The organism is Candidatus Margulisiibacteriota bacterium, assembly GCA_018822365.1.
GTDB lineage: Bacteria > Margulisbacteria > WOR-1 > O2-12-FULL-45-9 > XYB2-FULL-48-7 > XYB2-FULL-45-9.
This window is the reverse complement of record JAHJKL010000042.1, coordinates 1-56,398: the sequence shown is the minus strand read 5'-3', so window position 1 is coordinate 56,398 and position 56,398 is coordinate 1. Positions and strand designations below refer to the sequence as shown.

The following is a 56,398-nucleotide window of genomic DNA, read 5'->3' as shown; positions in this document are numbered from 1 at the left end:
GACCGATGTTATCTCCAACCCGCCCGTGCTGGACCAATCCCGGGATTTTCTGAAGAAAAACCTTCCACACGCTAAACTGCATCTCGCCTATAGTTCAGCTGACGCGGTCCGTCAGGTGGCGATCTCTTTAGGCGAAAAGATCATTGCCCACGGCAAGGTCAAAGGGCACGTTTTTGCCGCGATCGGGACCAAGGCCTCGGCCAAACTTTACAATTTGAATATTATCGCCTCACAGATCAACGCGAAAGACAACCAGACCCGTTTTGTGGTCCTGGCTGGATCAGATCACCCCCGGACCGGCAAAGACAAGACCTCGATCGTGTTTTCAATCGCCAAGGACCGGCCGGGCGGTTTGCATGATGTCCTGGCGGAGATCGCGGATAAAGACATCAATCTTACCAAAATCGAATCCCGTCCTTCAAAGAAATCGTTGGGAGATTATTACTTTTTTGCCGATATGCAGGGACACCGGACAGATCTTGATGTTCAGGTCGTTTTGAAAAATTTAAGAAGAAAAACTTCGTTCTTTAAGTTGCTTGGTTCGTACCCCGCCTATCGGCAGGCAGGCCTTAAAGGGAGATAAAATGCCCGAACAAGAAGATAATACGCTGCTGGTCGGTTTGTTGGCCGGCGGTTTGATCGGCGGGGTGCTGGGGTTGATGATCTCTCCCTCGATCAGCGAAAAAACCAGGGGGACGATCAAAAAAAAGATCCATGAGTTTAATCTGGGAGAAGTTCTTGACCGGTTCGCCGAAGCTTTTTGCGTTGGTTTGGAAGAGGCGGAAAAGATCGAAGAAGAGCTTGAAGGAGGATAAAAAATGCATGACATTTTAATAAACGTTCTGATCTTTTCCGGGGTTCTGCTCCTTCTGGCCCTGACGGTCGCGGTCATTCAGGGGATCTTGATCTTGACCGACGTCCGCAAAATGAGCGCCGAGATCAGGGAAAAGGTTCTGGCGATCGCCTCGTTGCTGGACGCGGTGACCATGATCTTCAACTCCTTTGGCGGTTCAAAAAAGAAGTGGAGCAAGAACACGACGATCGCCGCTTTTGTCGGCGGATTGCGCAAAGGGTTGAACGTTTTTCTAAAAGAAAAGAAGGAGGATTGAAATGGGAATTAAAAGGTTGTTCAAGGTGTTTGCTGTTGGCGGCTTATTGGGTGCGATCGGTGGCCTGATCTTTGCTCCTGGTAAAGGTGAGGAAACCAGGGCCAAGCTGAAAGAGTCGCTGGAAAAAGGGAAAGAAAAGTTTGACGAGATAAAGAAGAATTTAAACGAAAATAAATCATAATTATTGGAAACGCGCGAATAGACGACCGAGACGTTTAGTCTTGGTTTCCGAGAAAGAGGTAGCATGCTTCGTTCGGTAATAGAATCACAGATCAGGGGGGCCTTTGGCCTCCTTGGTGTTAATGAGCCGGTCTTGTACAAGGTCGAGGTCCCGCCTCGACGGGAGCTTGGTGATTATGCCACGAATGCGGCGATCGTCAACGCCAAGGCATTAAAAAAGCCACCGTTGCAAATTGCCAAAGAACTTGTGGCTGAGATGGAAAAACTTGACCAGGGCGGTCATTTTGTCAAAATTGAGATCGCCCCGCCCGGGTTTATTAATTTTTTTCTATCCGACCGGACAATAGAGCAGCGACTAAAAGAGGTCATTCCGCTTGATCAGGCCTGGGGAAGATCCGCGCTTTATGCTGATCGTTCCGTCCTTCTGGAATATGTTTCCGCCAACCCAACCGGACCGCTCCATGTTGGTCATGGCCGCTGGGCGGTCTTTGGCGACTGTTTGGCGCGGCTTTTTGAAGCAGTCGGCTATCGGGTGGAAAAAGAATTTTACGTCAATAATGTCGGCAATCAGGTGGAAAAACTCTACGCTTCGGTTCTCGCCGCCAGGAGCGGCCAACCGACACCGGAAAACGGCTACGGCGGAGCTTATGTTAAAGAGATCAAAGGGGAAACAATCGGTGAAATGCTTGCCTGCAACCTGGAAGAACAGAAACAGGTTTTGTCTTCCGTTGGCGTAGTTTTTGACCGTTTTTTCTTCGAGAACGAACTGCACGATCAGAATCTGGTTATGGGAGCGGTTGACCAGTTAAAGAATAAACACCAGACCTTTGAAGAAGGGGGGGCGATCTGGTTCAAGTCCCAGGAACACGGCGACGATAAAAACCGGGTCCTGGTCAGGGAAGACGGGAAGCCGACCTATTTTGCCGCCGATATCGCGTATCATCTGAATAAATTTAACCGCGGGTATGACTTGATGATCGATATTTGGGGAACCGACCATCACGGTTATGTCCAGCGCTTGAAAGCGGCCCTCAAGGCGATCGGGCTCCCCGCCGAAAAATTGGAAATTATAATCGGCCAGCTGGTCGCCCTCTACCGCGGCGACGAACAGGTCAGAATGAGCAAGCGGACCGGCGAGATGGTGGCGCTGAAAGAGGTGGTCGAAGAGATCGGGGCGGACGCGACCCGCTTTTTCTTTGCCGCGACCGACGTGAATTCGCATCTTGATTTTGACCTGGAGCTGGCAAAAAAACGCTCAAGCGATAACCCGGTTTTCTATTTGCAATACGGGCATGCCAGGATTTGCGGAATATTAAGAAAGGGAGAGGGATCAAGTGATCAAGGGATCAAAGAGTTAAAGATCAGTGAGTTAAGTACGCCGGCGGAACGGAATCTGATCATGAAGCTGATCCGGTTTCCTGAAGTTGTTTATGACGCCGCCCAGCTTCGCCATCCTCATCGGATCTGTGAATACGGCAAAGAGTTGGCGGCCCTTTTTCATTCTTTTTACGAACAATGCAAAGTTTTGGGAAATCCCTCGCGTGAGTACCTGGTGGGGGCAACTCGAATTACTCTACGCAATGTGTTAAACTTATTGGGAATAACGGCTCCGGAATCTATGTAGAAGAGAGGGTTTACATGAAATACGCGTTTTTTAAGGGAAAGATCGTACCGTTTGAACAGGCTAATATCTCCATTATGACCCACGCTTTTAATTACGGAACAGGTGTATTTGAAGGTATCAGAGGGTACTGGAACGCTGATAAAAGCCAAATGTTCGTGGTTAAACTGAAGGAGCATTATGAACGGCTGCAGCGCTCGACTAACCTTGGCTTGAAGGCTGAAATGAAGTATTCGATCGATGAGTTGTGTAAGATCACCCTGGAATTGGCCAGGAAGAACGGCTATAAAGAAGACGTTTATTTCCGGCCGATCTATTACAAATCGCAGGCAAAAATCGGGTTAGGCTTGATCGGTATTGAAGATGACTTTTGCATGTTTATGGCTCCGTTCGGCAATTATTTGGATATTAATAAAGGGATCAGGGTTTGCGTTTCTTCCTGGTGGCGGATCTCGGCCAGGTCGGCTCCTCAAGGGGCTAAAATGACCGGGTCATATTTCAACTCTTCATTGGCCAAGGCGGAAGCGCTGGAAAAGGGATACGATGAAGCGATCCTGCTGTCTCACGAAAAAACTGTCGCTGAAGGATCGGGGGAGAACCTGTTCATGGTCAAGAACGGCCAGCTGATCACTCCTCCGGTATCAGAGACGATCCTGCCGGGGATCACCCGTCTTTGTATCATGGAACTGGCCGAACAGGAGCTTGGCCTCAAGACAATTGAGCGGCAGATCCAGCAGTCCGAGCTTTATACCGCTGATGAACTGTTTTTTTGCGGGACTGGCGCCCAGGTTTCGCCGATCGCGGAAGTTGATGGTACGGTGATCAAGGACGGGAAAGTCGGCCCGACCACCAAAAAGATCCAGGATATATATTTTAAGGCGGCTCGCGGCGATAATCCCAAATATGCTTCCTGGAGTACGCCGGTTTATTAAAACTATGAAGGGGATAGGCATAGATATTATTGAGATCGGACGGATCAGGGCCGCCGTCGATAACTATGGGGAAAAATTCCTGCGTCGGGTCTTTTCAACGTCCGAAATAAAATACTGCACCCGGCAAAAAGTTTATCGGGTCCCGGAACTGGCGGTTAGATTTGCCGCTAAAGAAGCTTACTCCAAGGCGATTGGGACCGGGATCAAAGGTTTTGGCCGCCCCAACCGGGGTGTTGGCTGGCTTGATATCGAGGTCGGTAATAATCAAGACGGCAAGCCGCATATCTTGTTTAAAGGAAAGCTCCTCGCCAATGTTCAGGTTAGCCTTTCGCACAGCCGCGATTACGCGGTGGCGTCGGTCTATGTTGAAAGCTGAACTTCATAAACGACCTCTTACTTCTCACAAAGGTGACTTTGGGCGCTTGTTTATTCTGGCCGGTTCCACCGGGATGCTTGGCGCCGCCCTGCTCTGCAGCCGGGCCGCGATGCGAACAGGCACCGGCTTGGTTTACTTAGGCGTTCCTTCCCGCTCTATGGATCAGGTGAATTGCGCGACCCCAGAAGTTATTACTGCCGGGATCGATCGGGTTAGTGACTATGAACGTCTCCCTTATGAGTTTTCCTCTATTGCCATTGGCCCCGGCCTTGGTGGTAGACGGCATATTGCCGAAGGGATCTTGTCCTATTTATCAAAGAAGCGATTCGCTTCTCCGGTGATCATTGACGCCGATGCGCTGGCTATTTTCAACGGCCGGCCGGAAAAACCACCTTTGCTGGATTTGAACCTGATCCTTACTCCTCATCCCGGTGAAATGTCCCGGCTATGCGGATTAAGCGTGGAAGAGATCCAGCGGCATCGCCTGGAAGTTGCCAGCGGGTTTGCCCATAAGTATAATTGCGTGTTGGTCCTGAAAGGACATCGCACCATTGTCGCTGATCCCAACGGCAAAACTTATGAAAATAAGACCGGCAATCCTGGAATGGCGACCGCCGGGACGGGGGATGTTTTGACCGGAGTGATCGGCGCCCTGGCAGCGCGGGGATTGTCGGCCTGGTCGGCGGCAACCTTGGGGGTCAGAGTGCACGGTGCGGCAGGCGACCTTGCCTTAAAGGATAAAGGAGAAAATGGTTTGATCGCGACCGATGTGATCGAACAATTGCCATATGCCATATAATAAAATTACGGAAAATGTCGGAGACAGGATGATCGGTTTTTTAGAGATAATCGGTGAACTTTCTGGTTTGACCGGAAAGGTCATGCGCGACATTGTTAAGGGAAAGATAGACGTTAAACTGACACTCGATCAAATGGTCAAAGTTGGGTTCGATTCTTTGCCTCTTGCCCTGACCACTTCGGCGTTTGTGGGGATGGTCTTTGCTATCCAGATAGCGGCCGAATTCACAAAGTTTGGAGCCGGTAAGTTCGTGGGGGGGTTGATGAGCGTTGCCATTTCCCGGGAACTTGGGCCGGCTGTGACCGGGATCGTAGTTGCGGCCCGGGTCGCCGCGTCGATCACTGCCGAGATAGGGACAATGAAGGTTACGGAGCAGATCGATGCTATGCAGGCCCTGGGAGTAAGTCCGGTCCGCTATCTGATCATCCCCCGGTTTATAGCGACGACTGTAATGCTCCCCTTGCTGACCATTTTGACGATCATCACCGGTTTTTTTGGCGGTTATGTAGTTTCGATTTACGTTGGCAAGATAAATCCGGTTGAATATATGGAGACAGCGCAGACCCTGTCGAAATTGTGGGATCTTTACGGGGGATTAATGAAGACCGCAGTTTTTGGGATGATCATCTCTATTGTTGCTTGTTACCGGGGGCTTAACACGAAAGGAGGGGCCAAGGGGGTAGGGGAGGCGACCACCTCAGCGGTCGTTATCACCCTGATCAGCCTTTTTATCGTGAACTATTTTCTCTCGATGCTATTTTTTAAATGATAAAATTCAACAAACTAACCAAATATTTTGGCAAACTAAAGATCATCGAATCATCAGACCTAATGATTGAGGACGGATCTTCGGTTGCGATCATCGGCCCTTCCGGTTGCGGGAAAAGCACCCTTTTGAGGTTGATCATCCGCCTGATCGAGCCGACCTCCGGTTCGATTGTTGTTGACGGGCAAGACGTTGGCCGGCTTTCGGAAGAAGCCTTGATCGAACTTCGCAAGAAGATCGGGATGATCTTCCAGACCTCTGCGCTGTTTGATTCCATGAACGTTTATGAAAACGTCGCTTTTGCCCTGCACCAGCATACTAAAAAGAGCGAGGCTCAGATCCGAAAGATCGTAGCGGAGAAGCTTAAAATGGTTGAGCTGGATGGGGTTGGCGAACTTATGCCGTCCGAGTTGTCCGGCGGTATGCAGCGCCGGGTATGCATCGCCCGGGCGCTGGCTTTTGATCCCAAGATCATCCTGTATGATGAGCCGACCACCGGACTTGATCCGATAACTTCTGTTACGATCGAAAATTTAATGGTAAAATTAGCCCGCGAATTGAAGGCGACGTCGATCCTGGTCACCCATGTGCTGCAAACCGTTTATCGGGTTGCAAACAGGGTTTATATGTTAAATGATGGGAAATTGATCGATATAGGGACAACGGAAGAGACAAAAAACTCAAAAAATCCGATAGTAGCTAAATTTATTTCAGGAGGTTTGTAATATGGGCCTATCAACTTCGGCCAAAGTCGGGATCGTGACGATAACCGCACTGACTTTGCTGGCGATGGTCATTGTCTGGAAAACCGAGATATTTAAAATGCGGGAAGGATATATAATGACCGGCTCGTTCAATAGCATTGAGGGTCTGACCGTAGGCTCCGAAGTTCGCTTCCGGGGATTGAAGATAGGCAAAGTGATGAAGATCGATCCGGGCCCTTATGATATCAAGATATTTTCGGTGATCGAGCCGCGGATCAAGATCCCGGTCGATTCCAGCCTGCGCGTCGCTTATGACGGGATCGTCGGCTTAAAATATCTGGAGATCAAGCCGGGGACCGCGGAAACCATGTATGAGCCGTCCATGGTGATAAATGGGGTGCGGACCGCCGCTATTGTTGATTTTATTGATATTGGATCGCAGAACCTGCAGGAGAGCAAGTTGATCCTGGCTGATTTGCGCAGGATGATCGAAAACCCGCAATTGCAGAATTCGGTCCTCAATATGGTCGTCATGGCCGATGAGATCACGCAGAACCTCAATCGATTGACCGAAGAGCTGCGCGAGACCAACAGGGGGATCAAAGATATTGTTGGCGATCCTAAATTTCAGGAGAATGTCAAAGGGACGATCCGTGAAACAGAAAAGACCCTTTCTTCGGCTAATCAATTCTTTGATAATTTTGGCAAGATCAACATGAGAAGTTCGGGCGGGGTTGATATTGGGAGCCGGGCGAACGCTGTTCGGGGTGATGTCGATATTCTTCAGGGGGATAAGATCTATTACCGGCTGGGGATCGGCGAAGGGCCAACAAGGCAGATGTCCCTGCTTGACGTCCTCTTTACCAGCGCCATGTCCGATGATGTCAGTTTCCGCCTTGGGATGATCAATAGCCAGTTAGGCGGCGGCTTTGTTTTCAAGCCAGGAGAAAAGAACAACGTAATTGCCGATCTTTACGACATTAATAACCCGCGGCCGAATATGCCGAAGTTCAGGTTGGGCTATGAGAGAGAATTAGTGGATTATCTTGACCTCCTTTTTCAGGCCGATGACCTGCTCAATGGCAACAACAGTAATTTTATGTTAGGGATAAGGGTCAAACCTCAGGGCGGTAAATTATTCTAAGGTTGATTAACCGCGCGCTTAAGCGCGCGGTTATAATTACACTGCTCCACTTGCTGCTTGTAATACCCGCTTGGTCCGCTGTGTTTTCACACCAACTGCCGGATGGATTGCTCTCGATCAAGGGGCCTGAACTTGCTAAAGATAAAGGGCGGAAGGTTATTATTGATCGAAGCAATAAATTTGGGGTCAGCCTGACCTACGACCAGTTGAAGATCAAAGCCAACCGGGCGAGCTACGACCAGGACGAGATCGAACTGACCGTTTTCAAAGGTAATTACGAACAATATGCGCTGGAGGGAGATTACTTTCGGATCAATCCGAAGACAGGAGAATACGCCGGCGACAACCTGAAGTTTGGCTATCTTTCGGCTTACTTAAAGGGGGGTAGGGTCCATTTCTTTGGTGATAAAATAGTTGCCGACCAGGTTACGACCTCCCCACTTAATTATCCGGTTTTTAGTTTTTCTTCCAGCCGGATCGAGATCTATCCTGGGTACGCCCTGGCTCGCGGCAATATTTTAAAGTTTTTTCCGGTCCCGATATATTATATCCCTTTATATATCAATGATCAGCGGAGAAAATATTTTGAGCTGCCGTTCCCGGCCCTGGAAGCAGCCAAAGACCTTTTTCACGGTTCGCATGGGGCGGTCCACAGTCATTACTTTTTTAATCCGCAATGGTTTGGCGATCTGGCGCTTCGATATTCTGAAATTGATGGGGGAGGGGTAGAGGTTCAGCAGATCGTTCGTCTTTCAGATCATCAACAATTCCAAGTTGATCTGACCGGTTGGCAGAGAGCCTCGGCCCAGGGAAAAATTTCTTATGTTTACAATTATTATCCTGATCCTGCGATTGGCCGCCAATTAAGCTTTTTTGAGAAAAACGAGCTGGCCGGCAAAGTCGCCGGGATCGAGGCGCCGCTGGCCCTGCGGGCCGATCACAGTTTTAACGAAGAGATTAACCGGAGCGTTATTGACCGGGATTACGATATAAGCGTTAAAGGCAAAGTAAAAGGATTATTATTCGATCATACCTATACTATAGTCCCGACCTTAACCTATGGCCGGATCAGGGAAACGAAGATATATCCGGAGAGCGCTCCGGCGCAGGTTGTCGATCGCAATTATCTAAGAACCGGGGCCGATCTGAACTTTTCCTATTATCTGGAGACCCCATTCATTCAACCTTATGTGACCAAGGCTTTTTTATCGCTTGATTACCAGCATGATGATTATAAGCCGGGAACCGTGTCCAGGACCAGATTGGCCAGTTCCTTGACCGTCCGGCGGCCGATCTTTAATTTGGACTTCCTTTTTTATGAAGCGGTCTTGACCAAGTCACTGGCCGATAGCGGCTTAAGTCCGTTTTATTTCGAAGAATACGGGCGGTTAAAAGATAGTTTTTCGCTTGATCTTTACCTGCAGACCGATCTTTTTGTTGGTGGGAACCAATGGGTCTACGATCTATCGGCTGGGGTAATGTTTAATGAGATCAATTATCTGGGGATTAAAGCCCTGGGTGATAGCTATGTTGTTCTCCGCCACGATCGCCGTAGGGAGTTTTGGGAGCTGGGGATCATGAAGAAAGAGCTCGCGTTTTAAGGCTTTTTCCCTGGTAACCGACCACGAACCCTACAAAAGCCTCAATATAAGCCTTAATCAGGCAAAATAACAGCATTGTCCCAGGTTTCAAAAATAATCATTTTTCATTTTTTGAATAGGGGAGGCTTGGTTTGATTTTTCCGGTGCCTATCTAATCGCGCACTTAAGTGCGCAGTTAACTGAACGTCGCAATGAGCAAGAAATAACCGTGTACTTCAGTGCACGGTTTTTTAACCGCGCAATTAATTGCGCGGTTAAAAGTAGCAAGTGCGCTTACCAAAAACCAGCCAAATCGAGAGCCTTAAACAGCCAAAAAACAACCCAAATGCAGTGTCGCATAATATATCTTATGTATACATACGAGGGGGTGATGATACGTATAAATAAGGCTCTGGGGTGCGGAAAATAGCGTCACCTTGGGGTTTTCCACAGGGTTAATAAACAGTTCAGATGTGGTGTCTCTCTGTTCCTGCGGCTGGTGGTAATCGCGCGGTTAAATCAATAAGCGATGCCCTATTATTTCTGTCTCTTTAATACTTACTTCTTATCGCTTAATCCTTACAACTTATTATGCCCCCTACTGGAAAAACCACTTCACAAAAGATGATTCATAAACTATAATGCAAAACATAATCATTAATTAGAAAGGTACGATTAATATGCGTGAAAAATTCATTCAATTATCGCAGATAGATACCTCAGAAAAGTATTTAAAAGATATTTCTGACAGCGAGTTCTTTGGTTTTCCTATAGAACCGATAATAAAAGCCGAAGAACGATTACAGAATAAACCTTCTATTGCTTATTTTTCTATGGAATTTGGCCTTGCCCCAAGCGTGTATCACACTTTTAAAACAGTTAACTCTATTAGCCCGCTTAATGTGATCAGCAAGCATGAAGTCTTTTCCAACATGAAAGATATGGATTATTATCATTCCTTACCATTTAATAAGCTCCTGGACCTGCCGATCTATAGCGGTGGCTTGGGTGTTTTAGCTGGGGATTCGCTTAAATCAGCGGCCGATCTGAATATTTCGCTGACCGGGATCGGGATATTGTGGCATAAAGGGTATTTTAAGCAAAAATTCTGGTTTAGAGCTGGTGGCCAGGTTCCCGAAGAGATTTCCTGGGATCCAGACACATATCCAGGGCTAATTCCTTTAAAAAATGTTGTTACTATAAATTTAAGCGGTCAGCCGCTGCATTTAAAGCTTTGGAAATATTATGTTTACTCCAATGATTTAAAAAATGTTGTTCCATTAATATTGCTTGATGCAAACCTTGACTCAAATCCAGAGTATTTTAAGGAATTAACCGCGCAATTGTACCGAAGTTCAAATGCCTGGATAAAAATCGCCCAAAGAATGATCTTGGGCATGGGTGGTGTTAATGCCTATAATTCCCTTAAATACTCAATAAAAATCAATCATTTAAATGAAGGTCATGCTGCTTTTGCGTTTGTTGAGAAAGCTAAAAATATAGCTCCAGATAGCCTTAAGTCAAGTTTCGCGTATACATGTCATACTCCTGTTGAAGCTGGTCATGATCGTTTTGACCTAAAAGAGCTTTCAATGGCAATTGGGAATGAAGGGAGCGAAATAGTCAAAAAATACGGACGTGACTTGAAAAATAGCAATATTGCGAATTTAACTCAATTGGCAATGTCTACTTCTGCTCATATAAATGCTGTCGCGCAAAAACATGGAGAAGTCACAAGGCTGCAATTTCCTCAATTTAAAGACAAAATTCAGAGTATTACCAATGGAATTCACACCTTTACCTGGCTTTCCCATTCTTTTAAAGAATTATTTGATAAGTACCAGGAGGTTCTTGGTAACTGGCAGGCTGATCCAACATTATTAAAAAATGTTGTTAACCTGAGAAATAATGAGGCATTTAGAAAGGATTTGTGGTCAGCGCATCAAAAAAACAAAGAGAATTTGGCCAAAGTGCTTGAATATTGGTATTTTAACGCAAATACTTTTACGATTGGCTGGGCACGTCGGATCGCTCCATATAAACGTCCCAGCATGTTACTTCAAGACCCCAACCGGCTAATTGATATTGCCAGGCGAATTGGCCAACTGCAGATAGTGATCGCTGGAAAAGCGCACCCTGCCGATGTCCCCGCTTCCATCCACATGGACGAAATGCTGGAAAAGATCACATTGTTAAATGGAGAAAGAAAGCTTATTCGAATCTGCTTTTTAGAAAATTACGATACATATTTTGGAAAGTTACTAACCAATTCGGTGGATGTCTGGTTAAATAACCCCCTACCGCCGTTTGAAGCCTCGGGGACTAGCGGGATGAAAGCGATTTTGAACGGTGTTCCTCAGTTAAGCACCCTTGATGGCTGGGTTGTTGAAGCGGCCGATAAAGGGATTGGAAAAATATTTGGCTATGTTCCCCCTCCGGGAGAGATTGGGAGTGAAAGAGACCTGAAGCTCGATGAGGATTCAAAAGCGCTCTATAAAAATCTGGAAGAAATGGTGACGACTTATTACGCGCAGGATAGTTCCTGGGTAGATATGATGATCAATTGCATTGAACAAAGCGCGTTTTTCTCAACCCATCGGATGATCAGGGAATACAACGAAAAGATCTGGCAGGCTACTTAACCCAGAACATCCCGGCCGAGATCTGATATTCAGCGTATTTTTGGCCGAATTTTTTCTGTAAAAGAATTTTTTCTTCAAGGTATGCGTTGAGCCAGATGGTGGCGATTATGATCATCCCAAAGTAGAACGAGTAGACAGCGGCAAAGATCCACCACCAACCAATAAAAATAAAGATCGCGCTTAAATATTGCGGGTGCCGCAGCCAGTTATATGGTCCACTGGTGATCAGGGTCTCTCCCGGCAGATCCAAAGGGTTGATCCCCTTGAATTCTTTGCCAGCCAAAATTAAACCGGCAATTCCGGCCGCCAATAAAAAGTATCCGGCTATGATCCACCAGAAATAATCGAGTTCAAAGCGGGGTTGAGCAAAAAACACCGAAATGATCGGCAGAAGAAAAAATAACATTACCCCGACATATCTATATGATTTAAACTTTCCCCCATAAACAAATTGCCAGAAAAGGGCGATGTTCAACAGGAAAAACAGGACCACAACCGATTGCGTAAGCATTTTTAGCCTCCAAAAGTCGTATCAATGTTATAATATCACTGGCAGTTGGATTGCACAAGGGAGCTGGAATCAAATAAAATGTCATTTATATTAAGAACATTACTGATCTTGGTATTTCTCCTCCTCGCCTCTTCGTCTTTTGCCAGGACTATGCCGTTGATCCCCTTTCCTCAGGTCGTACAATACCGATACGGAATCGGACTTGACCTGCCTCGAGATACTTTATTGTTGAACGCTTTTTCCGCCTACGAGGGTTGGCTGAATAATTATGTTGCCGAAGAAGGCGGCCCTGACCAGGAATACCGGGTTCACCGAGGGCCGCTTTATGATTATGATACGATCTCTGAAGGGATCGGCTGGGGAATGCTGATCACCGTGCTGATGGAGAACAGGAAGAACCCGACAAAAAAATATTTTGACGGATTTTGGTTATATTATAAAAGGAACATGAACGGGGCTGGTTTAATGTCCTGGAAGGTCAGCCGGACCGGCCAGGTCCAGGAAAAAGAGTCTTCTACCGATGCCGATCAAAATGTTGCGATGGCCCTCTTATTTGCCGATCGGCAATGGGGAAGCAACGGAAAGATCAACTACCTGGCGGAAGCCAGGAAACTGATCTCTAATATAATGAACAAGGAGATCGAACCTCGTTCCTTTATTGTTAAACCGACTTCCGGCTGGGGAGGATCGGCAACGACCAGTCCCTCTACTTATTCACCGGCATATTATAAGGCCTGGGCAAAATTCAATGATGACTGGTTGAAAGTTGACGAAAATGCGGAACAAATGTACTCCCTGTTTTATAATAGATATTACACCGGCTTATATCCGGATTGGTGCAGCGCGACCGGCGAAAAGACCCAGTTGAGCTATGATTATACGTATAACGCCTGTATTACCCCGCTCAAGCTCGGTCTCAATTATCTTTGGAATGGCGAAGGGGACCACTACCTGAAAAGGCTTTCCAATTGGATCCTTGATAAATGTGACGGGAATCCGGAGGCGATCGCTGATGGATATACGATCGACGGCGTGTCGATCGGCCAATACAGCAATGCCGCGTTTATTGGGCCGTTTTGCGTGGCGGCGATGGTTTCGGAAGAATATAAGCCCTGGCTGCTTAAACTGTACAATTATCTTTTGCAAATGAAGACCGGTGAAAAAGGAGGTTATTACTCCGATACTATTAGGCTGATTTCCCTGATCATTGTTTCGGGCCATATGCCGGATCTTTGGAAAACTACCGAAGGTGAAAACCAATGGATCTGGGTCTTCAATCGCAAAGCAGATGGTGATAATTAAACGTTTTATCATCATGGTCTGGGTAATTGATAATGCCTTAATGAATGCCTTGCGCCATTTATTCCCAACCGCCTGGCGGCGAGCTGGGAACTGTCTCTGCTGCGGCCAATGCTGCCGGGAGATTTATTTGACCTTGTCCCCGGCGCAAGCCAGAAGCCGGTTTTTTATTGGCTTTTTTACCCGATGGTTTAGCTGGTTGTTTGATTTTGATTTGCTCCGCTTTGATGCCGATTATCCGGCACTGGTTTTTAAGTGCCGGCAACAGAAATCTAATGGTCAATGCGGAGCCTACTTTTGGCGTCCCCCACTCTGCCGAAACTACCCTCTGGTAGACTATTTTAAAAAACCATTTTTTCTTCCCGGTTGCGGATACAAAACAGAAAGTAATTGACCGATATTCGTCATATTTTTTAATCTTCCAACTGATCACCCCTCATGGCAATAATATTGCTTTATTTATCGGTGAACGGTATTTATGGACCTGGCACCAAAATACCGGATAAAGGGGGTGAAGAAGATGAGAGGATTAAACAGATCAATTTTGGCTGGCCGTTTGGTCGCCGATCCAGAAGTTCGCTACACCAGCAACGAGCTGGCAGTGACTAATTTTCGGCTTGCGATCAATCGCGGAAGCAAGAAAAAAGGGACCGACGCGGTCGATTTTATCAATTGTGTCGCCTTTGGTTCATTGGCCAAGATCTGCGGAGAGTATCTGAAAAAAGGAAAACTGGTAGCGGTTGAGGGTCGCCTTCAGATCAGGAGTTATGAAGGGAAGGATGGACAGAAGAAAAGCGCAACCGAGGTCGTTCTTGACGAAATGCAGATGCTTGACGCTAAGTTTTACAAAGAATCGGAAAAAGAGACCGAACTTGTTGAAGTCTAGAGAATCAAGCCCTGGATGCGGTTTTAGCCGCATTCGGGGCTTTTCTCCAATTAATATTTGTGCTAACATCCCATTTATGGGTCGATTGTTTTTGATCGGAATTTTGCTTTGGTCTATTACCACGACCGGGTTTGCCATGGGATCGATCCCTTTTACTGCCCGTACTTCGGCCGAAGTCAGCGGAGGCCCTTACCGGGTGATCGGAGACGCGCTGGTTTTTCCCTCTCCTTACAATCGCGGCAGAGACAAGGACTTGATCATTCAATATCGGTTGTCGCATGATGCCGATATCGATATATTTGTCGTCTCAGTTAATGGGGATATAGTAAAAAAATTCATTTTTTCTGCCGGTCGGGCCGGCGGAACTGCCGGACTTAACAAGGTCAAATGGTCCGGCCGGGCTGACGACGGGACCCTGCCGGGGAACGGGATCTATGTCGGAACAATTGTCGATCGCGCGAACAACCAGCTTTTAAAGAAGTTTAAGATCACCATAAACGACTAATGATAAAAAAGATATTATTTTCTTTATTGTTATTATCCCTGCTGGCCGACCTGGCTGCGGCTGAAAAAAAATATATCAAACTCCCGGAACCAAAGATCATTGGAAAGATGCCGCTGGAAGAAGCGGTTTTTCGCCGGCGTTCCTGGCGAAGTTTCCATCCCAATGATCTGACCCTCGATCAGATCTCCCAGTTATTGTGGGCCGGCCAGGGGATCACCGATAAAAGCTGGGGTTTCCGGGCTGCCCCCTCTTCCGGTTCCCTTTATCCGCTTAATTTATACATAGCCAAAAAAGACGGAGTATTTGAATATGTTCCCGATGGGAACAAATTAGTTGAGATCTCCAAAGAAGACAAACGCGGGTCGATCGTCAGGGCATCTCTGGGCCAGCAGTTCATTGGCGAAGCCCCTTGCGTGATCATTATTTGCGGTAATTTCCGTATCACTCAAGCGAAATTTGGCCAACGCTCATACCGGTATATCAATATGGAGGTTGGTCACGCGGCGGAAAACATCCTGCTGCAGGCTGTCGCGCTCGGCCTGGGCGCGGTCCCGGTTGGCGCTTTTTGGGACGATGTTATCGCCAAGCTTCTGGATCTGCCCGATACCCGTGATCCTTTTTATTTAATTCCGGTCGGTTACCCCAAATCAGAGCAATAAATGGATAAGCCAAAGAAACCCAACAATCGAACGCGTCTGCTCGCCCTGCTGACCTTGATCGGCGGGATCCTCTACTTTTATTTGAATATCTTTTCCCCACACCTGGTCCCGGTTTTTTTAAGGATCGGGTCGGTCAGGGTTCCGACCAATATATTGATCCTTGGTATAGACATGAATTACGACCGTTTTACCGGGCAAAGGATCATGGACATGAACGGCCGGACCGATACGATCATTATTGCCAGGATCGATCCGGTTAACTATAAACTAAGCCTCCTCTCTATTCCCCGCGATACTTTGGTCGAGATCCCCGGTTATGGTTCTCAGAAGATCAATGCCGCCAACGTTTACGGAGGGACCGGCCTGGTCAAAGAAACACTTTTTAAGCTGACCGGACTGCGTATTGATAAGCATATATTTGTCAATGCGGCGGCGGCCGTCGCCCTGGTCGACCTGCTTGGCGGGGTTAATGTTTATGTCGACAAAGATATGTACTACACCGATAACGCGCAAAAACTTTACATTAATCTGAAGCAAGGCCAGCAGCGGCTTTCCGGCAGGGACGCGGAAGGTTTTCTCCGTTTTCGACACGATACTTATGGGGACCTGACCAGGATCTCGCGCCAGCAGAGATTTATGCTGGCGATCTTCAAGGAATTTGCCCGCCCGGAAAATATTCTCAAAGCGCCGATCGGTTTGGAGATCGCCCGCCAGCACATCCATACCAATATGAGGCTAAACTCGATCATTCGACTGCTTAATTTTACCAGGATGCTGGGATCGGCAGATATAAAAACTTTTACCGCTTCGGGCGAGCCGCAAGATGTACCGGGGATCGGTTCGGCCCTGGTCATGGACCGGAACAATCTGGAAAGCATTGTTAAGGAATTCAAATGAGCAGGTCAAGGCTGATCGCCGCTCTCGCCTCATTTATGGTCGTCGGGCTTGGCCAGGTAATTCGCGGGGAAAAGAGGAAGGGGTTGAAGCTGATGCTTGCCTTTTATTTTGTTTTTCCGGCAGCGGTATATTCGGCCCTGCTGGTCAGCGGCCTGCTGACTCTGATCGTCCTAGGGATCGGTTCGATCGTGGGGATCCTGCTGTGGGTTTATAGCATCATTGATGCATTTACATATGAAAAGATCAATTAAAATATTAACGCTGTTCGATATCCCGGTGGAAATTAATTTTTCCTGGTTCATTATTTTGGGACTGGTCGTCTTTACCTTGGCTAGCGGATATTTTCCTTTGACCGACCCCGGCCTCCCCTACGCGGTTTATCTGCTAATGGCGGTCATTTCCGCTCTCTTGCTGTTTGCCTCCCTGTTGGCGCATGAATTTTCCCATTCGCTGGTCGCCATGCACAACGACCTGCCGATCCACGGGATTACACTTTTTATTTTTGGCGGGATCGCCCATTTGGCAAAAGAGCCGGACACTCCATGGGTCGAGTTTAAAATGGCGATCGCCGGTCCGATAATGAGCTTTGCGCTTGGTCTCTCGTTTTTCTTCGTGACCCAGGCGTTGCTCAGCTTCCGCTCTCCCGCCTACGTGATCTCAATGACCAACTACCTTTTTATAGTCAATTTGATGGTTGGGATCTTTAACCTGGTCCCTGGTTTTCCCCTTGATGGTGGACGGGTCATGCGTTCTATACTATGGCAAATATTAGGAAACATAAGAAAAGCGACAATGATCGCCAGCGGGTTTGGCCGGGCGATCGCTTTTTTTCTGATGTCATACGGGTTGTTCCTCCTGTTTTCCGGACTGTTCATCAATGGGATCTGGTTTGTGTTTATCGGCTATTTCCTGCAGGAGTCGGCTGAAGCTAGCTATAGGCAGGTCTTGATGCGCCGTTTTCTGACCGGAGTCAAAGCAAAAAACCTGATGAGCCGGGACCTGATAACTGTTCCCCCGACCCTGCCGGTCGACCGACTGGTCAATGAGTATTTTCTTAAACAGCGTTACATCTCTTTTCCGGTTATCGAAGACGACAATTTACTTGGGATCGCGACCGTTCACTTGATCAAAGAGATCAATCAAGATGATTGGGCTAAGCATACTGTCCGGGAAGTTATGATCCCGATAAGCGACGCACTGGTCATAGATGAAGAGGCGGAGATCACTGAATGCCTTAACAAAATGGCCAACAACGAGTTTGGCCGCCTGCTGGTGATTGAAAAAGGTAAACTGGTCGGGATCCTCTCCCAGCGGGATATCATGCGGCTGCTTGATTTTAGATCAAAGATAGAGAAGTAATTAACCCTCACCCGAGTGAGAACCGTTTGTTTAGTTGGTGCTTAACAACCCTCTCCCAGGGGGAGAGGGAGTTGAGAGTTTGTTGATGAGCAGTTCCACTCCTTCTCCCTTTGGGAGAAGGTTGTAAAGAAGACGTATTTGTTTGGTTTAACTTGGATGAGGGTTTAATAATCATGAAAAAAGTTATCTTTATCATCGCTTTTAATGGCTTTCGCGACGAAGAGTATCAGCAGCCCAGAGAAGAGCTGGAGAAAAACGGCATCTTGGTGACTGTCGCCTCTTCCGGCACTGGCACGGCAACCGGTAAATTAGGCTTGAAAGTGAATATTGATAAAATTGTCAAGGATGTCGCAGTCGGCGACTATGAGGCCTTAGTCCTGGTTGGTGGCCCAGGTTGTTATGATTATTATGATGACCGGCAGGTCCAACAGCTGGTCCGCGATTTTCACTCCGCCGGCAAAGTGACCGCCGGGATCTGTTCTGCCGCGGCGATCCTGGCGATCGCCGGGATACTAAAGGGGATCAGAGCGACAGTTTTTCCTGGTGAAGCGGAACGGTTGAAAAAAGCCGGCGCAATATATGGCGCCAAGGGGTTGGAAGTTGACGGAAAGATAATTACTGCCGATGGCCCGGAGAACGCAAGGCGTTTCGGATCTGCGATCGCTACCGCCCTATCTTAAAACTTCAAGAACTTCGTACTGTCGTAAGGATTATTCGGTTTTGTTGGTGGTGGCATGACAGGCTTGGATTGTTCTGTTGGCTTTGGCGATACTGCGGGTTTTGCTATAAAACCGGGTTTTGGTTGTTGAAAACTGATTGGTTTGATCGTTGTCATTGGGAGTTGAGAAGCCGGCTGAACAGTAAGATGCGTTTCTGGTTCGGCGGCGTAGACAATATCATTTTCCCTGACCTGGCTCCCTACCTTTAAGCCGATCTCCGCTCCTTTATTGACCATTGGTACATTTTTATGGTTGATCTGGATCGAGTCGACTTTTTGCTTGAAATCGGTGGTTTTCCCCTTGATCTGGATATAATCGCCGACTTTGAGGGGTGACTGGACTTTAATTATCGCAACGGATATTTTGTCATAAATGTGAATGATCTTCCCAATAACCTTTGGCCCTTTTGGTTTAACGGTTTTTTTTGTGATTTTCTTTTTCGCGGCCGATTTTTTAGGGCTTTTTTTAGTTTTCTTTTTCATGGTCCACCTCTTTGGGACAAATGTAGGGACAGCCCTTGTGGCTGTCCGTTTATTCGGCAAGGCACAAGGCCTTGCCCTACATTTTCAATGGAATAATAGCATACCAATTTTCATTTTCAAATATAACCGCGCATTTAAATGCGCGGTTGAGCAATGACTCAACTAGTCAATTCGTTAAAGTACTTGTTCTTCCCCAGGATCCTTAGCGCTTTGCCGACTTTCAGCCGGTTCTTTTCCTGATGTGGTTGCAATAGAGCCTTTTGCAAAGTCCGCTCCTCACCTTTGGGAATATGGACCGCTTTGCCGGTGAACGGATCGATCCCGGTGTAATACATACAGGTTGAAACGGTCATCGGTGATGGGGTAAAGTTTTGGACCTGCTCGATCCTGATGTTATGCTTCTCCAGAAAAAGCGCCAGTTCCAGCGCGTGGTTCAGCGTGCTCCCCGGGTGTGACGATATAAAGTATGGGATCAGGAACTGCTCTTTATTATGGCGGCGGTTGGCCGCGTCGAATTTTTCTTTGAACTCAAGAAACTTATTGATCTTCGGTTTTCCCATCATTAACAGGACCTCTTCACAAACATGCTCGGGCGCGACGCTTAACTGGCCGCCAACGTGGTGTTTGGCGATCTCGCTGATATATTCGTCGTCTAACAGGGCGAGGTCATAGCGGATACCTGAGCCAATATAGAGTTTTTTTACTCCGGGGATCTGGCGGATCGTCCGCAAGAGACTTAGCGCCGGCTTGAGCGAGGCGTCGAGATGCGGACAGACATTGGGATAAATACAGCTTGCCCGGGGGCACCCCTCTTCTTTTTTACAAGACATCCCGTACATGTTGGCGGTCGGACCGCCAACGTCGAGGATGTTGCCGGTAAAATCGGGCTGTTTCATAATGGTGTTAGTAATTTCACGCTTGATCGATTCGCCGGAGCGGCTGGTGATATATTTCCCCTGATGCTGGGAGATGGCGCAGAAAGAACAGCCGCCGAAACAACCGCGGTGGGAAACGGTCGAAAACTTAACAAAGTCCCAGGCCGGGATCTTTTCTTTATATGAAGGATGCGGCGCCCTGACAAATGGCAATTCCATTAGCGCGTCCAGTTCTTGACCGGTCAGGTTTTGCGGCGGGAAAACCACCAGGTATCTCCCCTGGCACGGCTGGATAATTATCCTGGGATGTTTTTTGCGTCCCTCAAGATAATAGAGCTTAAAAGCCTCGGCGTATTTATTTTTATCCGCCGCGACCTCTTCATAGCTTGGCAGGATTAGCGGGCCTTTATATTTGGAGATATCTTTAACAACAATGGCGGTGTTGGGAATTTCATGCAAATGATGTGAACCGAGGCTGAACGCCTCGGTTATGGAACCGCGACGTTCAGTCGCAGGTTCCAAAGAGGCTTGGATTTGTTGAGCAATCCCTAGTATCCCTTTCTCGCTCATACCGTAAGTCAGGTAGTCGGCTTTGGTGTCAAAGATCAAAGAGCGCCTGACTTTATCGTCCCAGTAGTCGTAATGGGCGAAACGGCGGAGACTGGCTTCCACTCCGCCAAGGACGACCGGAACGCCGGGAAAGAGCCCTTTTAGTTTACTGGTGTAAACTATCGTCGCCCGGTTCGGCCGTTTGCCGCCGGCATTTCCCGGAGTGTACATGTCGGTCCGGCGGATCTTGTTGTCGGCGGTGTAGTTGGCGACCATCGAATCAAGGTTGCCGGAGGAGACGCCGAAGAAAAGCCGCGGCGCGCCGAGCTTCATGAAGTCGTCGTCTTTGTTCCAATCAGGCTGGGCGATGACCCCTACCTTGAAGCCGTGCGCTTCCAGGTATCTGGCGATCAGGACCGGACCAAAGCTGGGATGGTCGATGTACGCGTCGCCGCTGACCAGGATAATGTCCAGCTGTTCGATCCCCCGCTTGCGCAGGTCGTGTTTGCCGGTCGGTAGGAAATCTGTCATTTTTTCCTTGGGAAAAACATCAGGATCAGGAACCTGATCAAAGCGATCTGCCGCCGCCAGCGCCACGGCTGCTGAAGCAGGCGGTAGAGCCATTCGATATATAACTTCTGCGCCAGAACCGGGGCTCGTTTTACTTTTCCTGAAATGGCGTCGAGACTCCCGCCGATACCCATCCCGACCGGTGTCCCTAACAATGTTAGGTTGGCGGCAAGCCATTTTTCCTGACGGCCGGCGCCAAGGCCGACAAACAGAAGGTCTGGTTTGGCGCCCTTTATCTTTTCGATGATCTTGGCCTCCTCTTCCTGTCGAAAATAACCATGTTGAGAGCCGACAACTTTTAGGCCGGGATAATTCTTAGCCGCTTGAACGGCGGCCGCTTCAGCGATCCCCGGAGAACTGCCGAAAAAGAAAACTTTGTACCCTTTACTGGCTGAAACCATTAAAAGTTGTTGCATAAGGTCGATTCCGGAAACCCGTTCTTTTAAGGGGTCGCCCAGGATCTTTTTTACGACCACCATGCTGATCCCGTCCGGGACGCGAAGGTCGGCGCCGTTGATGAGGGCGCGCAGTTCCACGTCTTCCTGTGCGGCGACGATCATTTCCGGGTTCGGGGTAACGACCAGACTTGGCTTACCGGCGGCGATCAGGCTTTCAACCCTGGCGACCGCTTCCGCCAGCGTGACGTTGTCTACTTTGATCCCTGAAAAGTTGACGGTTTCGCCCACGGTTTTTTCTCCTTAATGATCGGCTTAGTCGGCCTCTGGATAAGTTTAGGCGCTTTTGTCCTCGGCATTTGACCTTTCATGATAATAATCATTATAGCTGAAAATCCTGGTTATTGGTATAATAGGCCAATATGTTAAGTCCATTAGCCGGTAAAAAAGCTCCCGCTTCGATCCTGGTCGATCCCGATAAACTGGTCGAGCGATATTACTCCGATCACCCGGAGCCAAATGATCCATCACAAAGGGTTGCTTTTGGGACCTCTGGACACCGTGGTTCCTCGCTGAAGAACAGTTTTAATGAAGATCATATTTTGGCCGTGACTCAGGCAATCTGCGATTACCGGCAGGAAAACGGGATTAACGGGCCTCTATATATTGGAAAAGATACCCACGCTCTGTCTGATCCGGCCCAAAGAACCACCCTTGAAGTCTTATCGGCCAATGGAGTCGCGGTCTTTATTCAGGAAAATGACGGTTATACCCCGACCCCGGTCATCTCCCATGCAATTTTGAAATATAATCGGGGGAAAAGGACCTTGCTGGCTGACGGCATTGTTATTACCCCTTCTCACAACCCGCCGCAAGATGGCGGCTTCAAGTACAATCCGACCCATGGCGGACCGGCCGATACCAAGGTGACGAAATGGATCGAGGAACGGGCAAATGATCACCTTCAGAAAAAGAACCGGAATGTTAAGCGCCTTGCCTATGAAACGGCTATTAAAACTTCGACTACACGGCTTTATGATTTCATCACCCCATATGTAAATGACCTGGGAAACATCATTAATATGGAAGCGATCAAAGCATCCGACCTCTCAATTGGGGCCGACCCGATGGGGGGCGCTGGTGTTAATTATTGGCGTCCGATCGCTGAAAAGTATGGACTGAAGATCGAGGTCGTCAACCAGGAGGTAGACAAATCATTTAGTTTTATGACCGTTGACCGTGATGGAAAAATTCGGATGGATTGTTCGTCTCCTTACGCGATGGCTAGCCTGGTAAAACTAAAAGATAAATATGACATTGCTTTTGGCAATGACACCGATTTTGACCGACATGGAATCGTCACCCCCTCCTCCGGATTGATGAACCCGAACCACTACCTGGCGGTGGCGATTTGGTACCTCTTCCAACATCGGCCAAAGTGGCTGGCGGCCGCAGCGATCGGCAAAACCTTGGTCAGCAGTAGCCTGATCGACCGGGTGGCGAATAAAATGGGTCGCCCACTGATGGAGGTTCCGGTCGGGTTCAAGTGGTTTGTTGAGGGGTTGCTCAAAGGTAGTTTTGGCTTTGGGGGTGAAGAGAGCGCCGGCGCCTCGTTCCTCCGCCAGGATGGGACCGTTTGGACGACCGATAAAGATGGCTTTATTATGGACCTGCTGGCGGCCGAGATCCTAGCTGTAACCGGCAAAGACCCGGGAGTCCATTACCAGGAACTGACCGCCCTCTTTGGCGCGCCGGTCTACGAGCGGATCGATGCCCCGGCCGATGCCAGGCAAAAAGTGATTTTACAGAAGTTATCACCGGAGCTGGTGACCGCCACTACTTTGGCCGGCGAGCCGATCACCGCCAAACTGACCCGCGCGCCGGGGAACAATGCCGAGATCGGCGGTCTCAAGGTGACGACCGAGAATGGCTGGTTTGCCGCTCGTCCCTCCGGGACCGAAGATATTTACAAGCTCTACGCTGAAAGTTTTTTGGGAGCCGACCATCTTAATAAGATCTTTGAAGAAGCGAAGCAGATTGTTTCGAATGCTTTCAATAAAATAGGAGTATAAATATGTTCAACCAAGCCAAAGCTTATAAAAAACTGGCGAAGCATTATAAGGAGATTGGACAAAAGCATCTGCGCGAGCTTTTTGACGCTGATCCGCGTCGCGGGCACAAGTTTTCGGTCAGGACCGAACATCTCTATTATGATTTTTCCCGCCAGAGGGTGACCGAAGAAACCGTTCAACTCCTAGCCTCTCTTGCCACAGAACAAAACTTGTCCGGCAAGATCCAGGCGATGTTTTCCGGGGAAAAGATCAATAGGACCGAAAACCGAGGAGTCCTTCACGTGGCCCTGCGCAACCGAAAGGATGTCATGCCGGAGGTAGCTGCGGTCCTGAAGAAGATCGAACAATTCTCTGGTGAGATCCTTTCCGGCGCGCGGACCGGTGTGACCGGAAAAAAACTGAGGAACATTGTTTCGATCGGGATCGGCGGCTCATACCTGGGGCCAGAATACCTGGCCGTCGCCCTGCGCCCCTACGCTCAGCCAGGGATGAATTTGCTTTTTATTGCTAATATTGACGGGACCGATTTTGAGGAAAAGATCTCCGGGCTTGATCCTGAAGAGACCATGGTGATCGTTGTTTCTAAAACATTTACGACCGCGGAAACGATGCATAACGCCCGGACCGCCAAAAAATGGGTCCTGGCCGGCTTAAAAGATCATCCCGAATCGATCAAGAAGCATTTTGTCGCGGTCTCCACCGCTAAAGATAAGGTTGAAACATTCGGGATTGATCCGGCCAACATGTTCGGCTTTTGGGATTGGGTCGGCGGCCGTTTCAGCGCGACTTCCGCGGTCGGGCTTCTCCCTCTTTCTCTTTACCTCGGCTTTGAAAATGTTCAATACATACTTGAAGGGGCCTTTTGGCTGGATACCCACTTTCTTAATGCCCCGATCGAAAAGAATATTCCCATCCTTTCTGCCCTGCTCGATATTTGGAACATCAACTTCCTGGGCTTCAAAACCCGAGCTCTCTTGCCATATTCCCAGGGGTTGGCCAAACTGGCTGCCCATACCCAGCAGGTGGAGATGGAAAGCAATGGCAAATCGGTTGACCTGGACGGGAATAAATTGAAGTTTGCCACCGGCGAAATAGTTTTTGGTGAACCAGGGACCAACGGCCAGCATTCATTTTATCAGCTTCTTCACCAGGGGACGCAGATCGTCCCGTGCGACTTTATTGGATTCATCACCCCGCAGTACCAGTATGATAAAGATCCCACAACCAGGGTGACGCATCATGAAGAGCTGATGACCAACTTCTTTGCCCAACCGGATGCGCTGGCTTTTGGCAAGGATGACAGCAATCCCGCCAAAGTTTTCCCGGGAAACCGGCCTTCTTCATCCCTACTGCTTGAGGCGCTGACCCCCTTCACCGCCGGGCTCCTGCTCGCCTGGACCGAACACCGGACCGCGGTGAAAGGTTTTATCTGGGGGATAAACAGCTTTGATCAGGAAGGGGTCCAGCTTGGCAAGGTCCTGGGGCTTGAACACCGCGAACGGATAATTGAATATTATGACAAAACTGAATATGATTCATGCGGCTTGGTTGATTCGACCGATCTGCTGCTCAAATCGTTCCTGGATGGGAACCTGTTAAAGTAATAAGTCAGGAGGGATATTATGTTAAAGAAAATCGGAAAAATATTGGGGATCATCTTGTTGGTGATCGTTTGTGTTGTTGGGGTCTTTTTTGTCCGATTCACGATGATGGCTAAAAATGTTGCCAGCCAATACCGGCAAATTACAACGGTTAATCTTGCCCAGCTGGCCGATGGAAAATATTCCGGCAGTTTTGGGGATTTCCTGGTTTATGTCAAAGTTGAAGTGACGGTTAATAAACATGCCATTCGCGAGATCAAGGTCGTTGACCAGCGGTGCGGCCCTGGTTATGAAGCATTAGAAACAGTTGATCGTATTATTAAGGCGCAATCTCCTAAGGTTGACGCGGTGACCGGCGCCTCCGGCAGCAGCATGAGCATAATGATCGCGGTCAATCGGGCGCTTACGGGACAGAAATAAATTTGTATTACCAAGGATGGGGAAAATAGTTATTTCAAGATCAGTTGAAAATCGAAATCGATCGTTAGGTCATTAATAATGACCTCCAGAGTAAGCGGGTATTCGCGGATAAAATTGGCTGAATAGCACAAAACCCCTTCTCGTGTTTGGTGAGCATAGATCGGCCTGAAGGCAAAATAATGTTCAATTGCCCAGTCGATCGATCTAAGGAATTGAGCAAGCTGGCTGGAGCCCATTGACCGGGTGATGTTTCCCAATTGTGAGAGGGCAAGATCGACCATCGGGTTGCCGCTTTCGATCTTATGCCCCTCTTCCCTCGCGCGATAAGCTATCACTACTTCCCGCGAGATCAGCTGCAGCGGCAACCGATCCCGGCCATCGGTCAGTTTGACCGAGTAGTCTGCCGCGGTCAGGTCTGAACCGGTCTTATTTTCGATCTTCAAATAAACGACCACAACGTTTTCCGCGCCGGTCAAAAAAGCGGTTACGGCATAATCAGCATTGTCATGTTTGATCGATAATAGATTGTTCAAGGGTTCGATCTTTTCATTTGCCGATCTATTCACCGGCTGATAACTGTCGATCTCAACCGGGGGATTAGCACAGCTGCTAATCAATGGAATAACCAACAGAAGAAGAATAATATTTCTTTTCATATGCGCATATATTTTATACTTTCCCAGATTAAAAGCAAGGCGGCAAACACTTCGACAATGTATCCCCGTTGACACTCTAATATTAAGGTGGCAAAATATCCGTCAAGAGGTGATTGATCATGAAACTTGACGCGGTAAAATTCGGTTTGACCCTGGCGATCGTTTGGGGGGGAGCGGTTCTTTGTCTCGGTATTATGGGTGACTATCTTCATTGGGGGTTGGGCCTGGTGAAAGGGATAGGTTCATTATATATTGGGTATAAAGCGACCCCGGTTGGCACATTGGTTGGCACGATCTGGGCTTTTTGTGACGCGGGGATCGGCGGCTGGCTGGTCGCGGCCATTTATAACTGGCTCCTCGATCGGGGTAAATAGGAAAACGCAATGAAAGCAATAAAATTGTTTCTTTGGCCAGCTGGAGTGATCTTCATCGTTTTACTTTCTATCTTTTTAACTCAATATATCATCAACTCTTCCTATACATATGACATCCTGATCAGAGGGGGCCTGGTCTATGACGGCAGCACAACCGAAGCAGTCACGGAAGATATTGCGATCAAAGGAGATGTGATTTCCGCGATCGGTATGGACTTACCCGGATCGGCCAGAGAAACGATTGACGCAAAGGGCCTGATCGTTACCCCCGGTTTTATCGATTGCCATAACCATACGGACTTGGGGCTGCTCATGGCCATATTAATGTCGGGCAAAAAGGACGATTTCTCCATGATCAATGAGGCGTGGCGGAATAACCATAATTATTCGACCCAGGGGGTGACCACCATAGTGACCGGTTTATGCGGCGCGGGTTTTTGGGATACAAAACAGTGGCTGGAGCTGGTCGAATCCCAAAAGTTTGCCAGCAATGTGTACCACCTCATCCCCTACGGTATGTTGCGGATGCGGCTTTTTGGGAATGACCAGCCAACCACCCTGACCGGAGAACAAATGGAGAAGCTTAAAGGGCAGGTGGAAAAAGAGATGCAAAACGGCGCCATCGGGCTGACCGTGGGACTGGAATACGCGCCTACCTGTTTTGCCACCACGGATGAGTTGGTCGAGATGGCCAAGGTAGTCGCCAAATACGGGGGTCTTTACGACGCCCACATCAGGGACCAGACCGGGCCGGGAGAATTAGCTTCGATCAGGGAGACCATTGAGATCGCCAAGCGGGCCAAGATACCCGTGCACATCTCACATATCCAGCTCAACCTTCCCTGGGAGAACGTCACGTCAAAACAGATGCTGGGACTGATCGAGCAGGCTCGAGCCGAAGGGGTGGACATCACCGCTGACCAGCATCCTTATGACACCGGATATGCCGTCCTCTCTTACCGCCTGCCAGATAAATATAAGACTGGCACCGGCGTGAATGAAAAATATAAGAATCCAGCTGGCAAGGCCGAGATGATAGCAGCTACCAAAAAAATATTTGCTTTCCTTGGCCCGGAAAAGATCAGTCTGACCGATGGTCCTGCCAAATACCGCAACAAAAGCATTATGGAAATAGCGGCGATGGAAGGTAAGCACCCGGCTGAGGTCTATGTCGAACTTTCCTGCTTGGAACCGGCCCCCTACGCACTTTTTCAGGAGATCAGCGACAAGATCAACCGGGAGATCATGCCACATGACTACGTTTTTACTGCTTCTGATGGTTTTACTGTTTTCGTACCGGAGCAATCTCCACATCCCCGGTTCTTTGGCTGTTTCCCGAGAAAAATCAAGAAGTACGCAATGGAAGAAAAGTTGATGACCGTACAGGATGCGATTCGCTCCATGACCTCCCTGCCGGCCAAAAAGTTCAAGTTAAAAGGCCGGGGTGAAATCAAAACCGGCAATTACGCGGACATCGCAGTCATTGATCCTGATCAACTTAAAGAAAACGCTACTTACGTGGAGCGGAGCCTTTATTCTGACGGCATAATATATCTGCTGGTAAACGGCATACTGGAGATCGACCATGGCAAACTGACCGGGAAACGGGGTGGCCGCGGCGGCGTTTTATGAGGCAGTTTACGGTGCTGATCGCCAACGGATTTTCAGCCTCGCTGGAAAACACCTGGCAGATGCAGTCGGGCGGTTACACCAGCGGACTTTTAAAGGCTTGGTTTATTGTACAGAGTAGAACATTTGTTCGTTCAACCTTTAATTCCCTATGGTTGACACTTAAAGAGGCTGATGGGAGAATACATCCATGAAAAACAGATCAGGCATCATTACATATATGATTCTTGTTTTCCTGCTTAGTTCTATTGGTTATTATCTTATAATCAACGCCAAGGCGCTGGGGCTTAATCCTTTGTTGATCATGTTCTATTTAATGTGGTCCCCTGCCCTTTCAGGGATTATTACTTCGCTGATCCACGAAAAAAGCCTTAAAGGGCTTGGTTTGGGGACCGTCCAGGCGCGCTGGCTGCTTGCCGCTTACGCTCTTCCTTTTCTATACGGCGGTCTGGCTTACAGTGTGATTTGGCTGGCCGGTTGGGGAGCGCTCAACTCTGCTTATCATTTTGATCTTTTCAAACTGGTGATAATGGGTACATTGATAAACGTTGCTTTTGCCGCGGGAGAAGAGATCGGCTGGCGGGGATATTTGGTGCCGCAGTTATACAAGCATTTCAATTACACCTCGACCTGCCTGATCACCGGACTGATCTGGTCGGTTTGGCATTTCCCTCTCATTATCTCCGGGGTCTATCTGGCCAGCATGCCGATGCTCCCCCAGCTTTTACTCCTGGTGGTGACGGTGACCGCCATGACCTTCCCTATCAGCTGGCTTCGGCTTAGGTCGGGGAGTGTCTGGGCAGCAGTTTTGATGCATGCCAGCCACAATCTTTATCTTCAACGCTTGTACGATCCATTAACCCTTCCGACCGGTCCCCTTTCAAAGTATATGCTAGGTGAATCAGGATTGGTGCTTGCGGTCATTTTTATTGCCCTTGCTGTTTTTTTCTGGAGACAGCGAGGCAGGCTCCCCTTGGCAGGTAATCATATTTAGGAGGAATTGAAATGTCAGATAAAAAGCATTTTAGCGAAGCAGAAGCGAAAAAGATCGGTGAATCGATCGGAATTAAATGGGATAAGTTTGACGTTGACCAATTCAAGCAAGGGATGGATGTTGAATTGGAGCATGGTTTAATTGATCCTTCGACCAATGTGACCAATGATGACCCGGTTGTAACTGGCAAGATCGCCCTTGCTCATCTGAACGAATTTCCCGATTATTATGATCGGTTGGAGAAAATGGAGAAGGAAGCCGACAAGTTCTGGGGAAAAGATTGAATTATTGAAGGAGTGAAAAAATGGGGGATAAAAAAGGCTACTTGATCGCCGGACTGCTTGGGGCCGTTGCCGGAGCCGCTTCCCTGCTTGGCCTGGCCAAGATCATGCCTAAAATGATGGAAAAATGCTGTGACGAGCATAAGATTGTCAGAAAAAAAGGAAAGAAGGCCCATAAAAAGATATTAAAGACAAATTAGCTTTTTTGGTCGCCGGATGGAGTATGAGGGGGAACAGCCGCTTAAGATGACCAGCTTCTCTGGTTATGCTAGCAATAAAGATAACCAAAAAACTCTTCTTAATGATCCGCTCAAGATAGTTAAAAGTTTTCGCTATTGATATGAATAATAATTGTAGAAGATATAATATATCCCTCAAATGAGTAATTTCCGATGGCAACTTGGTCTTAGAGAAAAACTTTTGCTGGTCATATTTCTTGTCAGCACGATAGGTTTCCTTGTCCTGGCGATCAATCGGGTTATGATCCTTGAGGGAGCTATCCAAAGCCGGACACTTTTCCGGATGGAATCTATTGGGAACATTCTCTCGACGGAGCTGCTCCCTAAATTAATCAACAAAGACCAGGTTGGAACAATGCTCCTTCTGGAGACCACTACCAGGCAGCCGCTGGTCGATTTTGTCATAGTAGTTGATCCGGAAAGCAATATTGTTTTTTCTTCGGAACCGCAACTGGAAGGGAAAATGGATAGTTTCCCAAATACGCCCAATATGGATTATTTTGGCCATGACCAGTTTATCCGTTCCTTCCCTATTAATAATGACGACCAGGAATTTGGCTCGCTTAAGATCGGGTTTTCATTGGCGCAATATAGGTCCGATATTCAAAAAACAATTGCTTGGTCGGCCAGCCTAAGTATTTTGAGCTTAATCTTCATCCTTGCCTCATCCTGGATGATCATTACTATGTTTTTGCGCCCATTAGTTGAGATCAACCTGGTGCTGGAGGCTGTATCCCGGGGTGATTACTCTAAACATGTGTCCGTCAGCTCAAACGACCTGATCGGTGAGATCGGGGATAAAGTTAACGAGATAAATGATAAATTGAAGGAAATGGCAAAATAGTATTTGTACTAATGGCTTATATATTATTAGTATTTATTTCCCTGAAATTTACCACTTTTATCCTTCCATTTAATATATCATTTTCCTGAGTTCTTAAATAACGAAGTAATATAGTTACTCCTTTCGGCTCGTTCCCATTTCCATGGACCAGGACAATTGAACCGTCTTTGATCTTTTTCCCTTTAGCGAGCCAGGCATCGGCATCAAGTTTGCGATAGCCTAACGCCTTAAGTTCTGCCAGCCTTACTGAGCTGTGTCGAAGCCCGGGAAAACGGAAATATATTGATGGAGATAGGCCGTTAGCCTTCATCAAATATATATTTCCCATAACTTCTTGGGTAAAGTTGACGGTCGGATTGTTGAGAAAATCGTTGGCTATCGGATGGGTCAATGAGTGGTTGATCCAGGTAATGTCGAGATAGCACTTTTTGATCTTTTCCAGCTCCCTGGGATGCTGCCTGATCCATTTCCCGGAAACACTCACCCCAACAGGAAGCGGTCTGCCTAATTTTTTGCCAAGATGGTCAAGATAATTGAACAGTCTGGCTTCGTAAGGCTTGTGAGAAGGACAAAGGTCAATGGTGACGGCAAATTCTTTAGCGTAAGAGAAGTTGGTTAAAAAAAAGAGCAAGAGAAAAATAACCGCAAACAGATCCAGCTGCCGGTTGGAAACGGTTTTCATTTTAGAAGCGAAAGTGCTTCCGAGCGGGCTTTGGCGTCTTTTTCAAATACACCGCGGACCGCAGAAGTAATGACCTTGGTCCCGGGCTTTTTTATCCCACGCATCGACATGCAGAGGTGCTCGGCTTCGATTATCACTAAAACGCCGAGCGGTTTGAGCTTGGCCATCAGACAGTCGGCAATTTGGCTGGTCAGCCGTTCCTGGACCTGCGGCCGCTTGGCGAACCCCTCCACTACCTTGACCAGCTTGGAGAGTCCGGTGACGTTCCCTTTGGTTGGTATATATACTACATGCGCTTTCCCAAAGAATGGAACAAGATGATGTTCGCAAATTGAGTAGAATGGTATCTCTTTAAGCATAACCATCTCTTCGTGTTCACCTTGCTTAAAGGTTGTTAGATGATGCGCGGGATCTTCATGGAGGCCGGAAAATAGTTCGGCGTACATCTCGGCGACCCTCTTGGGGGTCGAGCTTATCCCTTCGCGATCAGGTTTTTCTCCGATCGCCAACAGGATCTCTTTAACCGCTTTTTCTATCCTTTTCTTGTTGATCATTATGTAATTATACCACTAAAAATTATTGACCAAGTCATTTAAAATGTCCTTATTATAATAAAGCCAATTTTCCAGGATGGATAGGATAACCAATTGGTCGCGGATAATATGTGAATGGATTTGCCTGATATTTGGCGGAAATCGATTGCCGGTCAAATTTTCACGCCCGACTACGACTTCACGGCTAAAATTCATTTTTCGGAAAATATCTTCAAATAAATCCTGCCATTCATCAAAATATTTCGGCAAATGGACGCAGTATTTTCCATTTTCATAAGGCCTTAAGAGCATTTCTCGAAAGTTAAAATTAGCTGTATCGCGATTGTAAGTCGGCCTAAAACTGCCGTCCAGGATCTTTTGCCGCAGCGCACGCATGGTTTTTTCGTAGGCAAAAATCCCTCTTGCCCTGCGCAAGACAAAAGACGGATGTGTTTGAAATGAAACGGGCTTGATCATGCAGTTTTATCGGACTATATAACTAATTATTTCAGTAAAAGCTAGAACAGACCGACGATCTTCCCTTCTTCGTCAATGTCCATATTCTCGGCGGCCGGATGTTTGGGGAGCCCAGGCATGGTCATGACCTCGCCGGCGTAAGCGACAATAAACCCGGCTCCGGCCGAGGGCTTGAGCTCCTTGATAGTGACCTTGAAATCTTTTGGGGTGCCAAATAGCTTTGGGTCATCGCTCAATGAATACTGGGTCTTGGCGACGCAGACCGGAAAATGGTCCATCCCCAGCTGTTTGAGAAAGGCGAGATCGGTCGTCGCCTTGTCGGTCCAGGCCACTCCGGCCGCCCCATAAATATCCTGGGCGATCTTTTCGATCTTATCTTTTATCGATTGCTCCAGGCGATAGAGCGGTTTATAGGTAAGTTTTTTGTCGATCGCCTTCAGGACCATTTTTGCCAGCTCTTTCCCGCCTTCTCCCCCCAGGGCCCAGACATCGGAAACGATCGCCGGAACATGCAGGCGCTCGCACTCTTCTTTGATTTCAGCCAGTTCTTCCGGTGAGTCATTTACTTTCCTGTTGATGGCGATGACGACCGGCACGTTGAACTGATGGAGGTTCTCGACATGCTTGGCGACGTTCTCATAGCCGTGCCGCTGGATCGCCTGGCTGGTGACGACCAGGACCGAAGCCGACGGAGAGAGGTTCCCGACCCGGCACTTAATGTCAAAGAACTTTTCCGCTCCCAAATCGCTGGCAAACCCGGCTTCGGTGACCACATAGTCGGCCAATTTAAGGGCCAGCTGGGTGGCGACCAGGGAATTGCAGCCATGGGCGATGTTGGCAAAAGGGCCGCCGTGGATGAAGGCCGGTGATCCTTCGATCGTCTGGACCAGGGTCGGCTTTAAAGCGTCCCAAAGCAAAAGGGCCATTGCCCCTTGCGCTTTAAGATCGGCGGAGCGGACCGGCTTGCCGGTCTTATCATAAGCAACAATGATCCGGCCCAGGCGATCCTTTAAGTCAGTTAAACTGGTGGAAAGGCAAAGTATAGCCATGACTTCCGATGAAGCCGTAATATCAAATTGGCCGCGCAGAGAACGGTCGTTCATATCCATCACCCGGCGCCAGACGATCCGTTGTTCATCGATCTGCAGTTCATTTCCCTGGTAAATATGGTTATAGAGCATAGCAGCCAGCAAGTTGTGGGCCGAGGTGACCATATGGATGTCGCTGGTCAGGTGAAGGTTGATATCTTCCATCGGCAGGACTTGAGAATAACCTCCGCCGGCCGCCCCTCCCTTCATTCCCATGACCGGGCCGAGCGACGGCTCGCGGATGCAAACGATCGATCTTTTCCCGATCTTGCGGAGGGCCTGGGCCAGGCCGATGGTGGTGGTGGTCTTTCCTTCCCCCTGTGGGGTCGGGGTCATGGCGGTGACCAGGATCAATTTGCCGCTCCGGTTCTTTTTTCTCTTTTTTAGAGCGTCAAGATTTATCTTGGCCTTAAAACAGCCGTGCAGTTCTATATCATTCCGGTCGATCCCGGCATTGCCGGCGATCTCATTGATCGTTTTAAGTTTGGCTTGTTGGGCGATCTCAATATCTGTCAACATAGGTAAAATATAACATGAAAGCTAGCGGCGGGCAAACTGCTCCCAGGTTTGAGCAAACAATGGAAATCTGGTTTTAATAATAGTTTCCCTGATACTAGTAGGATCAATTCCTTTACCAGAAAGAATAGACTCGTGAAACCAATTATCGGTTAATAAATGAACTGCATCATCGAAATACCCAATATTAGCCAGTAAAACAGCGATTTCTTCCAAGGGTAAATAATCCATGCCATTTAGATGTTCAGCGGCTTTTTTCAGGATTATTTTAGCATCAAGCTTCAGGTTGAACCTGATTAATAGACGGGCGGCTGTAAGTAGTATGGCCGTTTTTTCTTTCTTGTCTTCTTGTTTTTCTGCCGCTGGGCAGATGTATTGATTGATTACTCTGATGGCAAGGACGATTTCCCCACTTGAGCCAAAATACTCAACGGTTTGAAAATGAGTTTCAATTTTAGTATGTTGATCTTCAATTAATTCAGTCGCGCGAGCCACCTCATCAAAGAGGTTATTTTTGCGATAAATCTCGATAACTCTAAGCAATAAATCGCTCCGTTCGTCATTATTAAGCAGACCTTTGATCCCTCCTTCAATCATTGTTAGCAGATCAAGAGCTTTCTTAGTATCACCAAGAAAAAACTTGCATTCAGCAATACGCGCCGCAAAATAATACATTATTAAAGGGGGCTTGCTTTCAAAGACGCTTTCAAATACAAAAATGTCATAGGCTTCATCGATTTTTCTTCTGGCAACAGGAGTAAGTTGTTCTCCAGGAGACGGGAAATCCAACCGCAATTTTTGCAGGCGAGATAATGTTTGTTTTTTTTCGGCTCCCCCTATTTGTTGATAAGATCCATTAGGCCTTGGTCCTAAAAGAGCGGGCGGGACCGGTTTGCTTATAAATGACATGGCTATAACGTCTTCGATGAAAAAAATGGAAAATTTCAGTTTTTGGTCTATAAAGATCGGGCGATTTTGTCCGTGGAGAGACCGTATTTTTCAAGGATATCGGCTCTTTTGCCGTGTTCAATGAACTTTGAAGGGAAACCAAGACGCTTGACCGGTTTGTTCAGCCTCTCTTCGGTCAATAATTCCAGGACGGCGGAACCAAAGCCCCCTTCCAGGACCCCTTCTTCAACGGTGACGATCCTCTCGGCTTTTTTTGCTTCCTTCAGGATAAGTTCACGGTCAAGCGGTTTAACGAAGCGGGCGTTAATGACCGTAACTTTTTTCCCTTCGGTTTCGGCGATCCTGGCCGCTTCAATTGCCGGGTAGACCATTGAACCGATAGCAAAAACAACGACCTTTCCTTTCTCTCCTTTGCCTTTATAAACGATCTCTCCCTGTCCGATCGGCAGTTCATTGAACTCGCTATTCAGATCGACGCCTATGCCGCTCCCCCGGGGATAACGGATAGCGACCGGTCCCTTAGCCTGACTGGCGCTGTAAAGCATCTGCTGGAATTCGTTCTCATCTTTAGGGGCCATGACCGCTATGTTTGGAAGCGAGCGGAGAAAGGCCAGATCAAAAATGCCATTGTGGGTAGCTCCGTCCTCGCCGACGATCCCGGCCCGGTCGATCGCGAAGACGACCGGCAGGTTTTGCAGGCAGACGTCATGAACGATCTCGTCGTAAGCGCGTTGCAGAAAAGTCGAGTAGACGGCGACAAATGGTTTGAATCCCCCCCTGGCCAGCCCTCCGGCAAAAGTGACGGCATGCTCTTCGGCGATACCAACGTCAAAAAATCGCGACCGGTGCTTTTGGCAGAAATCTTCAAAACCGGTCCCGTCGATCATAGCGGCGGTGACACCAATGATCCTGGGATCGGCATTGGCCATTTTGACCATTGTCTGGCCAAAAACGGCAGTATAGCTTTTTGGCCCATCGCTTTTTTGAGCGGCGCCGGTTTTAATATCGAACGGTCCAGTCCCGTGAAAACGGGTCGGCTCTTTTTCGGCCGGCAGGTACCCCTTCCCTTTTTTAGTGATGACGTGGATCAGGACCGGTCCCTGGATATCCTTGGCGTGGTGAAGGGTGCTCATGATCAGCGGAATATTGTGGCCGTCGATCGGTCCAAAATATTTGAAACCCAACTGTTCAAAAATAACGTCGACCTTGAAGCTGACGACAATGTGTTTGGTCCTGTCCTTCAAGGTCTTGGCGGCGTCAAAAAGGGGAACCCCGACCCGCGGGATCTTCTTGACGATCCCTTCGATCCGGTTGCGCAGTTCAACGTAAGCGCCGCTGGTCGAGAATTTGGTCAAATAATTGGAAAGAGCGCCAACGTTCCTGGAGATCGACATCTCGTTATCGTTGAGAATAACGATCATGTTGCTTTTTAGGGTCGACGAGTTGTTGATCGCTTCGTAGGCGAGGCCGCCGGAGAGCGATCCATCGCCGATCACCGCCACAATATGGTGTTTTTCCCCTGCCAGGTCGCGGGCGTGCGCCAGCCCGACCGCCTGGGAGATAGAGGTCGAAGCATGGCCAACGGTAAATGGGTCATGGGGGCTCTCTTCAATGTTCGGGAAACCGGAAAGACCGTTTTCCTGGCGCAGGGTTTGGAATCTGGCTAGGCGCCCGGTCAGGATCTTGTGGGCATACGCCTGATGCCCGACGTCCCAAATGATCTTGTCTTGAGGGCTATTAAGGGAGGCATGGAGAGAAACCGCTATTTCTACCGCCCCCAGGCTGGGAGCGACATGTCCGCCATTTTGGGAGGTAACCTCAATGATCTTTTGCCTTATTTCCAAGGAGAGATCTTCTAATTGCTTGGTTGAAAGCTCCCGGAGCGCTTCCGGCAACTTAATTTTATCGAGCAAAGTAGACATAATAGGTAACCAGAGTTAAAGCGATTGCCAGAGCGGACCCGGCAAAAACTTCGGTTGGCTCATGGCCAAGGATCTCTTTTAGTTTTTCGACCTTAACCCGGCCATTTGAATAGATGTCATCAACAACCCTGTTCAGGATCTCCGCTTGCTTGCCGGCCGCCCGCCTGACACCGGTCGCGTCGTACATAACTATCAAGGCAAATACGAGTGCTATGGTAAAAAGCGGAGAGTTTAATCCCTGGGTCATCGCGATCGCCAGGGTCAAGGCGGTGACCGAAGCCGAATGAGCCGAGGGCATCCCTCCCGCTTCAAAAAAGTGCCAGAGAGAAAGAACCCCCTCTTTATACCAGTAGAAAAAAACTTTTAGCGACTGGGCGATGAACCAGGAAACCACCACGGCGACAAAAGGGAAGTTGTTTAACAGGGCCAGAAACCAAGTGACGAGGTAATCCACGTTATCTCCTTTTTGCCAGGACTGTCTCCAGATATTCCAAATCTTCCGGGGTCGTGGCTTTAATGTTCTGGTAACTTCCCATGACCATTTCGACCGGATATCCGGCCGCTTCCATGACCATGGCATCATCGGTGCATAACTTCTTGATTTTAGCATAAGCTTTCAATAATAAGGAGGCCTTAAATGTTTGCGGTGTCTGCGCCGCCCAGAGATATTTTCGATCCAATGTTTTAATAATGGATATTCGACCCTTCGTCAATTTGATCGTATCTTTTACCGGGACCCCCACCACTGCCGCTCCGCGGCGTTTAGCCGTTTTGATCGAAGCGATAATACTTTCCGGGGTGACCGCCGGCCTGGCCCCGTCATGGATCAGGACGATCTCTGCTGTTTTAGGCAAAAGATTTAGGCCGTTGCTGACAGAATCCTGTCGCTCGGCGCCGCTTTTAACTATGGCGAGCAATTTTTTGCTTTTCAGCTTTTTTGCTTTGGCGATATTGTTTTTCGCGACCACCAGAATGATCCCGTCAACCTCTTTGCTCTTTTCAAAAGCGGCCAGGCTCCAGGCGATCATTGGCTGGCCGGCCAGCGGCAAAAATTGCTTGTCTTGCCCCATCCGCCTCCCCTTTCCTCCGGCGACGATAATGGCGATAGTTTTCATAAGATAGTTATTTTATCACATAAAAAGAAGGGTCAAAAGGAGAAAAAAGCCGCCTGCCCAATGAAATTATTGTTATAAAGTGACGATAATATACATGTAAGCGGTTTATTCATTAATAGAGCCAAGGAGAGCTTAATAATGGGACAAAGATCAGCGGTTTATGAGATGCGCCGAGGCTTGATGAGCGGGAGCAATAGCACCGTGCGAAGAGCTCTGGTTGAAAGAGTTAATGCCGGCCCACAATTAGAAGGCCTGCGCCCTTCCCAGTGCACAACCAGGGATATGTTCGCGATGGTGGTTAACCCATCTGTTTTAAATAATGTTGTCGCGTACAAGCCGATCGCCGATTTTATGGCGGAACACGGCCTGGAAAACCCCTATAATATCACCAATGAAACGGTGCAAAGTCATGTTCACTCGTTATTGTCACGCTACCGTATATATATCCAAAATGAGCCGCAAGCCGCTCCATTGAAGATAGCTTTTCTATTTTTATGTTCAATCGTTCACCCGACAAAACAGATCAAAATCGAAGGGATAACCCTCAATCCTAGTTTCAGGGATAATGCTTCGTTCTACGAAGCCGATTTTTGCACTTTTCGCGGGGCGGCTGAAGAGGAAGGAGGATTAGAGGTTATTTACAGTGAAAAAGCAGATGAAAAGCTGCGCCAGAAATGCGGCAATCCTCTCCCCCATGAGCTGATCGACGCTTCCAAAGAAGAGAGAGTGGCGACCTGCTGTGAATTCAGCAATCTTTTGATCTCGATGCTTCGGATCGCCGGGATAAAAGCCGAACTTAACCTGGTTCGCGGAGAGACCCATGCTAATGTGATTGTTACGATTGGCAATAAATATTATTGTCTTGATCCGGCTGAAGCGAGGCTAGAGAGATTATCGGTCAAACCGGACACTGTTGTTGGCGATAATATCGGGATATTCAAGCATTATGCGAACGAAGCGTATTGGCGGGCCAATCAGGGGGACCTGGACAAAGCGATCGAAATGCTGGAGTTGCTGCTTAAATGGGGATTGAATGACCCGATCATTTTTAACAACCTCGGCCTTTCATTTATACAGCGAAACCGGGAAGGGGATATTGATAAGGCGATCCGTTGTTTTGATATTTCGATAGCTATAAACAAGCAGTACCTTCAAGCGGTCAACAACAAAGCTTTGGCCATGATCATGTCCGGACGTTTGATCGATGCGAAGAATTATTTGCATGAAGTTATCGATGAACATCCGACCAATGCTTACGCTTATTGTTATTTGGGAGAGGTCCTGGTTAAATTGCGCTACGCTAAAGAAGCGATGCGGGCGTTTAACGCCGCTATTACGGCCGGTCCGGATCAGGTAATAAATTACATTGATTCGATCGAACCGGCTGACCGCACATTTTTTCTCTGGCAGCTGATGGGTGAAGCGTATTCTCGGAACAAAGATTACGCGACCGCCCGCGGGATGTTCATGCAAGCGATAAAAATGAACAATCGTTCAACAGCAGCCTGGCTTGGTCTGGCGAAAGTCAATCTGATGGAAAGGACTTTTATCTCGGGATTCATTGGCTATGGGCGGGCTCTTTTGAGCTGGATCAGTAATCTGCTAATCAAGAATCCAATCCCCTTAATGGTCGTTCGTTAAAACCTGGCAACCCTTGTTGGTCACCAGGACCATGTCCTCGATCCTGATCCCTCCCCACCCCTTAATGTAGATGCCTGGTTCAACCGTGATCACCATCCCGGACTTTAATTTTGCCCGGCTTTTTAGAGAGATCCTGGGGGACTGATGGATCTTTTTCCCAACCCCATGGCCGGTGGTATGAATAAAACATTCGCCGGGGCAGTCCTTTTCCTTGATATGGCAGGCTTTGAAGCATAACCTTTTAATATACGTACGGGCGGTCAGATCAATATCGCGGCAATAAGCCCCGTCCCGAACAGCCGCGATCGCCATTTTTTGAGCTGTTTTTACTATATTGTAATAGTGAAGATATTTTTTGGTTGGCTTGCCGACAAAGAACATTCTGGTGATATCGGAGCAATACCCTTTGTACTTTGCTCCCAGATCGACCATGACCTGCTCGCCGTTTTTGATCTTATTTTTAGATGGTTTGGCGTGAGGATCGATCGAGCGGACCCCTGAAGCGACAATCACCGGGAAAGATGGTTCAGCGCCACGGCGTTTAATTTCACTTATTATCCGGGCGGAGATTTCTTTTTCGCTTTGACCGGCTTTGATCCGGAGGCTATTCATCACCTCGCGGGCGATCTCGACCGCCCGCTGTTGGTTGGGGTTCATTTGGCGATGGCGATAGCCGCCTTGAGGCCAAGAAGATAGCTGTTGAGGCCAAAGCCGGAAACCTGGCCGACCGCGACCGGGGCAATGACCGATTTCTGGCGGAATTCTTCGCGGGCGTAGATATTGGAGAGATGGACCTCAACGGTCGGGATCTTTACTCCGGCGACCGCATCGCGGATCGCGATACTATAATGTGTGTAAGCGCCCGGATTGATCAGCAGGGCCTGGAACTGTTTTCTCGCGGCGCCGATCTTTTCGACGATCTCACCTTCGCTGTCCATTTGGACTATCTCAAGCTCTACTCCTTCTTTTTTGGCTGATTCCAGCAGGGAGTTGTTGATCTCTTCCAGGGTCAGCCTGCCGTAAACATCGGTTTCCCTCTCACCCAGCAGAGATAAATTCGGCCCATGGATAACCAGGATCTTCATGATGCCTAAAATATATCACAGGGAGTATTTCTTATCAAGCAAAACAAAACATGTTATAATTTCATTATGAAAATTCGGCCCGGACGGATCGTTCTGATCATGTTTTTAATTATTATCGCGTCGGTTTCTGGCGCTTCCCTTCAAATAGTGCAGCAGCTTCCTGATGTGGGAATGATCAACTCGTATGTTCCAAGCGAAAGCACCATCCTCTACGCGGCCGACGGCAAGATCCTGGCCCGTTTTCACCAGGAAGAAAACCGCCAGGTGGTCCCGCTCTCAAAGATCAATCCGTACTTTATTAAAGCGGTGATCGCGACTGAAGATCCAAACTTTTATCATCATCGCGGCCTTGATTTTCTCGGGATCACCCGGGCGGCGGTCAAAAACTTTGCTTATGGCCGGGTGGTTGAGGGGGGGAGCACTTTAACCCAGCAGTTGGCCAAGAATCTTTTCCTGACCAAGAAAAAAGCGCTGACCCGCAAGCTGGCTGAAGCGGTTTTGGCGGTTCAGATGGAACGCCGCTACACTAAAGAAGAGATCCTGGAAATGTATCTTAATCAGGTCTACCTGGGCCATAACACATACGGGATAGAATCAGCCGCCAATCTTTATTTTAACAAACATGCGTCGGAATTGACCCTGGCGGAATCGGCCATGATCGCCGGAATTATTCGCGGGCCGGAGCTCTATTCTCCCTATCGCAACTTAAAAGGGGCCAAGCTTCGGCAGATCGATATCTTGAACAGGATGATCGAGCATCATCTGGCTGATGAAAAAGAAGCCAAAGCGGCGGCCGCGGGAACGCTAAGCTTTTTTCCGCAGAACCTGAAGATGCGGGGAGAGATCGCCCCCTACTTTATCAGCCATGTCCTGCAGGAGATTACCGACCTTTACGGTCAGGATATGATCTATCATGGCGGCCTCCGCGTTTACACAACCCTGGACACCTCAATGCAATTTGCCGCAGAAAAAGCGGTGACTGAGTTTATAAAGAACGAAGGGCCGAAGTTCAAATTTACCCAGGGAGCATTAATGTCTATCGATCCAACCACCGGTTACATCAAAGCGATGGTTGGGGGGGCCGATTTTCTGGAGAGCAAATTTAACCGGGCGACCCAGGCCAAACGCCAGCCAGGCTCTTCTTTTAAACCGTTCGTTTACACTACGGCGATCGAACAGGGATTGATGCCTTATACCCTCCTTCAGGATACGCCGACCACTTTCAAGGTCTGGGTCAACAAATGGAACCCGGACGGGACCTGGACACCGCAAAATTTTGACAGTAAGTTCCATGGGGCGGTGACCATGAGGACCGCCCTTGAAAAATCGCTCAATATCCCGGCAATCAAGCTTTTGGAGATCGTAGGGATCCCCAACGCGATCAACGTTGCTCAAAAAATGGGGATTACCAGCCATTTGGAGCCTTCCCTTTCCCTGGCGCTAGGCGCATCGGAAGTGACCCTTCTTGAGATGACCTCGGCTTACGGGGTCCTGGCCAATAATGGAATCAGGGTCGAACCGGCATCGATCGTGAAGATCGAAAACCGGGATGGAGTGGTCCTTTATCAAAACAAGATAATTGAGCGGCGAGTCCTTGACCCGAACGTCTCGGCGATCATGGTCGACATGATGCGCGGAGTGATCTCTCGCGGGACCGGTTATCGGGCAAACATCGGCAGGCCGGCCGCCGCCAAGACCGGGACATCGCAGGAATTCAAAGATGCCTGGTTTATTGGTTTTGTCCCACAGCTGGTGACCGGTGTTTGGGTTGGAAATGACGATAATACTCCGATGAAAGGGGTGGCGGAAGTCGGGGTTTGCCCGCGGATCTGGAAAGCTTATAATACTGTCGCCCTGGCAAAGATGGCTCCGCTTGATTTTCCCAAGCCGCAGATCCCCGAAGAGACCGTGATCCAGGAAAATAAGATCAATGCCGAAGGTGAAGAGCCCCCTGAAGGCGACCCTGCCCCGGAAGATGTTCAATCACTTTCTGCTCCCCGGAAATTACCTGATGGCGACCCTGCCCCGGAAGAGGTCAATGGTGACAATTAAATTTGGGACCGATGGCTGGCGGGCAAAGATGTCTGAAGATTTTACCAAAGCCAATGTTGAGCTGGTGACCCAGGCCCTGGTCAGGTATTTGCAAAAAAAAGGTGAACTTTCCGGTATCGCGATCGGTTACGACAATCGAGCCAACTCCGAGGTCTTTGCCCGGGTAGCGGCCGAGGTTGTTTCCGGCGCCGGGATCAAGGCTTATCTGACCAAACATTCTGTCCCCTCCCCGGTCGTATCTTACGCGGTTAAAAACCGCGGCTTAGCTGCCGGGATCATGATAACCGCATCGCATAATCCTCCGGATTACAATGGATTTAAGATCAAAGAGGCTTTTGGCGGTTCTGCCTTCCCGGAAACGACCCGGGGCGTTGAAGCTCATTTGACCGATCTGTTGGAAATTACCCCGTCTTCGGCGAATTTGGTTGAATTTAACCCTGACCCGGAATATTTGGCCAAGCTGTCGGAACTGGCTGATATTAAAACGATCAACAGAGCGGGCCTCGAAATAGTTATTGATCCGATGCACGGGAGCGGCGCAGGTTATTTCGCGAAGCTGGGGATAAAAGCTACCGAGATCCGCGGGAAGCGGGACACAACTTTTGGCGGGATCAATCCGGAGCCGCTGGCCGTTAATTTGCAAAGTTCCATCAATTTTATGAAGACTTTTGGCGCCAGGCTGACCAGCCCGGCGGTTTGCATTGTTCTCGACGGCGACGCTGACCGGATTGCCGGCATTGACCAGACCGGCGAATATATTAACACTCATAAGATATTTTCCCTTCTGCTCAAGCATTTGCACGAGAACCGGAAGCTGACCGGTACAGTGGTCAAGACATTTAATATCAGCAACCTGGTCGACTCAATGTGCGCCGACTATAAAGTACCGCTTGAGGTGAAGCCGATCGGCTTCAAATATATTGCTAAAGAAATGCTGGAAAAAAAGGTTGTCCTGGGTGGAGAGGAAAGCGGCGGGATGGGAATTTATGGTTTTATTCCGGAGCGGGACGGGATATTGGCAGGCCTGATGCTCCTGGAGTTAATGGCCAAAGAACAAAAAACTCTCGCGAAGATCGCGGATGAATTAATGGTTAAATATGGATATTACTATTATAACCGGAACGACATCCGCACGACTAAAGGACCCGAGAAGGTTGAAGAACTAAAACAGTCCCCTCCGGCCGTTTTTGCCGGTAAGAAGATCGCCAAAACCGAAACGCTGGACGGCTTGAAATTCACCTTTGAAGACAATGCCTGGATACTTTTTCGCGCTTCTGGGACTGAACCGCTTCTGCGGATTTACGCAGAAGGACGCACCCAGGCAGAAGTTGACTTTTTCCTGCAGGAAGCAGCGGCCTTGATCTAGCCCTTATTTCCCGGTAGTCAGTGATTTTTCAAACTGTTCTTTTTTAGCGATTCGGGCAAGCTCCGCATTCTCTCTGGCGATATTAGCCGGCAGCTTTAATTCCTTAAAGACCTTAAGCAGGTTTTCGTGCAATCCCTTGTCGTCCCCGGCAATAAGTGAGGCTTTATTGAACTGTTCGGCCGCTTCCGCCTTTTTACCCAGCTTGTTGTAGGTTGTTCCCAGGATCAGGTAAAGATCCGGATTGCCTCCCTCGGTTTTGACCGCATCGACGTAAGCGGCGAGGGCCAGATCCTTCTGTCCCATGGTCATGTAGGTGTCGCCCAGGAAGACATAAAGGTACGCGTTGGCCGGATTGAAGGTGATCGCTTTTTTATATTCAGCGGCCGCTTCAGCATTTTTTCCCTGGCTCCGGTATGAATGGGCCAATAGGGTCGGCTCCTCGATCTCGACTTTGGCCTTGGACTGGAGTTCGCTATGCCATTGGTTGAAAACCGCTTGCTGTTTCTGCTTCAGCAATACTTCATCAATATTCCCTTTGGCCGAGTCGATCTTGCGAAGTCTTGAATCGACCACTTTAATTATGTGATAACCGAACTGGGTTTTGACAATGCCGCTAACCTCACCGTTTTTCAGTGAGAACGCCGCTTCTTCAAAGGGTTTGACCATCATCCCGGTGGAGAAATAACCAAGATCTCCCCCTTTGACCGCGCTGCCCGAATCGGTCGAATATTGCTTGGCCAGCTTGGCAAAGTCCTCGCCCTTTTTGACTTTTTCCAGGATCAGTTTGGCGTTAGGCTCTTCCTTGACCAGGATGTGTGAGGCGCGGATCTCGCGGAGGTCGTCAGGAGTTACCGAGACCCCTTCCCGAAGCTTCATTTGCCTCTTTTGGACCAGAATATCGTCGCGAATAAAATCACGGAAACTTCCCAGAGTAAAACCGGAGCTCTTGAGCGCTTTTTCCAGGTCTCCTCTGTTAGCCAGCTTGTTTTGGGTCTGGATATTATCAAGGACGGAATCGATCTCGCTGCCGTTTACCCGCTCTTTTTTCCTGGCATCCTGAAGTATAATGGTAAAATCAATGGTTTGTCCCAAAGCCATGGATTCAATATAAGGCAGATCCCTGGCACTGACCTGGCGGCCGCTGTTTTGCGCGATCCGGTTTATTAATTCCCGATAACGCTGGACGCTGATCTCTTCCCCATTGACCTTGGCTAATCCTGATGGTTTCTTGGGCTGATCAGATCCTTGTTCGCTGAAACGGGAATAACCCAAACCATAAAACATCGACCCGATAAAAACAACCGCGACCGTGATCATAATCCCTTTTGTATTTTTTCTGAACCATGTTAACATAACCTTCTCCTTTACCCGGAATAAACTTCCTCCGGTTATTATTGCATTTCGTCTTTCAGGACGCGCGACACGGAAATGTAGCCACCGATCATTCCCAGGGCAGTTCCGCCGAAAAACATAGTGGTGTAAATGGCCAGCAGCAAGCCGTAATCTGTTATTAGCGGTAAAAACGGCAGGGCTTGCAGAATACGGGAGACAACCGCTTCATATGAAAGCTTTAGAATAAGTAGAGAGGTTAGCCCTCCGATCACCCCAATAATGATCCCTTCAATAATGAACGGCCATTTAACAAAATTATCGGTCGCGCCAACCAGTTTCATTATATAAATATCGGTTTCTCTGGCAATAACCGTTAACCTGATCGTATTAACCACTATAAGTAGTGTGGCCAGGGACAGCATGACCACTAGCGCGGTCCCTCCAACCCGAACCGCACTGATCAAAGATTTTATCTGCTGGATCAACTTCCCATTATACCTAACTTCATCAACAACATCGATCGAAGAGATCTCTTTGGCAACCTGGGGGAGCATGTCGGCGTTCCTGACCCTCACCATATACGTGTGCGGCAGAGGATTGTCATAAACAACATCATTCAAGTTCAGTTTGCTGTTAAATTCATCTTTAAAGTTATTCCATGCTTCAGTTTTTGAAGTAAATTCGACCTTTTCAACACCTGGAATATTAGATATCTTTATCTGGATCATTCCGGCGTCATCAAGAGAAAGGTCTTTGTAAATATAGGCGACAAGGTCCATTCGCGAAGATATCCCCCCGACTATATTTCCCAGGTTCATGATCAACAGGAGAAATAGCCCGAAAATGGTCAGTGAAACAATAATGGTAGCAATGGCGACAAAGCTCATTAGTGCCGATCGGCGGATCGAGCGAAACGCTTCAACAATAAAAAACTCAAGGCTACTTAACATGATAAGTCCCTAATTGCTGGTCGCGGACCAGCCTCCCCCCCTCAAGTTCAATGACCCGCTTCTTCATTTCATCGACAATGTTCTTGTTGTGGGTCGAAACGACCACGGTGGTATTCCGTTTGTTGATCTTATCGAGAAGTTGAAGAATGTCCCATGAGGTAGCCGGGTCAAGGTTGCCGGTTGGTTCGTCAGCCAAAAGGATCGGCGGATTATTGACGATCGCCCTGGCTATGCACGACCGCTGTTTTTCCCCGCCGGAGAGCTCGTCGGGAAAAGAGTTGACCCGTCGAAGCAGTCCAACAAGCTCCAGGGCCTGCATGGTTTTGCGTCGGATGGTCGAGCGAAGGGCTCCGGTAACCCTAAGGGCAAAGGCAACATTCTCGTATACGGTCCTTTTAGGTAAAAGTTTGAAATCCTGGAAAACAATTCCAATATTACGGCGCAGATAAGGGATCTGGCTGGCATCAAGCTCGGTAACGTTGATCCGGTCGACGATCACTTTACCTGACGTGGGGATCTCGTCGCGGTAAAGCATTTTCATTAAAGTGGTCTTTCCCGCCCCGGACGAGCCGACCAGAAAAACAAACTCTTCTTTGCCGATATGCAGATTAATCCCGTTAAGGGCATGGATCCCATTCGCGAAGCTCTTGGTTACGTTTATCAATTCAATCATTTATTGTTTAACCCGAGAATAAATATCATTGTTTACCGCGGCGTTCAGCCACAGGTTAATAGTTTCTCCAAGTCGGTTTTAATTATAAAGCGGGAATTGCTTGCTTAATTCCGCGACTTTATTCTCGATCTCGGTTTTGACTTTTTGGTCACCTGGATTTTTTAATGTCCGGCAGATCAGATCGGCGATCAAGGCCATTTCCGGTTCTTTCATCCCGCGGGTGGTCAGCGCGGGGGTGCCGATCCTGATGCCGGAAGTGACGAACGGTTTTTCCGGATCAAAAGGAATGGTATTCTTGTTGACGGTGATCCCGACTTCGTCAAGCGCCAGCTCGGCTACTTTACCGGTTACTTTGAACGGGCGCAGATCGACCAGTACCAGGTGATTGTCGGTCCCGCCGGAGACTAGGCGGAGCCCTCCTTTGGTCAATCCGTCAGCCAGCGCTTTGGCGTTTTTTACGATCTGCGCCTGGTAAGTTTTGAAAGCCGGGGTGAGCGCTTCTTTGAAACATACCGCTTTTCCGGCGATAACATGTTCCAGCGGCCCACCCTGGATACCGGGAAAAACAGCTTTATCGATCGCTTTGGCATAACCTTCTTTACAAAGGATGAGCCCGGCGCGCGGCCCTCGCAGGGTTTTATGGGTTGTGGAAGTGACCACTTCAGACATTGGGACCGGCGATGGATGGAGTCCGGCGGCGACCAGCCCGGCGATATGGGCGATGTCGACCATCAGGAGGGCTCCGGTCTCGTCGCAAATCTCGCGGAATTTTATAAAATCAATGATCCTGGGATAAGCGGTAGCGCCTGTGACGATCAGTTTTGGTTTGTGTTCTTTGGCTGCGGCTCGCAGGGCGTCAAAGTCGATCGTTTCGTTATCTTTGCGGACACCGTAAGAAACAAAATGGAAGTACATCCCGGAAACATTGACCGGCGAGCCGTGAGTTAAATGGCCACCGTGAGAGAGGTCGAGCCCCATGACGGTATCACCTGGTTTTATCAGGGCGAAATAAGCGGCAAAATTGGCCTGGGAACCGGAATGCGGTTGAACGTTGGCATGCTCGGCGCCAAAAAGCTCCTTGGCCCGGTTGATCGCCAGGGTTTCGGTCTGGTCGACAAACTGACAGCCGCCGTAATAGCGTTTTCCCGGGTAGCCTTCGGCGTATTTGTTGGTCATGACCGAACCGCACGCTTCCATGACAGCGCGGGAGGTAAAGTTTTCGGAGGCGATCATCTCAAGCTTGGTCTGCTGGCGATCAAATTCCTTGTCGAGAGCAGAAGCGACTTCCGGGTCGTTTTTCCTGATGTTGTCGATATTAAAATGCATACTGATCTCCCCTCTTGTGGGCCTAGTATATCATAAAGAAAAGTGACCGGCAATTAGAGGAAAATATTCAAAGAATAAATATAAGCGATGAAATTTCTTGATAGATTCACTGATATCAATTTAACATGAGTATTATTAAAAAATTACAGCGTTTTGCCGGTTACGGAAAGGTTAAGATCGTTTCGGTCCCGCCCCGTCGATCTGAACGAAAGCCGGGAAATTGCGACACCGATCTCCCCTTTGCTTCTGCCAAGTATTTGGCAAAGCTGTACTTCGATGGCCAATTGGAACCGAGGCTGGACTCATCCGAGCCTGAAGCGGTCCTGAAACTGGCCCTCCGCCCTGATTTTAAATGGAATATTATGGTCAAAAAGGTCGCGGAACTGGCAGCTGATGGAAACCGGAAAGCGACAGCGGTTTTGGACCAGCTTTCCACCGGTTGGGACGATCGCAAATTGGAAGTTTTTGCCAATACCAAGCTTTTACCTCTGGTCCTTGCTCAGCTCCCGCCGAGAGCGATTATTTCCCTTCCGCTTCATCCGAGTATATTGTTCACCTGCAAACTAATGGCTGGCTTGATAAACTTTTTTCTGTGCTCTGACCACTTCCCTTGCACCTCCTCTCATTTTTTAGTATAATCACCCCAACCCAATGGCAGACAAAAATGGTCTTAAAGATCTGAACGAAGAAGCCGCTCCGAGCGAATGCCAGGCCTGTGGCGGACCGCTTAATTTTGAAAAGGTTAACCTCGAAGATTATCAGGGAGGAAAGCTTTACATGATGGAAGGGGTTCCCGCCTATGTTTGCCAGACTTGCGGCGAAAACTGGATACCGGAGCCGATCATGGAAGAATTCGAAAACATGATCGAGGCGGCGAAACAAAGGGCCAAAGAAAAGAAGGCTAAGAAAAAAGGAGGGAAAAAATGACCAGAAAATTGGCAAACTTTCTTGTTTTTTCTCTCTTTTGCGCGGCTGTTGCCTTTGCCCAGTCCAGCCCCATCGATCAGGGAACGATCGCCGACATTGTCCAGAACGAAGGAGACGCGGTCGTTAACATTGATATCATCAAAAATGTCAGGATCCGCACCTCCCCTTTTTTTAATACGAACGATTTTTTTGGGGTGATGCCGGAATTCAGGAGTTTTTCCCGTGAGCGGATAATCCCCCAGCGAGGCGCCGGTTCCGGTTTTATTATCGATAAACGTGGTTACATCATGACCAACGAACATGTTGTTCGAGGCGCTGCCGAGATCATTGTTACCGCGCGAAACGGCAAAAAATATAACGGCAAGATAGCCGGCGCTGACCCCGACCTTGATATCGCGATCGTCAAGATCGATCCGCAGGGGGCAGAGCTGCCGATCCTGCCGCTTGGTGATTCGGCCAGCTTACGGCCGGGAGAATGGGTCATTGCCATTGGCAATCCTTATGGTTTTTCCAACAGCGTCACCGCCGGGATCATCAGCGCGACCGGGCGGGTGCTGGGTGATCTTGGGAAAAAGAACTTGATCCAAATTGACGCAGCCATTAATCCGGGAAATTCCGGCGGTCCGCTTCTTAATTTATCAGGGGAAGTGATCGGGGTCAACGTGGCGATCGTTTCCGGCGCACAGGGTATTGGGTTTGCGATACCGGTCAACGCAGCCAACGAGATCGTGCAAGCCCTGATCGATAATGGCCGGGTTATCCGCGGCTGGCTGGGGGTTTACATGCAGGATGTTGACGGCCGGGTCGCAAATTATTTGGACCTCCCGATGTTAGATGGTGCGGTAATTCTGGACATCATCAATGGTAGTCCTGCCCAAACGATGGGACTCAGGAAATTCGATGTTTTTCGGGAGGTCAACGGCGTTAAAGTTTCAACCGCTAATGATATGCACGAAGCTATAGCCGCGCTGAATCCCGGCGCTGAGATAAAAGTTAAAGTATACCGTGACGGACGGGTCATTTATTTGACCGGCAAGATCGCGGAAAAACCATAATTGGAGGAATAAAATGGATATTTCACTTGGTAAATCAAAAAAGACCCGTCGAGTTTACGGTTTTGACGAAATTTCCCTCGTCCCTTCTATAGTTACCATAAATCCTGAAGATACCGATGTTTCGGTCTCTATCGGCGGGAAGAAGCTTGAGATCCCGATCATTGCTTCGGCCATGGATGGCGTGATCAGCCCCAAAACCGCAGTGCTGATGAGCAAGAACGGCGGTCTCGGGGTCCTCAATCTGCACGGGGTTTGGACCCGGTACGAAGACGCGGAAAAGGTGCTTAAAGAGATCTCCCTGGTCGAAAAAGAAAAATATGTTGAGTTGATGCAGAAGATCTACCTTGAACCGATCAAGAAAGAGCTGATCGTTAAACGGATCAAGGAGATCAAATCGCTCGGCGGGATCGCCGCGGTCTCTTCCATTCCTCAGGATGCCCTGGAATTCGGCCAGATAGCCCGTGACGCGGGGGTTGATATTTTTGTCGTTCAGTCGACAGTCCTTTCGACCAAGCACAAATCAACCGGCTCCAAGATCCTTGATCTCAAGGAATTCTGCAGGATGATGAAAGTTCCGGTTTTGGTCGGCAACTGCGTTACTTATGAGGTCGCTTTGACTTTAATGGGCACAGGTGTCGCTGGAGTCCTGGTTGGTATTGGACCGGGGGCAGCTTGTACTTCCCGCGGTGTACTTGGGGTTGGCGTTCCCATGGCAACATCGATCGCCGACTGCGCCGCCGCCCGCGATTCATATTTTAAAGAAAACAATGTTTATGTCCCGATCATTGCCGACGGCGGAATGGCAGTCGGCGGAGACGTATGCAAAGCGATCGCCTGCGGCGCCGACGCGGTAATGATCGGTTCCCCGATCGCCAAAGCGACCGAAGCTCCCGGAGGCGGTTTTCACTGGGGAATGGCGACCCCTTCACCCACCCTGCCGCGCGGTTCGCGCATCCGGGTCGGGACGATCGCTCCGCTCAAAGAGATCCTTCATGGACCGGCAAAATTCGACGACGGCTCAATGAACTTTGTCGGCGCCCTCCGGACCTCGATGGGAACACTGGGAGCGGCTGATCTGAAAGAAATGCAGCAAGTCGATGTGGTCATTGCCCCTTCGATCCTGACCGAAGGGAAGGTTTATCAAAAAGCCCAGTCGCTGGGAATGTATAAGTAAAAAAGCGGAGCAAAGGGCAAGACAAAGGGCGGAATCGAAGGCGGGACAGAAGACAGAGGAGGTTGGGTAAAATGGAGAATAAAATAAAAGAAATGCGGGAAAAATTAGATTTGATCCTGGGAACAATGGCGACAAAAAGCGATGTATTAAGGATCGATAAATCGGTTAATAATTTAGAAAAATCGGTTAACAATTTAGATAAATCGGTTAATAATTTAGAAAAATCGGTTGATCATTTAGAGAAAGATGTTAAAGATATTAAACATTATGTTGAGCATATCGACAGCGAACTGCAAGAGCATCGGCACGATAGTGAAGTTCACAGCCTCAAAATGATTTGAAAAAAATATTTACTCTGTGATATACTGTGCCATGACGCAGCAAAAACATGATCTGATCGCGGTCCTTGATTTTGGAGCTCAATATTCCCTGCTGATCGCCCGGCGCGTCCGCGAATGCAATGTCTACTGCGAAGTTTTCCCTCACGATATCCCGGTCGCTGAATTGATCAAAAAAGAGGTCAAAGGAATAATTATTTCCGGCGGCCCCGCGTCGGTCTATGAAGAAGACGCACCTAAGGCTGATCCAAAGCTTTGGACAACCGGTATTCCGGTCTTAGGCATTTGTTATGGGATGCAGCTGATGGCTAAAGATCTTGGCGGCGAAGTTAAGGAAGGAAAAAAACGAGAATACGGCAAAGCAGATCTGACGATCGACGACCAGGCAAATATTTTTGCCGGACTCGACACTAATTTACAGTGCTGGATGAGCCATGGCGACACGGTCATGAAGCTCCCTCCCGGCTTTAAACAGATCGCCCACACAGATAACACCAAATATGCGGCCGCCGGGGATCCGTCTAAAAAGATCTTTGGCGTCCAGTTCCATCCCGAAGTCGTCCATACGCCAAAAGGGATCGAGGTTATCAAAAATTTTGTTTACGTTGTTTGCGGCTGTCAGCCTACCTGGACGACCGCGAATTTCATTGAAGAACAAGTGAGATCGATCCGTGAAAAGGTTGGCCGGGAAAAGGTCCTCCTTGCCCTTTCCGGCGGGGTCGACTCAACGACTGTCGCCGCCTTGATGCACAAAGCGATCGGCGATCAGCTGATCTGCATGTTTATTGATCAGGGGTTCATGCGTAAAAATGAAGCCAAAAAGATCGACGAACTCTTTACAAAAAAATTCAAGGTTAACTTCCTCAATATTAACGCTGCAACTCGTTTTTTTGGCAAGCTTAACGGGATCATTGATCCGGAACAGAAAAGGAGACTGATCGGCGAGAATTTCATCCGGACATTTGAAGAAGAAGCAAAAAAACTTGGCCAGATCCCATTTCTTGCCCAAGGAACCCTTTATCCTGACGTTATAGAAAGCGCGGTTCCAGGGTCAACAACCGGGAAAGCAGCCAAAAAGATCAAAACCCACCACAATGTCGGCGGTTTGCCGGAAAAAATGGGCTTTAAACTTATTGAGCCGCTCCGGCTCCTTTTTAAAGACGAGGTCAGGACGCTTGGCCGCGAACTTGGTGTTCCGGATGAGATCATCAGCCGCCAGCCATTCCCCGGACCGGGTCTGGCGATCAGGATCATTGGAGAAGTGACACCCGAAAGAGTAAAGGTCCTTCAAGCGGTCGATGATATTATCGTTTCCGAAGTTAAAAAAGCTGGTCTTTACAAAGAATTATGGCAATCCTTTGGTGTCCTGCTCCCTATCAGGACTGTCGGGGTAATGGGGGACAAACGGACCTATCTCAATACTATAGCGGTCCGGGCGGTCACGTCCAAGGATGCAATGACCGCCGATTGGGCCAGGCTCCCCTACGATTTACTCGAAATTATTTCCAATCGGATAATTAATGAAACTCCGGAAATTAACCGTGTGGTCTACGACATTTCCTCAAAGCCGCCATCGACTATTGAGTGGGAATAGCGCTACTACCGCTTTCCTCTGGCCTTCTTATGTTCTTCAAAGCTTTTACTAAACTTATGGCTTCCGTCTGATCGCGCGACAAAGAACAGGAAGTCGGTTTTAGCAGGATTTATCGCCGCTTTGATCGAATCAAGTCCCGGGTTGCAGATTGGGCCGGGTGGAAGCCCTGCCCGCTTATATGTATTGTAAGGTGAATCGACGTTCAACTGGTTTAAAAAGACCTTTTTAGACGGGTTTTCCAAGGCATATTTGACCGTGGGGTCGGCCGCTAGAGGCATCCCGATCTTTAATCGATTATAAAAGACCGAAGCAATGATCGGTCTCTCCGCCGGGATCTTTGCCTCCTTCTCGACGATCGAGGCAAGGGTCAATATTTCATGAAGGGTCAGCTTGGTCTTGCCTTTTTCTTTATCCCAGAATGGGAGAATAACCGCCTCAAACCGCCTTAGCATTGTCTCGACGACCAGATCTAAGCTTGCTTCCGGGAAAAAATCGTAGGTATCGGGAAAAAGATAGCCCTCAGGCGATTCGCTTGAGATATAGCGGAAGATCTTGTAATGTTTTGCCCGGCGTTCAGCCGTAATCCCTTCATTGACCAGCGTTTGAAAGCCTTGCCACTGCAGGTACCTGGAGGCTTTCAGGATCTCCCCCATTTTATAGATCGAACTTCCTTCCGGAAAGGTTACCCTGATCTGCTTTGGCGGAACTGTTTCGTTCGCCACCAATTTTATAATGATCTCCGGAAGGAACATGGATGGAGAGATCAGGTACTCGCCGGCTTTGACCTTGTCCTGCAGGCCGAATAGCCTAAGTAATATAAGAAAGCTGCTCCGTGGCGGCAAGAGCCTTTTTTGGGCCAGGATCGCCTTGATCTGTTTTGCCGAACTTCCGGCTGGTATCGCAACCAGCGTCCCTTGCCGGTCAAAGGGATTGGCCGGCTGAAGGATAAAGGCAAGACAAACGATCAGAAAAGCGATGGTTGTTAGTATAATATTGTTTTTCATAATCTTTTAACCGCGCACTTAAGTGCGCGGTTAGGTATCTTTCATATGTTTACCGCTAAGTGCTTTCCCGCTTTCCCAATCTATCCAAATAGTTCTGCAGTATCCCGGCCGCGGCACTTTTATCGATCACCTTTTTTCGATCCGCCCGGGAAACCCCCGCGCTGATCAGGAACTTGGTCGCGGCGGCGGTGGTCAGACGCTCGTCCCAAAGGGTGACTTTAAGCTTGAATCTTTCTTTCAGTTGTTCGGCAAATGATCTGGCGTTTTGCGCGGCAGGACCTTCTTCCCCTTTCAAGGTCTTTGGCAGTCCGACCAACAGCTCACTGACATTGCCGTACTTATCAATAAGCTTGGCCAAATCATCAAGTTCGCTTCCGTCCGCCTTTTTTTCCAGGACAGTTGCCGGTTGGGCGGTTAACCCAAGGAGATCGGAAACTGCGATGCCGATCCGTTTTGTCCCAAGATCAATTGCCATGATCCTGTTCATAAGGTTTTAAGGTAATCGCCGACTTTAGCAAGCGCTTCGGCAACTTTTACCGTTTCCTTCCCTCCCCCTTCAGCCTTGGTCTCTTTCCCTCCCCCCCTGCCGCCAACCACGCCGGCAAAGATACCGGCCAGCACTTTGGCCGACAATTGAGGGGTGATCAGGTCTGGTGAAACGGTGATCAGATAGACCAGCTTTTCGTTTGCGGTCGAACAGAGGAGGATGACCGCTGATTTGAGGGTGCTTTGGAGCGAATCGGAGAAAAGCCTTAAACTTTCCATAGAAAGATCGTTAAATTCTTTAAGCAAGACCTTGCGTCCGTTGATCTCGGTCGCGGAGGCGGCAAGTTCTCCGCCTGACCTGGAAGCATTTTTTTCTTCAAGCGAGCGGATCTCCTTTTCTATTTTAACGATCCGTTCCTTGATCCAGTCGACACGCCCCGCCAGGTGGTTCAAGAACTGGTCGACGACTCTGGTTTCTTGATTATCGACCGCCTTTGCCAGGCGTTCCAGTTCTGTCGGTTCAACCTCAAAAATATTGGCCTCCAACCCCTCTTCGCCGCCTAATTCGACCTTGCGGCGCTGCAACCGCCGGTATTTGCCGACCAGCTTTTCAACTTCGCCATAAAGCTCTTTGGCCTGAAAAACAACGCAGATCTTGGCTGCTTGTCCGGCGACCGCTTCGATCCGGCGTAAACCCGATCCCAGCGCCCCTTCGGAAATTATCTTGAAGAAAAGGAGCTCTCCGGTTGATCGGACATGGGTCCCGCCGCAAAGTTCCAGACTATAGGAACCAACCTTCAGGACCCTGACCTCGTCCCCGTATTTTTCGCCAAAAAGGGCCATGGCACCCATGTCTACCGCGGCCTGGTAATGCTTCTTGAGGATGTCGACATTAATTTTTTCCTTGATCTTATCATTGACCAATTGTTCTATCTTCATTTTTTCTTCTTCCGACAATCCCTTGAAATGGGTAAAATCAAAACGAAGTTTGTCCGGGCCAACGTAAGAGCCGGCCTGTTTGACGTGGTCTCCCAAGATCTCGCGGAGAGCCTTGTGGAGCAGATGGGTCGCGGTATGGTTGGCGGCGGTCGCCAGACGTTTTGAAATATCGATCTGAGCTTTAACCTTGTTGTTAACTTTAAGGCCTTTAAGGTCATCGACCTGATGAAGAATAACTTTTTGCGGGGTAAGGATCGTTCCTGAAACCAATATCTCCTGGCCGTCAAAAGCGATCATCCCGGTATCGCCAACCTGGCCGCCGCTCTCGCCGTAAAAAGGGGTTTTTTCCAGAGCAACCAGCTTTTGGTCCGGAAAGACAGCCGCGACCCTGGTTTCGGCTGTAAACTTATCGTAACCAATGAACTGGGTCGGTTTCAACTGGTTTAGATCAAGCCCCCCCAGGTCCGCCTTTTTCTCTCCGTTTATCCCGCTTTGCCTGGCCCTATCTCTTTGCCCTTCCATTTCCTTTTCAAAAGCGGGCAGGT

62 protein-coding genes (1 of these 62 cut by a window edge) are annotated in these 56,398 nt (G+C 48.6%); 39 read left to right on the top strand and 23 right to left on the bottom strand.

All coding sequences use genetic code 11. The features are described from left to right. The 13 genes from pheA to glgP form a co-directional block, all read left to right on the top strand. Positions 1 to 583: the 3' portion of a prephenate dehydratase gene (gene pheA / locus KKF06_03510; GenBank protein MBU1616838.1), read on the top strand. 302 nt of this gene lie to the left of the window's left edge; the window shows 583 of its 885 coding nt (coding positions 303–885); its start codon lies off the left edge, out of view; it ends in the stop codon at positions 581 to 583. A 1-nt stretch (position 584) separates the two neighbouring features. Beyond that, entirely contained in the window at positions 585 to 815 is a 231-nt protein-coding gene (locus KKF06_03505; GenBank protein MBU1616837.1) for a YtxH domain-containing protein, read from the top strand. Between the two features lie 3 nt (positions 816 to 818). Continuing rightward, the gene (locus KKF06_03500) at positions 819 to 1,109 is read left to right on the top strand and encodes a hypothetical protein (protein ID MBU1616836.1); all 291 of its coding nucleotides are present in this window, start codon (positions 819 to 821) and stop codon (positions 1,107 to 1,109) included. A 1-nt stretch (position 1,110) separates the two neighbouring features. Then, entirely contained in the window at positions 1,111 to 1,290 is a 180-nt protein-coding gene (locus KKF06_03495; GenBank protein MBU1616835.1) for a YtxH domain-containing protein, read from the top strand. A gap of 63 nt (positions 1,291 to 1,353) precedes the next feature. After that, entirely contained in the window at positions 1,354 to 2,913 is a 1,560-nt protein-coding gene (locus KKF06_03490; GenBank protein MBU1616834.1) for an arginine--tRNA ligase, read from the top strand. Positions 2,914 to 2,927: 14 nt separating this feature from the next. Further along, positions 2,928 to 3,842 (top strand): branched-chain amino acid transaminase, encoded by a 915-nt coding sequence (locus KKF06_03485; protein ID MBU1616833.1) that lies wholly within the window; start codon positions 2,928 to 2,930, stop codon positions 3,840 to 3,842. After that, positions 3,814 to 4,218 carry a holo-ACP synthase gene (gene acpS / locus KKF06_03480; GenBank protein MBU1616832.1) on the top strand — a complete coding sequence of 135 codons (405 nt, stop codon included), beginning with the start codon at positions 3,814 to 3,816 and terminating at the stop codon, positions 4,216 to 4,218. The genes KKF06_03485 and acpS overlap by 29 nt, the downstream gene beginning before the upstream one ends. After that, complete coding sequence (locus KKF06_03475) at positions 4,205 to 5,017, top strand: NAD(P)H-hydrate dehydratase (GenBank protein ID MBU1616831.1); 813 nt, start codon at positions 4,205 to 4,207, stop codon at positions 5,015 to 5,017. The genes acpS and KKF06_03475 overlap by 14 nt, the downstream gene beginning before the upstream one ends. Next, positions 5,007 to 5,786: an ABC transporter permease gene (locus KKF06_03470; GenBank protein MBU1616830.1), complete on the top strand. Its 780-nt coding sequence runs from the start codon at positions 5,007 to 5,009 to the stop codon at positions 5,784 to 5,786. Before KKF06_03475 ends, KKF06_03470 begins: the two co-directional genes overlap by 11 nt. Further along, positions 5,783 to 6,508, top strand: a complete 726-nt coding sequence (locus KKF06_03465; protein ID MBU1616829.1) for an ABC transporter ATP-binding protein — start codon at positions 5,783 to 5,785, stop codon at positions 6,506 to 6,508. The genes KKF06_03470 and KKF06_03465 overlap by 4 nt, the downstream gene beginning before the upstream one ends. A 1-nt stretch (position 6,509) precedes the next feature. Then, on the top strand, positions 6,510 to 7,631 hold the full coding sequence (locus KKF06_03460) for an MCE family protein (GenBank protein MBU1616828.1): 1,122 nt from the start codon (positions 6,510 to 6,512) through the stop codon (positions 7,629 to 7,631). 80 nt (positions 7,632 to 7,711) lie between these two features. Next, positions 7,712 to 9,232 (top strand): hypothetical protein, encoded by a 1,521-nt coding sequence (locus KKF06_03455; GenBank protein ID MBU1616827.1) that lies wholly within the window; start codon positions 7,712 to 7,714, stop codon positions 9,230 to 9,232. Between the two features lie 659 nt (positions 9,233 to 9,891). Then, positions 9,892 to 11,853: an alpha-glucan family phosphorylase gene (gene glgP / locus KKF06_03450; GenBank protein ID MBU1616826.1), complete on the top strand. Its 1,962-nt coding sequence runs from the start codon at positions 9,892 to 9,894 to the stop codon at positions 11,851 to 11,853. Here the strand turns inward: glgP and KKF06_03445 are convergent. Then, complete coding sequence (locus KKF06_03445) at positions 11,846 to 12,364, bottom strand: hypothetical protein (GenBank protein ID MBU1616825.1); 519 nt, start codon at positions 12,362 to 12,364, stop codon at positions 11,846 to 11,848. The two genes, glgP and KKF06_03445, sit on opposite strands and share 8 nt — an antisense overlap. A gap of 78 nt (positions 12,365 to 12,442) precedes the next feature. On the opposite strand from KKF06_03445, the gene KKF06_03440 reads away from it, so the two are divergent. Beyond that, positions 12,443 to 13,666 (top strand): hypothetical protein, encoded by a 1,224-nt coding sequence (locus KKF06_03440; GenBank protein ID MBU1616824.1) that lies wholly within the window; start codon positions 12,443 to 12,445, stop codon positions 13,664 to 13,666. Between the two features lie 58 nt (positions 13,667 to 13,724). On the opposite strand, the gene KKF06_03435 is transcribed toward KKF06_03440, so the two are convergent. Further along, on the bottom strand, positions 13,725 to 14,096 hold the full coding sequence (locus KKF06_03435) for a hypothetical protein (protein ID MBU1616823.1): 372 nt from the start codon (positions 14,094 to 14,096) through the stop codon (positions 13,725 to 13,727). Between the two features lie 87 nt (positions 14,097 to 14,183). On the opposite strand from KKF06_03435, the gene ssb reads away from it, so the two are divergent. The 7 genes from ssb to KKF06_03400 all read left to right on the top strand — a co-directional run bounded on the left by ssb (position 14,184) and on the right by KKF06_03400 (position 18,649). Continuing rightward, on the top strand, positions 14,184 to 14,549 hold the full coding sequence (ssb, locus tag KKF06_03430) for a single-stranded DNA-binding protein (GenBank protein MBU1616822.1): 366 nt from the start codon (positions 14,184 to 14,186) through the stop codon (positions 14,547 to 14,549). 76 nt (positions 14,550 to 14,625) lie between these two features. Further along, complete coding sequence (locus KKF06_03425) at positions 14,626 to 15,054, top strand: hypothetical protein (GenBank protein ID MBU1616821.1); 429 nt, start codon at positions 14,626 to 14,628, stop codon at positions 15,052 to 15,054. Continuing rightward, positions 15,054 to 15,713: a SagB/ThcOx family dehydrogenase gene (locus tag KKF06_03420; GenBank protein MBU1616820.1), complete on the top strand. Its 660-nt coding sequence runs from the start codon at positions 15,054 to 15,056 to the stop codon at positions 15,711 to 15,713. The genes KKF06_03425 and KKF06_03420 overlap by 1 nt, the downstream gene beginning before the upstream one ends. Continuing rightward, entirely contained in the window at positions 15,714 to 16,610 is an 897-nt protein-coding gene (locus tag KKF06_03415) for an LCP family protein (protein MBU1616819.1), read from the top strand. It begins immediately after the preceding gene. Then, on the top strand, positions 16,607 to 16,861 hold the full coding sequence (locus KKF06_03410; protein ID MBU1616818.1) for a hypothetical protein: 255 nt from the start codon (positions 16,607 to 16,609) through the stop codon (positions 16,859 to 16,861). Before KKF06_03415 ends, KKF06_03410 begins: the two co-directional genes overlap by 4 nt. Further along, positions 16,845 to 17,969, top strand: a complete 1,125-nt coding sequence (locus KKF06_03405; protein ID MBU1616817.1) for a site-2 protease family protein — start codon at positions 16,845 to 16,847, stop codon at positions 17,967 to 17,969. The genes KKF06_03410 and KKF06_03405 overlap by 17 nt, the downstream gene beginning before the upstream one ends. Before the next feature lie 173 nt (positions 17,970 to 18,142). Further along, positions 18,143 to 18,649, top strand: coding sequence for a DJ-1/PfpI family protein (locus KKF06_03400; GenBank protein MBU1616816.1), 507 nt, complete (start codon positions 18,143 to 18,145; stop codon positions 18,647 to 18,649). Here the strand turns inward: KKF06_03400 and KKF06_03395 are convergent. The 3 genes from KKF06_03395 to KKF06_03385 form a co-directional block, all read right to left on the bottom strand. Continuing rightward, positions 18,646 to 19,170: a hypothetical protein gene (locus tag KKF06_03395; GenBank protein MBU1616815.1), complete on the bottom strand. Its 525-nt coding sequence runs from the start codon at positions 19,168 to 19,170 to the stop codon at positions 18,646 to 18,648. The two genes, KKF06_03400 and KKF06_03395, sit on opposite strands and share 4 nt — an antisense overlap. A 158-nt stretch (positions 19,171 to 19,328) precedes the next feature. Beyond that, on the bottom strand, positions 19,329 to 21,125 hold the full coding sequence (locus KKF06_03390; GenBank protein ID MBU1616814.1) for a YgiQ family radical SAM protein: 1,797 nt from the start codon (positions 21,123 to 21,125) through the stop codon (positions 19,329 to 19,331). After that, complete coding sequence (locus KKF06_03385; protein ID MBU1616813.1) at positions 21,122 to 21,850, bottom strand: WecB/TagA/CpsF family glycosyltransferase; 729 nt, start codon at positions 21,848 to 21,850, stop codon at positions 21,122 to 21,124. Before KKF06_03385 ends, KKF06_03390 begins: the two co-directional genes overlap by 4 nt. Before the next feature lie 131 nt (positions 21,851 to 21,981). On the opposite strand from KKF06_03385, the gene pgm reads away from it, so the two are divergent. Genes pgm through KKF06_03370 form a run of 3 tightly spaced genes read left to right on the top strand, consistent with a single transcriptional unit; the run spans position 21,982 to position 25,652 of the window. Then, on the top strand, positions 21,982 to 23,631 hold the full coding sequence (gene pgm / locus KKF06_03380) for a phosphoglucomutase (alpha-D-glucose-1,6-bisphosphate-dependent) (GenBank protein ID MBU1616812.1): 1,650 nt from the start codon (positions 21,982 to 21,984) through the stop codon (positions 23,629 to 23,631). 2 nt (positions 23,632 to 23,633) lie between these two features. Further along, positions 23,634 to 25,235 carry a glucose-6-phosphate isomerase gene (gene pgi / locus KKF06_03375; protein ID MBU1616811.1) on the top strand — a complete coding sequence of 534 codons (1,602 nt, stop codon included), beginning with the start codon at positions 23,634 to 23,636 and terminating at the stop codon, positions 25,233 to 25,235. Between the two features lie 18 nt (positions 25,236 to 25,253). Then, positions 25,254 to 25,652 carry an FMN-binding protein gene (locus tag KKF06_03370; GenBank protein ID MBU1616810.1) on the top strand — a complete coding sequence of 133 codons (399 nt, stop codon included), beginning with the start codon at positions 25,254 to 25,256 and terminating at the stop codon, positions 25,650 to 25,652. Positions 25,653 to 25,681: 29 nt separating this feature from the next. Here KKF06_03370 and KKF06_03365 read toward each other — a convergent pair whose 3' ends face one another. Next, the gene (locus tag KKF06_03365; GenBank protein MBU1616809.1) at positions 25,682 to 26,308 is read right to left on the bottom strand and encodes a hypothetical protein; all 627 of its coding nucleotides are present in this window, start codon (positions 26,306 to 26,308) and stop codon (positions 25,682 to 25,684) included. A gap of 119 nt (positions 26,309 to 26,427) precedes the next feature. Between KKF06_03365 and KKF06_03360 the strand changes: the two genes are divergently transcribed. The 6 genes from KKF06_03360 (at position 26,428) to KKF06_03335 (ending at position 30,669) form a co-directional block, all read left to right on the top strand. Beyond that, positions 26,428 to 26,682 carry a hypothetical protein gene (locus KKF06_03360; protein MBU1616808.1) on the top strand — a complete coding sequence of 85 codons (255 nt, stop codon included), beginning with the start codon at positions 26,428 to 26,430 and terminating at the stop codon, positions 26,680 to 26,682. A gap of 9 nt (positions 26,683 to 26,691) precedes the next feature. Further along, positions 26,692 to 28,314, top strand: coding sequence for an amidohydrolase family protein (locus KKF06_03355; protein ID MBU1616807.1), 1,623 nt, complete (start codon positions 26,692 to 26,694; stop codon positions 28,312 to 28,314). Positions 28,315 to 28,501: 187 nt separating this feature from the next. Then, a complete protein-coding gene (locus tag KKF06_03350; protein ID MBU1616806.1) occupies positions 28,502 to 29,305 on the top strand; it encodes a CPBP family intramembrane metalloprotease in 804 nt (267 codons plus the stop codon). An 11-nt stretch (positions 29,306 to 29,316) separates the two neighbouring features. After that, entirely contained in the window at positions 29,317 to 29,589 is a 273-nt protein-coding gene (locus KKF06_03345; protein ID MBU1616805.1) for a hypothetical protein, read from the top strand. A gap of 20 nt (positions 29,590 to 29,609) precedes the next feature. Further along, positions 29,610 to 29,786, top strand: a complete 177-nt coding sequence (locus tag KKF06_03340) for a hypothetical protein (protein ID MBU1616804.1) — start codon at positions 29,610 to 29,612, stop codon at positions 29,784 to 29,786. 178 nt (positions 29,787 to 29,964) lie between these two features. After that, positions 29,965 to 30,669, top strand: a complete 705-nt coding sequence (locus KKF06_03335) for a cell wall metabolism sensor histidine kinase WalK (GenBank protein ID MBU1616803.1) — start codon at positions 29,965 to 29,967, stop codon at positions 30,667 to 30,669. Positions 30,670 to 30,685: 16 nt separating this feature from the next. Here the strand turns inward: KKF06_03335 and KKF06_03330 are convergent, their stop codons facing one another. From KKF06_03330 to ispD, 8 genes are read right to left on the bottom strand one after another with little or no spacing between them, the layout of a single operon-like run. Further along, entirely contained in the window at positions 30,686 to 31,351 is a 666-nt protein-coding gene (locus KKF06_03330; GenBank protein MBU1616802.1) for a hypothetical protein, read from the bottom strand. Continuing rightward, positions 31,348 to 31,905, bottom strand: a complete 558-nt coding sequence (folE, locus tag KKF06_03325) for a GTP cyclohydrolase I FolE (GenBank protein MBU1616801.1) — start codon at positions 31,903 to 31,905, stop codon at positions 31,348 to 31,350. Before folE ends, KKF06_03330 begins: the two co-directional genes overlap by 4 nt. 15 nt (positions 31,906 to 31,920) lie before the next feature. Continuing rightward, positions 31,921 to 32,361, bottom strand: coding sequence for a hypothetical protein (locus tag KKF06_03320; protein MBU1616800.1), 441 nt, complete (start codon positions 32,359 to 32,361; stop codon positions 31,921 to 31,923). Between the two features lie 41 nt (positions 32,362 to 32,402). Beyond that, on the bottom strand, positions 32,403 to 33,968 hold the full coding sequence (locus KKF06_03315; GenBank protein MBU1616799.1) for a formate--tetrahydrofolate ligase: 1,566 nt from the start codon (positions 33,966 to 33,968) through the stop codon (positions 32,403 to 32,405). A gap of 21 nt (positions 33,969 to 33,989) precedes the next feature. Beyond that, a complete protein-coding gene (locus KKF06_03310; GenBank protein MBU1616798.1) occupies positions 33,990 to 34,874 on the bottom strand; it encodes a hypothetical protein in 885 nt (294 codons plus the stop codon). Positions 34,875 to 34,921: 47 nt separating this feature from the next. Beyond that, positions 34,922 to 36,796: a 1-deoxy-D-xylulose-5-phosphate synthase gene (gene dxs / locus KKF06_03305; protein MBU1616797.1), complete on the bottom strand. Its 1,875-nt coding sequence runs from the start codon at positions 36,794 to 36,796 to the stop codon at positions 34,922 to 34,924. After that, the gene (locus KKF06_03300) at positions 36,777 to 37,250 is read right to left on the bottom strand and encodes a divergent PAP2 family protein (GenBank protein ID MBU1616796.1); all 474 of its coding nucleotides are present in this window, start codon (positions 37,248 to 37,250) and stop codon (positions 36,777 to 36,779) included. The genes dxs and KKF06_03300 overlap by 20 nt, the downstream gene beginning before the upstream one ends. A gap of 1 nt (position 37,251) precedes the next feature. Beyond that, the gene (gene ispD, locus KKF06_03295; GenBank protein ID MBU1616795.1) at positions 37,252 to 37,911 is read right to left on the bottom strand and encodes a 2-C-methyl-D-erythritol 4-phosphate cytidylyltransferase; all 660 of its coding nucleotides are present in this window, start codon (positions 37,909 to 37,911) and stop codon (positions 37,252 to 37,254) included. Between the two features lie 138 nt (positions 37,912 to 38,049). Here ispD and KKF06_03290 point away from each other — a divergent pair, with 138 nt between their 5' ends. Then, positions 38,050 to 39,552 carry a tetratricopeptide repeat protein gene (locus KKF06_03290; GenBank protein MBU1616794.1) on the top strand — a complete coding sequence of 501 codons (1,503 nt, stop codon included), beginning with the start codon at positions 38,050 to 38,052 and terminating at the stop codon, positions 39,550 to 39,552. On the opposite strand, the gene KKF06_03285 is transcribed toward KKF06_03290, so the two are convergent. Beyond that, positions 39,535 to 40,209 carry a M24 family metallopeptidase gene (locus tag KKF06_03285; GenBank protein MBU1616793.1) on the bottom strand — a complete coding sequence of 225 codons (675 nt, stop codon included), beginning with the start codon at positions 40,207 to 40,209 and terminating at the stop codon, positions 39,535 to 39,537. The two genes, KKF06_03290 and KKF06_03285, sit on opposite strands and share 18 nt — an antisense overlap. Next, the gene (aroQ, locus tag KKF06_03280) at positions 40,206 to 40,637 is read right to left on the bottom strand and encodes a type II 3-dehydroquinate dehydratase (protein ID MBU1616792.1); all 432 of its coding nucleotides are present in this window, start codon (positions 40,635 to 40,637) and stop codon (positions 40,206 to 40,208) included. Before aroQ ends, KKF06_03285 begins: the two co-directional genes overlap by 4 nt. Before the next feature lie 66 nt (positions 40,638 to 40,703). On the opposite strand from aroQ, the gene KKF06_03275 reads away from it, so the two are divergent. Then, positions 40,704 to 42,689 (top strand): penicillin-binding protein 1A, encoded by a 1,986-nt coding sequence (locus KKF06_03275; protein MBU1616791.1) that lies wholly within the window; start codon positions 40,704 to 40,706, stop codon positions 42,687 to 42,689. Further along, entirely contained in the window at positions 42,613 to 44,055 is a 1,443-nt protein-coding gene (locus KKF06_03270) for a phosphoglucomutase/phosphomannomutase family protein (GenBank protein ID MBU1616790.1), read from the top strand. The genes KKF06_03275 and KKF06_03270 overlap by 77 nt, the downstream gene beginning before the upstream one ends. 3 nt (positions 44,056 to 44,058) lie before the next feature. Here the strand turns inward: KKF06_03270 and KKF06_03265 are convergent, their stop codons facing one another. The 4 genes from KKF06_03265 to KKF06_03250 form a co-directional block, all read right to left on the bottom strand. Further along, complete coding sequence (locus KKF06_03265; protein ID MBU1616789.1) at positions 44,059 to 45,408, bottom strand: peptidylprolyl isomerase; 1,350 nt, start codon at positions 45,406 to 45,408, stop codon at positions 44,059 to 44,061. A 38-nt stretch (positions 45,409 to 45,446) separates the two neighbouring features. Continuing rightward, the gene (ftsX, locus tag KKF06_03260) at positions 45,447 to 46,337 is read right to left on the bottom strand and encodes a permease-like cell division protein FtsX (protein ID MBU1616788.1); all 891 of its coding nucleotides are present in this window, start codon (positions 46,335 to 46,337) and stop codon (positions 45,447 to 45,449) included. Beyond that, positions 46,327 to 47,010 carry a cell division ATP-binding protein FtsE gene (gene ftsE, locus KKF06_03255; protein ID MBU1616787.1) on the bottom strand — a complete coding sequence of 228 codons (684 nt, stop codon included), beginning with the start codon at positions 47,008 to 47,010 and terminating at the stop codon, positions 46,327 to 46,329. The genes ftsX and ftsE overlap by 11 nt, the downstream gene beginning before the upstream one ends. 78 nt (positions 47,011 to 47,088) lie before the next feature. Then, entirely contained in the window at positions 47,089 to 48,336 is a 1,248-nt protein-coding gene (locus KKF06_03250; GenBank protein MBU1616786.1) for a serine hydroxymethyltransferase, read from the bottom strand. A 125-nt stretch (positions 48,337 to 48,461) separates the two neighbouring features. Between KKF06_03250 and KKF06_03245 the strand changes: the two genes are divergently transcribed. The 6 genes from KKF06_03245 (at position 48,462) to guaA (ending at position 53,424) form a co-directional block, all read left to right on the top strand. Further along, positions 48,462 to 48,974 carry a hypothetical protein gene (locus KKF06_03245; GenBank protein MBU1616785.1) on the top strand — a complete coding sequence of 171 codons (513 nt, stop codon included), beginning with the start codon at positions 48,462 to 48,464 and terminating at the stop codon, positions 48,972 to 48,974. A gap of 13 nt (positions 48,975 to 48,987) precedes the next feature. Then, entirely contained in the window at positions 48,988 to 49,263 is a 276-nt protein-coding gene (locus KKF06_03240; GenBank protein ID MBU1616784.1) for a YgiT-type zinc finger protein, read from the top strand. After that, the gene (locus KKF06_03235) at positions 49,260 to 50,318 is read left to right on the top strand and encodes a trypsin-like peptidase domain-containing protein (GenBank protein ID MBU1616783.1); all 1,059 of its coding nucleotides are present in this window, start codon (positions 49,260 to 49,262) and stop codon (positions 50,316 to 50,318) included. Before KKF06_03240 ends, KKF06_03235 begins: the two co-directional genes overlap by 4 nt. Positions 50,319 to 50,331: 13 nt before the next feature. Further along, the gene (locus KKF06_03230) at positions 50,332 to 51,492 is read left to right on the top strand and encodes a GuaB3 family IMP dehydrogenase-related protein (GenBank protein MBU1616782.1); all 1,161 of its coding nucleotides are present in this window, start codon (positions 50,332 to 50,334) and stop codon (positions 51,490 to 51,492) included. 71 nt (positions 51,493 to 51,563) lie between these two features. Continuing rightward, positions 51,564 to 51,833, top strand: coding sequence for a hypothetical protein (locus KKF06_03225; GenBank protein MBU1616781.1), 270 nt, complete (start codon positions 51,564 to 51,566; stop codon positions 51,831 to 51,833). Between the two features lie 31 nt (positions 51,834 to 51,864). Continuing rightward, complete coding sequence (guaA, locus tag KKF06_03220) at positions 51,865 to 53,424, top strand: glutamine-hydrolyzing GMP synthase (protein ID MBU1616780.1); 1,560 nt, start codon at positions 51,865 to 51,867, stop codon at positions 53,422 to 53,424. 5 nt (positions 53,425 to 53,429) lie between these two features. On the opposite strand, the gene mltG is transcribed toward guaA, so the two are convergent. The 3 genes from mltG to KKF06_03205 form a co-directional block, all read right to left on the bottom strand. After that, entirely contained in the window at positions 53,430 to 54,428 is a 999-nt protein-coding gene (gene mltG, locus KKF06_03215; GenBank protein MBU1616779.1) for an endolytic transglycosylase MltG, read from the bottom strand. A 55-nt stretch (positions 54,429 to 54,483) separates the two neighbouring features. Next, positions 54,484 to 54,915: a Holliday junction resolvase RuvX gene (ruvX, locus tag KKF06_03210; GenBank protein MBU1616778.1), complete on the bottom strand. Its 432-nt coding sequence runs from the start codon at positions 54,913 to 54,915 to the stop codon at positions 54,484 to 54,486. Further along, positions 54,912 to 56,398, bottom strand: a 1,487-nt coding sequence (locus tag KKF06_03205) for a hypothetical protein (GenBank protein MBU1616777.1), incomplete at its 5' end; no start/stop codon positions are given. The genes ruvX and KKF06_03205, both read right to left, overlap by 4 nt.

Coding starts and splice junctions, on each gene's coding strand:
- KKF06_03505 (MBU1616837.1), top strand. CDS start 585: ATGCCCGAACAAGAAGATAATACGCTGCTGGTCGGTTTGTTGGCCGGC.
- KKF06_03500 (MBU1616836.1), top strand. CDS start 819: ATGCATGACATTTTAATAAACGTTCTGATCTTTTCCGGGGTTCTGCTC.
- KKF06_03495 (MBU1616835.1), top strand. CDS start 1,111: ATGGGAATTAAAAGGTTGTTCAAGGTGTTTGCTGTTGGCGGCTTATTG.
- KKF06_03490 (MBU1616834.1), top strand. CDS start 1,354: ATGCTTCGTTCGGTAATAGAATCACAGATCAGGGGGGCCTTTGGCCTC.
- KKF06_03485 (MBU1616833.1), top strand. CDS start 2,928: ATGAAATACGCGTTTTTTAAGGGAAAGATCGTACCGTTTGAACAGGCT.
- acpS (MBU1616832.1), top strand. CDS start 3,814: ATGCTTCCTGGAGTACGCCGGTTTATTAAAACTATGAAGGGGATAGGC.
- KKF06_03475 (MBU1616831.1), top strand. CDS start 4,205: ATGTTGAAAGCTGAACTTCATAAACGACCTCTTACTTCTCACAAAGGT.
- KKF06_03470 (MBU1616830.1), top strand. CDS start 5,007: ATGCCATATAATAAAATTACGGAAAATGTCGGAGACAGGATGATCGGT.
- KKF06_03465 (MBU1616829.1), top strand. CDS start 5,783: ATGATAAAATTCAACAAACTAACCAAATATTTTGGCAAACTAAAGATC.
- KKF06_03460 (MBU1616828.1), top strand. CDS start 6,510: ATGGGCCTATCAACTTCGGCCAAAGTCGGGATCGTGACGATAACCGCA.
- glgP (MBU1616826.1), top strand. CDS start 9,892: ATGCGTGAAAAATTCATTCAATTATCGCAGATAGATACCTCAGAAAAG.
- KKF06_03445 (MBU1616825.1), bottom strand. CDS start 12,364: ATGCTTACGCAATCGGTTGTGGTCCTGTTTTTCCTGTTGAACATCGCC.
- KKF06_03440 (MBU1616824.1), top strand. CDS start 12,443: ATGTCATTTATATTAAGAACATTACTGATCTTGGTATTTCTCCTCCTC.
- ssb (MBU1616822.1), top strand. CDS start 14,184: ATGAGAGGATTAAACAGATCAATTTTGGCTGGCCGTTTGGTCGCCGAT.
- KKF06_03425 (MBU1616821.1), top strand. CDS start 14,626: ATGGGTCGATTGTTTTTGATCGGAATTTTGCTTTGGTCTATTACCACG.
- KKF06_03420 (MBU1616820.1), top strand. CDS start 15,054: ATGATAAAAAAGATATTATTTTCTTTATTGTTATTATCCCTGCTGGCC.
- KKF06_03415 (MBU1616819.1), top strand. CDS start 15,714: ATGGATAAGCCAAAGAAACCCAACAATCGAACGCGTCTGCTCGCCCTG.
- KKF06_03410 (MBU1616818.1), top strand. CDS start 16,607: ATGAGCAGGTCAAGGCTGATCGCCGCTCTCGCCTCATTTATGGTCGTC.
- KKF06_03405 (MBU1616817.1), top strand. CDS start 16,845: ATGAAAAGATCAATTAAAATATTAACGCTGTTCGATATCCCGGTGGAA.
- KKF06_03400 (MBU1616816.1), top strand. CDS start 18,143: ATGAAAAAAGTTATCTTTATCATCGCTTTTAATGGCTTTCGCGACGAA.
- KKF06_03395 (MBU1616815.1), bottom strand. CDS start 19,170: ATGAAAAAGAAAACTAAAAAAAGCCCTAAAAAATCGGCCGCGAAAAAG.
- KKF06_03390 (MBU1616814.1), bottom strand. CDS start 21,125: ATGACAGATTTCCTACCGACCGGCAAACACGACCTGCGCAAGCGGGGG.
- pgm (MBU1616812.1), top strand. CDS start 21,982: ATGTTAAGTCCATTAGCCGGTAAAAAAGCTCCCGCTTCGATCCTGGTC.
- pgi (MBU1616811.1), top strand. CDS start 23,634: ATGTTCAACCAAGCCAAAGCTTATAAAAAACTGGCGAAGCATTATAAG.
- KKF06_03370 (MBU1616810.1), top strand. CDS start 25,254: ATGTTAAAGAAAATCGGAAAAATATTGGGGATCATCTTGTTGGTGATC.
- KKF06_03365 (MBU1616809.1), bottom strand. CDS start 26,308: ATGAAAAGAAATATTATTCTTCTTCTGTTGGTTATTCCATTGATTAGC.
- KKF06_03360 (MBU1616808.1), top strand. CDS start 26,428: ATGAAACTTGACGCGGTAAAATTCGGTTTGACCCTGGCGATCGTTTGG.
- KKF06_03355 (MBU1616807.1), top strand. CDS start 26,692: ATGAAAGCAATAAAATTGTTTCTTTGGCCAGCTGGAGTGATCTTCATC.
- KKF06_03350 (MBU1616806.1), top strand. CDS start 28,502: ATGAAAAACAGATCAGGCATCATTACATATATGATTCTTGTTTTCCTG.
- KKF06_03345 (MBU1616805.1), top strand. CDS start 29,317: ATGTCAGATAAAAAGCATTTTAGCGAAGCAGAAGCGAAAAAGATCGGT.
- KKF06_03340 (MBU1616804.1), top strand. CDS start 29,610: ATGGGGGATAAAAAAGGCTACTTGATCGCCGGACTGCTTGGGGCCGTT.
- KKF06_03335 (MBU1616803.1), top strand. CDS start 29,965: ATGAGTAATTTCCGATGGCAACTTGGTCTTAGAGAAAAACTTTTGCTG.
- KKF06_03330 (MBU1616802.1), bottom strand. CDS start 31,351: ATGAAAACCGTTTCCAACCGGCAGCTGGATCTGTTTGCGGTTATTTTT.
- folE (MBU1616801.1), bottom strand. CDS start 31,905: ATGATCAACAAGAAAAGGATAGAAAAAGCGGTTAAAGAGATCCTGTTG.
- KKF06_03320 (MBU1616800.1), bottom strand. CDS start 32,361: ATGATCAAGCCCGTTTCATTTCAAACACATCCGTCTTTTGTCTTGCGC.
- KKF06_03315 (MBU1616799.1), bottom strand. CDS start 33,968: ATGTTGACAGATATTGAGATCGCCCAACAAGCCAAACTTAAAACGATC.
- KKF06_03310 (MBU1616798.1), bottom strand. CDS start 34,874: ATGTCATTTATAAGCAAACCGGTCCCGCCCGCTCTTTTAGGACCAAGG.
- dxs (MBU1616797.1), bottom strand. CDS start 36,796: ATGTCTACTTTGCTCGATAAAATTAAGTTGCCGGAAGCGCTCCGGGAG.
- ispD (MBU1616795.1), bottom strand. CDS start 37,911: ATGAAAACTATCGCCATTATCGTCGCCGGAGGAAAGGGGAGGCGGATG.
- KKF06_03290 (MBU1616794.1), top strand. CDS start 38,050: ATGGGACAAAGATCAGCGGTTTATGAGATGCGCCGAGGCTTGATGAGC.
- KKF06_03285 (MBU1616793.1), bottom strand. CDS start 40,209: ATGAACCCCAACCAACAGCGGGCGGTCGAGATCGCCCGCGAGGTGATG.
- aroQ (MBU1616792.1), bottom strand. CDS start 40,637: ATGAAGATCCTGGTTATCCATGGGCCGAATTTATCTCTGCTGGGTGAG.
- KKF06_03275 (MBU1616791.1), top strand. CDS start 40,704: ATGAAAATTCGGCCCGGACGGATCGTTCTGATCATGTTTTTAATTATT.
- KKF06_03270 (MBU1616790.1), top strand. CDS start 42,613: ATGTTCAATCACTTTCTGCTCCCCGGAAATTACCTGATGGCGACCCTG.
- KKF06_03265 (MBU1616789.1), bottom strand. CDS start 45,408: ATGTTAACATGGTTCAGAAAAAATACAAAAGGGATTATGATCACGGTC.
- ftsX (MBU1616788.1), bottom strand. CDS start 46,337: ATGTTAAGTAGCCTTGAGTTTTTTATTGTTGAAGCGTTTCGCTCGATC.
- ftsE (MBU1616787.1), bottom strand. CDS start 47,010: ATGATTGAATTGATAAACGTAACCAAGAGCTTCGCGAATGGGATCCAT.
- KKF06_03250 (MBU1616786.1), bottom strand. CDS start 48,336: ATGCATTTTAATATCGACAACATCAGGAAAAACGACCCGGAAGTCGCT.
- KKF06_03245 (MBU1616785.1), top strand. CDS start 48,462: ATGAGTATTATTAAAAAATTACAGCGTTTTGCCGGTTACGGAAAGGTT.
- KKF06_03240 (MBU1616784.1), top strand. CDS start 48,988: ATGGCAGACAAAAATGGTCTTAAAGATCTGAACGAAGAAGCCGCTCCG.
- KKF06_03235 (MBU1616783.1), top strand. CDS start 49,260: ATGACCAGAAAATTGGCAAACTTTCTTGTTTTTTCTCTCTTTTGCGCG.
- KKF06_03230 (MBU1616782.1), top strand. CDS start 50,332: ATGGATATTTCACTTGGTAAATCAAAAAAGACCCGTCGAGTTTACGGT.
- KKF06_03225 (MBU1616781.1), top strand. CDS start 51,564: ATGGAGAATAAAATAAAAGAAATGCGGGAAAAATTAGATTTGATCCTG.
- guaA (MBU1616780.1), top strand. CDS start 51,865: ATGACGCAGCAAAAACATGATCTGATCGCGGTCCTTGATTTTGGAGCT.
- mltG (MBU1616779.1), bottom strand. CDS start 54,428: ATGAAAAACAATATTATACTAACAACCATCGCTTTTCTGATCGTTTGT.
- ruvX (MBU1616778.1), bottom strand. CDS start 54,915: ATGAACAGGATCATGGCAATTGATCTTGGGACAAAACGGATCGGCATC.